The 56667-nt window shown below is 65.2% G+C and carries 52 protein-coding genes (2 of these 52 cut by a window edge); 24 read left to right on the forward strand and 28 right to left on the reverse strand.

The window, feature by feature from the left end:
- Positions 1-598, forward strand: partial view of a type IV pilin N-terminal domain-containing protein gene (locus tag GRX03_RS11130; RefSeq protein WP_159764283.1) — the 3' portion only. Its footprint begins 89 nt before the window's first position; the window shows 598 of its 687 coding nt (coding positions 90-687); the start codon falls outside the window, past its left edge; the stop codon is at positions 596-598.
- Here the strand turns inward: GRX03_RS11130 and GRX03_RS17065 are convergent.
- The gene (locus GRX03_RS17065; RefSeq protein ID WP_159764284.1) at positions 592-2283 is read right to left on the reverse strand and encodes a PAS domain-containing protein; all 1692 of its coding nucleotides are present in this window, start codon (positions 2281-2283) and stop codon (positions 592-594) included. The genes GRX03_RS11130 and GRX03_RS17065 overlap by 7 nt on opposite strands.
- 152 nt (positions 2284-2435) lie before the next feature.
- Here GRX03_RS17065 and GRX03_RS11140 point away from each other — a divergent pair, with 152 nt between their 5' ends.
- Both GRX03_RS11140 and GRX03_RS11145 read left to right on the forward strand, forming a co-directional pair.
- Positions 2436-3881 (forward strand): ATPase domain-containing protein, encoded by a 1446-nt coding sequence (locus GRX03_RS11140; RefSeq protein WP_159764285.1) that lies wholly within the window; start codon positions 2436-2438, stop codon positions 3879-3881.
- Entirely contained in the window at positions 3878-6034 is a 2157-nt protein-coding gene (locus GRX03_RS11145; RefSeq protein ID WP_159764286.1) for a PAS domain S-box protein, read from the forward strand. Before GRX03_RS11140 ends, GRX03_RS11145 begins: the two co-directional genes overlap by 4 nt.
- An 18-nt stretch (positions 6035-6052) precedes the next feature.
- Here GRX03_RS11145 and GRX03_RS11150 read toward each other — a convergent pair whose 3' ends face one another.
- On the reverse strand, positions 6053-6919 hold the full coding sequence (locus tag GRX03_RS11150) for a methyltransferase domain-containing protein (protein WP_159764287.1): 867 nt from the start codon (positions 6917-6919) through the stop codon (positions 6053-6055).
- Between the two features lie 137 nt (positions 6920-7056).
- On the opposite strand from GRX03_RS11150, the gene GRX03_RS11155 reads away from it, so the two are divergent.
- The 3 genes from GRX03_RS11155 to GRX03_RS11165 are packed head-to-tail and all read left to right on the forward strand — an operon-like array spanning position 7057 to position 9382.
- Positions 7057-7494: a hypothetical protein gene (locus tag GRX03_RS11155; protein ID WP_159764288.1), complete on the forward strand. Its 438-nt coding sequence runs from the start codon at positions 7057-7059 to the stop codon at positions 7492-7494.
- A 39-nt stretch (positions 7495-7533) separates the two neighbouring features.
- The gene (locus GRX03_RS11160; RefSeq protein ID WP_159764289.1) at positions 7534-7911 is read left to right on the forward strand and encodes a hypothetical protein; all 378 of its coding nucleotides are present in this window, start codon (positions 7534-7536) and stop codon (positions 7909-7911) included.
- A gap of 37 nt (positions 7912-7948) precedes the next feature.
- A complete protein-coding gene (locus GRX03_RS11165) occupies positions 7949-9382 on the forward strand; it encodes an NAD(P)H-hydrate dehydratase (RefSeq protein ID WP_159764290.1) in 1434 nt (477 codons plus the stop codon).
- A 37-nt stretch (positions 9383-9419) separates the two neighbouring features.
- Here GRX03_RS11165 and GRX03_RS11170 read toward each other — a convergent pair whose 3' ends face one another.
- Positions 9420-11306 (reverse strand): methyl-accepting chemotaxis protein, encoded by a 1887-nt coding sequence (locus tag GRX03_RS11170; protein WP_159764291.1) that lies wholly within the window; start codon positions 11304-11306, stop codon positions 9420-9422.
- 191 nt (positions 11307-11497) lie between these two features.
- On the opposite strand from GRX03_RS11170, the gene GRX03_RS11175 reads away from it, so the two are divergent.
- Positions 11498-14353, forward strand: a complete 2856-nt coding sequence (locus GRX03_RS11175) for a DEAD/DEAH box helicase (RefSeq protein ID WP_159764292.1) — start codon at positions 11498-11500, stop codon at positions 14351-14353.
- Between the two features lies 1 nt (position 14354).
- On the opposite strand, the gene idi is transcribed toward GRX03_RS11175, so the two are convergent.
- Positions 14355-14915, reverse strand: a complete 561-nt coding sequence (gene idi / locus GRX03_RS11180) for an isopentenyl-diphosphate Delta-isomerase (RefSeq protein ID WP_159764293.1) — start codon at positions 14913-14915, stop codon at positions 14355-14357.
- 138 nt (positions 14916-15053) lie between these two features.
- Between idi and GRX03_RS11185 the strand changes: the two genes are divergently transcribed.
- The gene (locus GRX03_RS11185; protein ID WP_159764294.1) at positions 15054-15485 is read left to right on the forward strand and encodes a hypothetical protein; all 432 of its coding nucleotides are present in this window, start codon (positions 15054-15056) and stop codon (positions 15483-15485) included.
- Here the strand turns inward: GRX03_RS11185 and GRX03_RS11190 are convergent, their stop codons facing one another.
- Positions 15486-16226 (reverse strand): P-loop NTPase, encoded by a 741-nt coding sequence (locus GRX03_RS11190; RefSeq protein ID WP_159764295.1) that lies wholly within the window; start codon positions 16224-16226, stop codon positions 15486-15488.
- Positions 16227-16325: 99 nt separating this feature from the next.
- The gene (locus GRX03_RS11195) at positions 16326-16775 is read right to left on the reverse strand and encodes a CBS domain-containing protein (protein ID WP_159764296.1); all 450 of its coding nucleotides are present in this window, start codon (positions 16773-16775) and stop codon (positions 16326-16328) included.
- A 324-nt stretch (positions 16776-17099) separates the two neighbouring features.
- Here GRX03_RS11195 and GRX03_RS11200 point away from each other — a divergent pair, with 324 nt between their 5' ends.
- Entirely contained in the window at positions 17100-18791 is a 1692-nt protein-coding gene (locus GRX03_RS11200; RefSeq protein WP_159764297.1) for an NAD(+)/NADH kinase, read from the forward strand.
- Between the two features lie 205 nt (positions 18792-18996).
- Positions 18997-21876 (forward strand): bacterio-opsin activator domain-containing protein, encoded by a 2880-nt coding sequence (locus GRX03_RS11205; protein WP_159764298.1) that lies wholly within the window; start codon positions 18997-18999, stop codon positions 21874-21876.
- On the opposite strand, the gene GRX03_RS11210 is transcribed toward GRX03_RS11205, so the two are convergent.
- Positions 21873-22607 carry a hypothetical protein gene (locus GRX03_RS11210; RefSeq protein ID WP_159764299.1) on the reverse strand — a complete coding sequence of 245 codons (735 nt, stop codon included), beginning with the start codon at positions 22605-22607 and terminating at the stop codon, positions 21873-21875. The two genes, GRX03_RS11205 and GRX03_RS11210, sit on opposite strands and share 4 nt — an antisense overlap.
- 97 nt (positions 22608-22704) lie before the next feature.
- Here GRX03_RS11210 and hisS point away from each other — a divergent pair, with 97 nt between their 5' ends.
- Positions 22705-24009 (forward strand): histidine--tRNA ligase, encoded by a 1305-nt coding sequence (gene hisS / locus GRX03_RS11215; RefSeq protein ID WP_159764300.1) that lies wholly within the window; start codon positions 22705-22707, stop codon positions 24007-24009.
- Positions 24010-24012: 3 nt separating this feature from the next.
- Here the strand turns inward: hisS and GRX03_RS11220 are convergent, their stop codons facing one another.
- From GRX03_RS11220 to GRX03_RS11250, 7 genes are all read right to left on the reverse strand, one after another.
- Positions 24013-24753 carry a bacteriorhodopsin gene (locus tag GRX03_RS11220; RefSeq protein ID WP_159764301.1) on the reverse strand — a complete coding sequence of 247 codons (741 nt, stop codon included), beginning with the start codon at positions 24751-24753 and terminating at the stop codon, positions 24013-24015.
- Complete coding sequence (locus GRX03_RS11225; RefSeq protein ID WP_159764302.1) at positions 24753-26234, reverse strand: methyl-accepting chemotaxis protein; 1482 nt, start codon at positions 26232-26234, stop codon at positions 24753-24755. The genes GRX03_RS11220 and GRX03_RS11225 overlap by 1 nt, the downstream gene beginning before the upstream one ends.
- Positions 26235-26453: 219 nt before the next feature.
- On the reverse strand, positions 26454-27278 hold the full coding sequence (gene nadC, locus GRX03_RS11230; protein ID WP_159764303.1) for a carboxylating nicotinate-nucleotide diphosphorylase: 825 nt from the start codon (positions 27276-27278) through the stop codon (positions 26454-26456).
- On the reverse strand, positions 27275-28774 hold the full coding sequence (locus GRX03_RS11235; RefSeq protein WP_159764304.1) for an L-aspartate oxidase: 1500 nt from the start codon (positions 28772-28774) through the stop codon (positions 27275-27277). Before GRX03_RS11235 ends, nadC begins: the two co-directional genes overlap by 4 nt.
- Complete coding sequence (nadA, locus tag GRX03_RS11240; protein WP_159764523.1) at positions 28771-29892, reverse strand: quinolinate synthase NadA; 1122 nt, start codon at positions 29890-29892, stop codon at positions 28771-28773. Before nadA ends, GRX03_RS11235 begins: the two co-directional genes overlap by 4 nt.
- Positions 29893-30195: 303 nt before the next feature.
- Positions 30196-31497 (reverse strand): amidase, encoded by a 1302-nt coding sequence (locus tag GRX03_RS11245; RefSeq protein WP_159764305.1) that lies wholly within the window; start codon positions 31495-31497, stop codon positions 30196-30198.
- Positions 31498-31565: 68 nt separating this feature from the next.
- Positions 31566-33281, reverse strand: a complete 1716-nt coding sequence (locus GRX03_RS11250; protein ID WP_159764306.1) for a radical SAM protein — start codon at positions 33279-33281, stop codon at positions 31566-31568.
- Between the two features lie 104 nt (positions 33282-33385).
- Here GRX03_RS11250 and GRX03_RS11255 point away from each other — a divergent pair, with 104 nt between their 5' ends.
- A complete protein-coding gene (locus tag GRX03_RS11255; RefSeq protein WP_159764307.1) occupies positions 33386-34597 on the forward strand; it encodes a DUF7350 domain-containing protein in 1212 nt (403 codons plus the stop codon).
- 88 nt (positions 34598-34685) lie between these two features.
- Entirely contained in the window at positions 34686-35210 is a 525-nt protein-coding gene (locus tag GRX03_RS11260; RefSeq protein ID WP_159764308.1) for a hypothetical protein, read from the forward strand.
- Positions 35211-35229: 19 nt separating this feature from the next.
- Here the strand turns inward: GRX03_RS11260 and GRX03_RS11265 are convergent, their stop codons facing one another.
- On the reverse strand, positions 35230-35655 hold the full coding sequence (locus GRX03_RS11265) for an adenylyltransferase/cytidyltransferase family protein (RefSeq protein ID WP_159764309.1): 426 nt from the start codon (positions 35653-35655) through the stop codon (positions 35230-35232).
- 202 nt (positions 35656-35857) lie between these two features.
- On the opposite strand from GRX03_RS11265, the gene GRX03_RS11270 reads away from it, so the two are divergent.
- Positions 35858-37765 carry a DHH family phosphoesterase gene (locus GRX03_RS11270; RefSeq protein WP_159764310.1) on the forward strand — a complete coding sequence of 636 codons (1908 nt, stop codon included), beginning with the start codon at positions 35858-35860 and terminating at the stop codon, positions 37763-37765.
- 41 nt (positions 37766-37806) lie between these two features.
- Here GRX03_RS11270 and GRX03_RS11275 read toward each other — a convergent pair whose 3' ends face one another.
- The 4 genes from GRX03_RS11275 to GRX03_RS11290 form a co-directional block, all read right to left on the reverse strand.
- Entirely contained in the window at positions 37807-38484 is a 678-nt protein-coding gene (locus GRX03_RS11275) for a DUF4382 domain-containing protein (RefSeq protein WP_159764311.1), read from the reverse strand.
- A 38-nt stretch (positions 38485-38522) separates the two neighbouring features.
- Positions 38523-39014 carry a hypothetical protein gene (locus GRX03_RS11280; protein ID WP_159764312.1) on the reverse strand — a complete coding sequence of 164 codons (492 nt, stop codon included), beginning with the start codon at positions 39012-39014 and terminating at the stop codon, positions 38523-38525.
- A gap of 196 nt (positions 39015-39210) precedes the next feature.
- On the reverse strand, positions 39211-40857 hold the full coding sequence (locus tag GRX03_RS16905) for a phospholipase D-like domain-containing protein (protein WP_159764313.1): 1647 nt from the start codon (positions 40855-40857) through the stop codon (positions 39211-39213).
- Positions 40858-40914: 57 nt separating this feature from the next.
- Entirely contained in the window at positions 40915-41736 is an 822-nt protein-coding gene (locus tag GRX03_RS11290; protein WP_201289226.1) for an endonuclease III domain-containing protein, read from the reverse strand.
- A 152-nt stretch (positions 41737-41888) separates the two neighbouring features.
- Between GRX03_RS11290 and GRX03_RS11295 the strand changes: the two genes are divergently transcribed.
- On the forward strand, positions 41889-42815 hold the full coding sequence (locus GRX03_RS11295) for a polymer-forming cytoskeletal protein (protein WP_368278351.1): 927 nt from the start codon (positions 41889-41891) through the stop codon (positions 42813-42815).
- On the opposite strand, the gene GRX03_RS11300 is transcribed toward GRX03_RS11295, so the two are convergent.
- Entirely contained in the window at positions 42812-43141 is a 330-nt protein-coding gene (locus GRX03_RS11300; protein ID WP_159764314.1) for a winged helix-turn-helix transcriptional regulator, read from the reverse strand. The genes GRX03_RS11295 and GRX03_RS11300 overlap by 4 nt on opposite strands.
- A 77-nt stretch (positions 43142-43218) precedes the next feature.
- Here GRX03_RS11300 and GRX03_RS11305 point away from each other — a divergent pair, with 77 nt between their 5' ends.
- Positions 43219-43560, forward strand: coding sequence for a Zn-dependent oxidoreductase (locus GRX03_RS11305; protein ID WP_159764315.1), 342 nt, complete (start codon positions 43219-43221; stop codon positions 43558-43560).
- Between the two features lie 42 nt (positions 43561-43602).
- Positions 43603-44784, forward strand: coding sequence for a redox-regulated ATPase YchF (locus GRX03_RS11310; protein ID WP_159764316.1), 1182 nt, complete (start codon positions 43603-43605; stop codon positions 44782-44784).
- A 150-nt stretch (positions 44785-44934) separates the two neighbouring features.
- Here GRX03_RS11310 and GRX03_RS11315 read toward each other — a convergent pair whose 3' ends face one another.
- Both GRX03_RS11315 and GRX03_RS11320 read right to left on the reverse strand, forming a co-directional pair.
- The gene (locus tag GRX03_RS11315) at positions 44935-45636 is read right to left on the reverse strand and encodes a bacteriorhodopsin (protein WP_159764317.1); all 702 of its coding nucleotides are present in this window, start codon (positions 45634-45636) and stop codon (positions 44935-44937) included.
- A complete protein-coding gene (locus GRX03_RS11320; protein WP_159764318.1) occupies positions 45633-47258 on the reverse strand; it encodes a methyl-accepting chemotaxis protein in 1626 nt (541 codons plus the stop codon). The genes GRX03_RS11315 and GRX03_RS11320 overlap by 4 nt, the downstream gene beginning before the upstream one ends.
- 165 nt (positions 47259-47423) lie before the next feature.
- Between GRX03_RS11320 and GRX03_RS11325 the strand changes: the two genes are divergently transcribed.
- From GRX03_RS11325 to GRX03_RS11335, 3 genes are read left to right on the forward strand one after another with little or no spacing between them, the layout of a single operon-like run.
- Entirely contained in the window at positions 47424-47708 is a 285-nt protein-coding gene (locus tag GRX03_RS11325) for a DUF7130 family rubredoxin-like protein (RefSeq protein WP_159764319.1), read from the forward strand.
- 55 nt (positions 47709-47763) lie between these two features.
- Positions 47764-48261 (forward strand): LabA-like NYN domain-containing protein, encoded by a 498-nt coding sequence (locus tag GRX03_RS11330; RefSeq protein ID WP_159764320.1) that lies wholly within the window; start codon positions 47764-47766, stop codon positions 48259-48261.
- 45 nt (positions 48262-48306) lie between these two features.
- Positions 48307-48774 carry a PUA domain-containing protein gene (locus tag GRX03_RS11335; protein ID WP_159764321.1) on the forward strand — a complete coding sequence of 156 codons (468 nt, stop codon included), beginning with the start codon at positions 48307-48309 and terminating at the stop codon, positions 48772-48774.
- Here GRX03_RS11335 and GRX03_RS11340 read toward each other — a convergent pair whose 3' ends face one another.
- Positions 48775-49383, reverse strand: coding sequence for a DUF6149 family protein (locus GRX03_RS11340; RefSeq protein ID WP_159764322.1), 609 nt, complete (start codon positions 49381-49383; stop codon positions 48775-48777). It abuts the gene before it with no gap.
- A 309-nt stretch (positions 49384-49692) separates the two neighbouring features.
- Between GRX03_RS11340 and GRX03_RS11345 the strand changes: the two genes are divergently transcribed.
- From GRX03_RS11345 to GRX03_RS11360, 4 genes are all read left to right on the forward strand, one after another.
- On the forward strand, positions 49693-50937 hold the full coding sequence (locus GRX03_RS11345) for an NAD(P)/FAD-dependent oxidoreductase (protein WP_159764323.1): 1245 nt from the start codon (positions 49693-49695) through the stop codon (positions 50935-50937).
- 90 nt (positions 50938-51027) lie between these two features.
- Positions 51028-51438 (forward strand): DUF7124 domain-containing protein, encoded by a 411-nt coding sequence (locus GRX03_RS11350; protein ID WP_159764324.1) that lies wholly within the window; start codon positions 51028-51030, stop codon positions 51436-51438.
- Positions 51439-51440: 2 nt separating this feature from the next.
- Positions 51441-51971 carry a DUF5815 family protein gene (locus GRX03_RS11355; protein WP_159764325.1) on the forward strand — a complete coding sequence of 177 codons (531 nt, stop codon included), beginning with the start codon at positions 51441-51443 and terminating at the stop codon, positions 51969-51971.
- A 51-nt stretch (positions 51972-52022) separates the two neighbouring features.
- A complete protein-coding gene (locus tag GRX03_RS11360; protein WP_159764326.1) occupies positions 52023-52361 on the forward strand; it encodes a winged helix-turn-helix domain-containing protein in 339 nt (112 codons plus the stop codon).
- Here the strand turns inward: GRX03_RS11360 and GRX03_RS11365 are convergent, their stop codons facing one another.
- The 5 genes in view from GRX03_RS11365 to GRX03_RS11385 are tightly spaced (at most 39 nt apart) and all read right to left on the reverse strand, a layout consistent with a single transcriptional unit that may run on beyond the window.
- The gene (locus tag GRX03_RS11365; protein WP_159764327.1) at positions 52362-52889 is read right to left on the reverse strand and encodes a hypothetical protein; all 528 of its coding nucleotides are present in this window, start codon (positions 52887-52889) and stop codon (positions 52362-52364) included. It lies immediately after the preceding gene.
- 39 nt (positions 52890-52928) lie between these two features.
- Positions 52929-54260, reverse strand: a complete 1332-nt coding sequence (locus GRX03_RS11370; RefSeq protein ID WP_159764328.1) for an ABC transporter ATP-binding protein — start codon at positions 54258-54260, stop codon at positions 52929-52931.
- Positions 54253-55344: an ABC transporter ATP-binding protein gene (locus GRX03_RS11375; protein ID WP_159764329.1), complete on the reverse strand. Its 1092-nt coding sequence runs from the start codon at positions 55342-55344 to the stop codon at positions 54253-54255. The genes GRX03_RS11370 and GRX03_RS11375 overlap by 8 nt, the downstream gene beginning before the upstream one ends.
- 1 nt (position 55345) lies before the next feature.
- Positions 55346-56386 carry an ABC transporter permease gene (locus tag GRX03_RS11380; RefSeq protein ID WP_159764330.1) on the reverse strand — a complete coding sequence of 347 codons (1041 nt, stop codon included), beginning with the start codon at positions 56384-56386 and terminating at the stop codon, positions 55346-55348.
- A gap of 2 nt (positions 56387-56388) precedes the next feature.
- On the reverse strand, positions 56389-56667 hold the 3' end of the coding sequence (locus GRX03_RS11385) for an ABC transporter permease (RefSeq protein WP_159764331.1). Its footprint extends 672 nt past the window's final position; only the last 279 of its 951 coding nucleotides appear in the window; the start codon falls outside the window, past its right edge; its stop codon occupies positions 56389-56391.

A 56667-nucleotide genomic window follows, 5' to 3' on the forward strand; every position in this document is an offset into this window, starting at 1 on the left:
GGTCCTTCTCGCCTCCGTCGTCGCCGGGTTCGTCCTCACCTACGACGATCAACTCCGCGAACCGGAGTTCGACAACGCGACCGACGGCAGTATCAACCCCTGGTCGAACACCGACGCGTTGCTCGCTCCGAGAGATCCGACCGCCGGCGCCGAGAACGTTCGGTACCGCGTCCGGATCGAGATCAAGGACGCGAACATGGAGGGGGACTCGCTCAACGAACTCGACGTGTCGGTGACGACCTCAGACGACATGTTCAGCGGCACGAGCGCGAGTGACATCGAGTCCTTCGAGGTCGAGAAGACCGACGGGACGACACTCGACATCGAGAGCGACGTGGACGGCTGGGTCGTCAGCGACGGCGGCAGCAGCCTCCAGATCCAACTCTCCGGCAGCGAGTACACGAACCCCTCGACGGGAGACGTCATCACGGTCGTCTTCGACGGCGTCGCGAACCCGAACGATCCGGACACCTACGACGTCACCGTCGTCCTCAACGAGGGCGAAGACGAACAGAGCGGGGAACTGGAGATTCTCGCCCGGACCGAGTCGATCCGTGCCCGTCCCGCGGAACGCGCCGGACTGGTCGCGGCTCACTGACTGACATCCGCCGCGACTGTCGCGTTGGGAAAGGAGAGTACGATCTCTCCGTCCTCGAAAGAAATATCACCGCCGAAGCCGGTCGCCAGCCACCGGGCCGTCCACAGATCGACGCCCGATGTGTGTTCTAACGGTGTCTCCGTCCCGGTCTCGATCACTTCCCGGTCGATCTGTGGCACGCCGGGGCCGTTGTCACGGATCGAGATCCGGAGCGGATACGTCCGCTCGGCGTCGTAGTCGGCGCGCAGTTCGACGGCTGGCTGTTCGGAGTCGTTGTTGTCGAGCGTCCGCTCGATCAGCGACCGAAAGACGAGGTCGAGTTGGTCCGGGGCAACTGGGACGCCGACAGCGACGTCGGCCCTGTACTCGAACTCGGCGTCGTACTCCGCCCGGAGATCACCGAACAGCCCGGTTATCAGCGGTTCGATCCGCGTCGTCTCGCCCGGGTCGGTGTTCGTTCCGAGCAACTGCGTCGATTTGCGCGCTCTGTCGGAGAGTTCTGCCAACTCCTCGGCGGTGTCGGTGATCCGTGCCACTCCATCGAGCGCCGCGGGATCGTCGACACGGTCCTCGATCACGTCGGCGTAGCCCATGATGACGGAGAGATCGTTCCGCAGGTTGTGTCGCAGCAGTCTGTCGAGCACGTCCAGCCGCTGTCGTCTCGTCCGGCGGTCGGTCACGTCCTGGAAGACGGCGGCGTGGCCGAGCGGGTGGCCGTGTCGGTCGCTGAGGTCGGACACCGTCGGCTCGAACAGCACGCGACCGGTCTCCGATTCGATCTCGACGATTCGTCTCTCTCGGAGGTCGGCCAGCCCAGCACCGAGCGACCGCTTGAGCGTCTCCCCGACGACGCGGTCCGACCAGTCGAACTCCCGGCGGGCCGCGGGGTTCAGTTCGACGATCACTCCGTCGGGATCGGTGACGACGACGGGATCGTCGAGTTCCTCCATGATCGTCGCCGGGCCGACGTTTCCGGCCGCCGGCACCCGACTGAACAGCCCCGGCGGGCCGACCAGTGCGACCGCCGCAACCGTTTTGAACCCGTAGCCGGCGGCGAGGAGGACACCGAACCCGACGAACGAGGTGGGTTCGAGTTGCAGGGCAAAGAGAATCGCGAGCCACGGGATCGCTCCGAACGCACAGAGAGCGATCCCGGTCGTCGAATCCAGGTGGCCGTACCGCTGGAACATCCAGAGGACGAGTCCGGCACCGACGAGGACGAGCCCGCCGGCGTACAGCAGTGCGCCCCACTGGACGAGTTGCAGCACCGTGACGATAACCGCAAGCAGGCCGGTCAGTTCCGCCCGGGCTCCGAGACTGAGTTCGGGAATCGCCGCTCCGACGTACAGCGTCAGCGTTGCCGACAGTCCCGCGAGCACCGGCACCGACAACAGCCCCGCGATCCACGTCGAAACCAGTGACTCCTGACCGACGTAATCGAGGGCGAACAGCACCCACGGGACCGGAAGGAGCAACGCGATGCTGATCGTCGTCCCGAGGATCAGAAAAAACCGTTGTGCGGCGAATCCAAACGCGAGATAGATGCCGCCCAGCCCGGCGAGTCCCGCGACGACGGCGAACAGGTTCGCCGCGGGGGCGTCGACCGACCGCCAGCCGGCGACTGCCGCCGCGAGCAAGAGCACGCCGACACAGAGAAAAATCACTGCGAAGCCGCCGAAGATCACGTTCGAATCTCGGAAGCACCCGTAGTAAATATTGCGTCCGTGACGGTCCCCGCGACTCACTCTCGTGACTGCCGGGTACGCCCGCGACTCACTCCCGCGACCGCTCGGGAAGATACACAACGCATTTGCCTTTTCCTCACCCGTATATGACAATGACAGCGCAGGCGCTCCCCCGGATCTCGAGCGGTATCCCGGGCCTCGATACGATCCTTCGCGGCGGGATCGTCGAGGGGCGGATGTACCTCATCTCGGGAGAACCGGGGACGGGAAAGACACTGCTTGGGATGTCGTTTCTCGAAGCGGGGCTGGAGGAGGGCGAGACCGCCCTGTTCATCCACGGCGAGGAGTCCCGCCAGGACATCCTGGACAACGGCCGACAGGTCGGAATCGATCTGTCGGACGCGGCCTATCTCGATCTCGGTCCGGATTCGGAGTTCTTTCGCGGCGAGCAGTCCTACGAACTGGTCGACCCCCGCGACATCGAGAGTGAGCGTACGATCGAGCGGATCAGAACCGCCATCGAGGAACGTGATCCGGACCGAATCCTGTTCGATCCGATCACGCAGTTACAGGCCATCGAACCCGACGAGTACCAGTACCGCAAGCGACTCGTCTCGTTCATGCGGTTTCTCCAGGGTCAGGGCGTGACCGTCCTCTCGACACAGACGCCGGGGACGAGCACGGACGCGACAGTTCGCTCGCTCAGCGACGGTGTCATCCGGTTGGAACGGGAGGCGACCGGTCGACGGATCGCCGTCGAGAAACACCGCGGTGTCGGCCAGCGAGACGGTACACACGGCCTCGAAATCCGCGAGGCGGGGCTGGAGGTCTATCCGGCGCTGGACCCTGCCGGCACGCAGTCGGTCGATCCAGAACAGCTCTCGACCGGTCTCGAGGAGTTCGACGCGCTGCTCGGCGGCGGTATCGAGCGCGGCACCGTCACCGTCCTCGCCGGGCCGACCGGCGTCGGCAAGACGACGCTGGCGACGAAACTCCTCGAAGCGGCCGCGGCCGACGGCCGGCCGGCCAGCATGTACCAGTTCGAGGAGGCGGTCGAAACCCTCCGGCACCGCTCGGCCGCGCTTGGAATCGATCTCCCGACCGACGACGAGCTACGACTCGCCGAAATCGAACCGCTCGCCCTCTCGCCCGAGGAGTTCGCACGTCGGGTCAAGCAGGACGTCGACGACCGCGGGACGGAGTTGATCGTCATCGACGGCACCGAGGGGTATCAGCTCTCCCTGCACGGCGAGGGGAGAGATGTCGTCCGCTCGCTGCACTCGCTGTGCCGGTATCTCACCGGGCGAACCGTCTCGGTCGTCCTGATCGATCAGAGCGCACACTCGAGCGCCGCAACCGGACCGACGAGCGAGAACTTCAGCTATCTCGCGGACAACCTGGTCGTTCTGAACTACATCGAACGGGAGGGGCGAAAGGAGCGGGTCGCGGGCGTCATGAAGAAGCGACTTGGCGACCACGAGGAGACCGTTCGACCGTACACGCTCGACTCCGACGGCATCGTCATGCGGGGACCGGAGACCGACGTCGAGGGGTTCCTGACCGGGACGCCGACCTACAGGCGGAGCGGCGAGGAATGAGTCGGACACAGGTACTGATCGACAGCGAGGGTGAGCGGGCGGCTGTCGTGTCCCTTCTCGAAGACCGCTACGAGGTCGTCACCGGCGACGGGGTCCGACAGGCCGACCTGTACCTGGTCGACGATCACTCCCTCCCCACCTACCGGGAGCAACTCCGCGAACGCAAACGTGCGGACGGGCAGGTCTTCTGTCCGGTCGTGCTCGTTCGCCGCCGGCGCACGCAGATCGACAGGCAAGCCTTCCACGATCCGACTGCCGGAACGGGCGTGATCGACGAGGTGTTGACCGCCCCGCTGGACCGGGAGACGGTGATCTGGCGGCTGGACAATCTCCTCACGCGGCGGGATACGACCCGAAACCTCGTGGACAGAAACGCCCAACTCGAACGCCGAGAACAGGAACTCGAACGGTACAAGACCTTCGTCGAACAGTCGAGCGACGTGGTCTCGGTGCTGGACGAGGCGGGACACATCGAGTATCAGAGCCCCGCTGTCGGGCGGGCGCTCGGATACGAGCAGTCGGAACTGATCGGCCAGAACGCCTTCGATTTCGTCCACCCCGACGACCGCGAAGCCCTCTGGGAGACGTACGAACAACTGCTCGAGGATCCGGATCGGACGGTGGCGGACGAGGCGCGGTTCCGGACCGCCGACGGCGACTGGCGATGGCTCTCGATCAGGGCCACGAACCAGCTCGACGGCGAGGTCATCGACGGCATCATCGTCAACAGCCGCGACGTGACCGAGCGCAAGCGCGAGGAGCAGAAACGCCAGCGGACCGTCCGACGGATGACCGACGCCATCTTGGGGCTCGATTCGGACTGGCAGTTCATCGAGATCAACGAACAGGCGGAGTCGATCCTGGACATCGACGCCGAGACGGTCCTCGGGGAGAGGATCTGGGACGTTTTCCCCGAGGCGACCGGGACGACATTCTACGACGTGTATCACACCGTCATGGACGAGCGAGAGCCGCGTTCGTTCGAGGAACGGCTTCGGGAGATGGACATGTGGTTCGAGGTGAACGTCTACCCCGAGCCACACGGCGGCATCTCGATCTACTTCCGGGATATCACCGACCGCAAGGCCCGCGAAAACCGGATCGAACGGCTGAACCGCGAGTTCGAGACCGTCTTCGAGAACGTTCGTGACGGCCTGTTCCTGCTGGCTGTCGAACCGGACGGTGCGATCATGCTCCGGCGCTCGAACGACGCCGCCGGTCCCGTACTAGCGGGCGAGCGGCCGGTCGCTCCCGGTGAACCGCTCGACGGCCGCGCCGACCCGGAGCTACTGGATAGCTGTCGCACCTGTTTACAGCGCAGAGGGAGCGGCGTGCTCGAACTGGAGACGACGGTCGAGGGGGAGGACTCGACGTTCGACGTGCGACTCTCGCCGGTCGTCGTCGACGGGACCGTCGAGATGATCGTCGGCTCCGCCCGGGACATCACGGAGCGAAAACGCTACGAGCGGCGGATCGAAGCCCAGCGCGACGATCTGAAACTGCTCAACCAGATGGTCCGCCACGACATCCGCAACGATCTGCAGGTGATCAAGACCCACGGTGAGCTACTCGCCCAGGAGATCGACCCCGAACTCGGCTCCTCGGCGGACAGTATCGTCTCGGCGGCGGAGAACGCGATCGTGCTCACCGAGGAGGCTCGGAACCTCTCGGAGGTGATGCTCCGCTCGGGTGAGACCCAGCAGCCGACGCCGCTGGCGACGACGCTCAGGACCCAGATCGAACAGGTCCGCTCCGCACACGAGGCTGCGACAATCGAAATCGACGGGACGCTCCCGGAGGTGGACGTACAGGCCGACGAGATGCTCGACTCTGTCTTCGACAACCTCCTGAAAAACAGCGTCGTCCACAACGACAGCCCCGACCCCCGAACGGTCGTCTCGGCGGGTGTCGACGGCGAGTACGCGACGGTGCGGATCGCGGACAACGGCCCGGGTATCCCCGACGAACGGAAGGCACGGATCTTCGAGAAGGGGAGCAAAGGCGGCCACAGCGACGGATCGGGAATCGGGCTCTATCTCGTCGACACGCTCGTCGACCAGTACGGCGGCACCGTCGACATCGAGGACCGGGGCCCGTCGGCGGAGTCGGACGGCGGTGCGGTCTTCGTCGTTCGGTTGCCGCTGGCCTCGTGAGTACAGGCCGTCCCGTGCTTACTCCGATACGTCGGCGGTGACGAGGTAGTAGCCGAGCACGCCGGCGTCGATCAGTCGGTCGATCTCCGCTGATGCGCGGAAACTGTCCAGTTGCGTCTCGGAGACGACGCCTACCACGCTGAGCAGGCGGCCGACGGGGTGGGCGATCCGCGCGAAACTGCGGCGACGCTCCGTACAGGGCTTGATCCCGTCAGTGAGGTCGTCAATCCGGATTCCCTCGAACCCGGCCGCCGAAAGCGTCCGCTCGAACTCGTCGATAGCGCCGATCCGGAGTCCGAGCGCGTCGTTGATCGTCTCGACTCGCTCGCGCTCCGCCGCCGAGAGGCCCTCGCCCGCGCCGGTCAAAAACAGATCGGTAAACGCGACACGGCCGTCGGACCGAAGCACCCGGTTCGCGGCGGCGAGCGCCCGTGCGCGGTCCGAAGAGTGCGAGAGCGCCTCCAGTCCCCAGACGACATCCACGGAGTCGTCCTCGATGGTGTCGAGGTCGTGGAAGTCGTCGTAGTTGAACCTCGTTCGCTCCGTGACCCCGTGTTCGGCGGCGTTCTCCCGGGCGAGTCCGAGTTGCGTCTCGCTGATGTTGACGCCGGTCACCTCCGCGCCGTACGCCCGGGCGTTCCAGACGGAGTCCTCGCCCGCGCCACAGCCGATGTTGAGGATGTGCTCGGAGCCGTCGATTCCGGCCGCCTCGGAGAGCACTCGCATCGTGTTCATCGCCGCCTCCGCCGGTTCGTCGTGCTCGTCGTCGTAGTACGAGAGGTGTAGACTCCGGTGGCCGCGGTACTCCCACTCCGTCCGGTAGGTCTTCAGGAGTTCGTCGTAGATGGCCGCGACCTCGTCGGTGTCGAGGTCCGAGTTACTCATTATCAGTCGATAGGGGAGACACAGCCCTAAGGGTTGGTGTCTCCCCGGGACTCCTGATCGCCCGTCTCGTGGTGTCCGCTCCCCGTCGAGGGATATCCCGGAACGTACAAGTTCGCGTATCACTGACCGACAACAGAATGAGTCCCTCCCGGCGTGACGTACTCGCGCTCTCGGCGAGCGGCGTTGCCGTCTCTCTGTCCGGATGTCTCGACGCCGTCGCGGATTACCTCGGTGCCGATGCGGAAGGGGAGTTCGTCGTTGCGCTCGCGAACATCCGCCGGCCGTCCGGGGTCGACGACGGACCCGGGACCCCCGAGGACATCGTGGTCCGGATCGATCTCGAAAACCGCCGTCCGGAGCGTCTCGCCGGACGGATCGAGATGGAGTTGCGGTACGCCCCCGACGGCGAGAGCGCACAGACCTGGACGAAGACCGACTCTATCGAAGCCCGCGGCGGCACGTCACCCCGAGCACAGTACGTCTTCGAGTCGGCCTACCAGCCCGGCAGCGCCGTCCCCGGCGATTACGAGTTCGACGCCGAGATTGTCGACGTGCGGCCGGTCGACGCTCGGTGACGGCCCCGTTTTTATATACTCGCCCCGCGAGCGTTTGGTATGACAACGCACGGAATCGGAACGTCGCTGCTGGTCCTCGCAGTGAGCCTCCTCATCGGCGGGCTCGCAATCCACGTCGGCGCGAAACTGGCGTTCGCAGCGAAAGACTACGCAGACGCCGTTCTCACGGCGTTGCTCGGTGCCGTCGCGTGGACGGTCGTCGACATCGCCTTCGCAGCGGTCGGGATCGGCGGGCTGTTCGCGTCGATTGCCGGCCTGCTGGTGTGGATCTCGGTCGTCAGATGGCAGTACAGCGTCGGCTGGATTCGCGCGGCAATCGTCGGGGTCGGTGCCTGGCTGTCCGCGCTCGTCGTCCTCGGGATCCTCGGCATCGTCGGTGTCGGCGGACTGGACGCCTTCGGCGTCCCGGGGGCCTGACCACACAGTTTTTGTCACGCCAGCCATAGGCCGGCGTATGATTGCCGGCTCGGAGATGGCGGTCGTCGACGCGAACGCGGCCGCACTGGGTGTACCACGCAAACAGCTCATGGAGTCGAGCGGCAACGCGACCGCTCGCGTCGCCCGCACCCTCGTCGACGAGGGCGACTCGATCACTATCGTCGCCGGCCGTGGCAACAACGGCGGTGACGCCTTCGTCGCCGCCCGGTTTCTGGAGGGGTTCGACGTCGACGTCCTGCTGCTCGGTCGTGCGGAGACCATCGGGACCGAAATCGCACGGGAGAACTGGGCGGCGCTCGAACCCGCTGACTGTCGCCGCGAGGAGATCAGAGACTCCTCGGGGGTCGACCTCGGAGACCCGGATCTGATCGTCGACGCGATGCTCGGGACCGGCGTCACCGGATCGCTCCGGGAACCGGAGGCGACCGCTGCCGCGGCGATCAACGACAGCGACGCGACCGTGCTGTCCGTCGACGTGCCGTCGGGGTTCAACGCGGAATCCGGGACGTACCCCGACGACGCCGTTCAGGCCGATCACGTCGTCACGTTCCACGAGACCAAACCCGGCCTGCCGGATCTCGACGTGCCGGTGACTGTCGCGGATATCGGGATTCCCGAGGCGGCGAGCGAGTTCGTCGAACGAGGCGACTTGCTCCGACTCTCTCGGGATCCCGACAGCCACAAGGGCGACCACGGCGAGGTGCTGGTGATCGGCGGCGGCCCCTACGTCGGTGCGCCGGCGCTCGCCGGGCAGGCCGCGTTGCGTGCCGGAGCCGACCTAGTCCGGGTCGCCTGCCCGACGGCGGTCGCCCACGAGGTCCAGGGGTACAGCGAGGATCTGATCGTCCGCCCGGTCGAAGGCCGGGAGTTCGAGCCGGGTCACGTGGGACAGGTCATGGAGTTCGCCGCCGAACACGACACGCTCGTCATCGGTCCCGGCCTCGGTGACTCCGAGTCGACGCTCGAAGCCGCCGAGGCGATTCTCACCGCCTTCACCGGCACCGCCGTCGTCGATGCCGACGCGCTGGAACTGGTCCCCGACATCGAGACCGAAGCGACGCTGATCTGTACGCCACACCAGGGCGAACTGGCGAAGATGGGCGGCCCGAGCGCCGAAGACTGGCGCGAGCGTCGCGACGCCGTCGAGGAGTTCGCCGCCGAACTCGGTCACACGCTGCTCGTGAAGGGCAACCGGGATATCGTCTCCGACGGCGACCGAACGCGGGTCAACCGCACGGGCAACCCCGGCATGACCGTCGGCGGGACCGGCGACATCCTCGCCGGCACGACCGGCGCGCTCGCTGCCAGACAGGAGCCGATTCACGCCGCGGGCCTGGCCGCGTACGTCGCCGGACGGGCTGGCGATATCGTCGCCGAACAGCACGGCGACGGGCTGATTGCGAGCGATCTGCTGGAGGCGACTCCAGCGGCGATGCAGTACGACGAGTGAAAAGGCCGTCAGCGGCCGCGTTCGAACCCGCCGGCGCTCACACTTCCGTCTGGGGGCCCGCCCGCTGTGTGTCGGTCCGGAACTTGGCGGTTTCCGACGCCAGTTCCGAGGCGTAGGCCGAGACGTCTTCTGCCGCCGACGCCGCCTCTCCGATAGCGGCGGTCTGCTGTTCGGTCGCCGCCGACATCGCCTGGGTCTCCTCGGCCGTCTCATCGCTGTACGTGGAGACTTCGTCCGCCATCGCGACCATCTGCTCGATCGATTTGGACTGGTCGTCGGTGGCGTCGCTGATCTCCGCGACGCCCTGTTCGACCTCCTCGATCGCCGTGCTGATCTCACCGAAGACCGTGATGGCCTCCTGTATCGTCTCCGCTCCCCGTTCGACTCGGCTCTTGACCTCCTCGGCCTCCTCGGTCGCCGCGCTAGTGCGCTCCTGGACCGTCGTCACGCGCTGTTCGATGTCGTCGGTCGCCTCGGACACGTCCTCGGCCAGCCCTTTGATCTCGTCGGCGACGACCGCGAACCCGCTTCCCGCCTCGCCAGCGCGTGCGGCCTCGATAGAGGCGTTCAGCGCGAGCATGTTCGTCTGCTCTGCGATGTCGTCGATGAGGTCGACGATCTCGATGATCTCGGACATCTCCGAGTCGAGTGACTCGACCTGCGTCGTCAGTTCCTCGGTCTGCTTCTCGATCATCTCGATCTCTTCGGTCGCCTCCGTCGCCGCCCGCTCGCCCTCCGCGCCCTGTTCGGCCGCGCGGTTCGCCGTCTCCGCGGTCTCCTCGGCGCTCGCGGCGACCTCCTCGACGCTCGCGGACACCTCGGTCATCTCCGTCGCCAGTTCGTCGAGCGTCTCGCTCTGTGACTCCGCGCTCGCGGCCACCTGCTGGGCCGACTCCGCGAGTTCGCCGCTGGCGCGCTCGACTTCGTCCGTGTTGGCCTTGGTGTCCTCGCTCAGTGTGTCGACCTCCTCGGCGACAGACTGGACCCGCGTGATCGTCGCCTCCCACTCGTCGAGCATCCGGTTGAACTCGCGTGCAATCTCGCTCATGGCCTCGCTGTCCACGTCCTCGTCGAGCCGCTGGGTCAGGTCGCCGTCGGCACACTGGCGGATGGTCTCGCCGTACTTCTCGGAGAGGGTCTCGTTCAGTTCCGCCATCTGCTGTTGCTGGCGTTCCAGTTCCTCCTGCCGGCGCTCGGCTTCCTCTCTCGCGCGTTCGGCCTCGGCACGTTGCTCCTCTGCCGCTTCGCGCTGTTCCTCGATGTCTGCTTTCGCCGCCTCGACCTCCGCCATTCGGGCCTCGACCTCGTCACGGGCCTGGCTGAGCGACTGCCAACTCGTCAGGATTGCGCCGACCAACATCAGCACGAACATGGCGTGAATCAGCCCCCAGATCTCGGGGTTCGCCATCGCGGCCGGGTGGTTGTAGACCTGGATCCGGCCGATCAGGCCGAACACGCTGTGCTGGAAGGCGACGTAGCCGACGGCGACCACGAAGGGGAGCCAGTCCTCGTAGACCGCGACGACGCCGACGCCGACGAAATACAGGAAGTGCGCTTCGATGAACCCCCCGGAGAAATGCGCCAGAAGCGCCGCCGTCGTCATGAACGCGAACGAACCGAGCGCCGACCGTACCCGCCGCGGCAAGACGGGCACGGCTGCCACGCCAACGATTGCGAGCAACAGCCCGATGCCGACGACACTCTCGACGAGTGGGATCGTCGGGAGCGTCGCCCCTGTGATCTGTTCCGTTCCGGTGAACCGGCTGATCGCAAACAGAATCGGTGCCTGAATCGCGATGACCAGAAGGATACCCCGGTGCCGTCTTCGGTACGTTCCCCCGTCGATCCGCGTCCCGTTGGGGAGATTCTCGACGAATCTCCGTACCATATCGCTTGCGTCCGCAACCCCTTCGGCTCGTGCCATAACTTACCAAAAATAGCCAACCCGTATGAATACTCCGGCCGTATTTTGGTTATTGAAAACGGCACTGGGCCGTCTGCGGCCGTCTACCTCACATGTTCGGCCCGCTCCGGGTTTCGGCGGTGGTGCCCTCCCGACGGCTGGCCGGCACCGACTCCGACGGTCTTAATCCCGTCAGGCCCAATTCGAATACGATGACAAACGGCGCGCAGAGCGGCCGGATCGACGACGCGGCCGCGGCGTTCAGCCTGCTCGGCACCGAACTCCGGTCGGCGCTGTCCGAACGGGGCTTCGAGACGCCGACGGAGCCACAGCGCCGCGCCCTTCCGCCCCTGGTCGACGGCGAGAACGTCGTCGTCGTCGCGCCCACCGGCAGCGGCAAGACCGAGACGGCGATGTTACCGGTCTTCGACGCCATCGTCGGGGAGGATACCTTCGGTATCAGCGCGCTGTATATCACCCCGCTGCGGGCGCTCAACCGCGACATGGAGCAGCGCCTGGAGTGGTGGGGCCGGACGCTTGACATCGATATCGACATCCGTCACGGCGACACCTCAGACTACCAGCGCCAGCAACAGGCCGAGAACCCGCCGGACGTGCTCGTGACGACCCCAGAGACACTGCAGGCGATGTTCACCGGCGAGAAGCTCCGCCGGGCGCTCGAAGACGTCGAGCACGTCGTGATCGACGAGATTCACGAACTCGCGGTCTCGAAGCGGGGGGCACAGCTCTCGGTCGGTCTGGAGCACCTGCGCGAACTCGCCGGTCCGTCGCAGCGGATCGGCCTCTCCGCGACGGTCGACGACCCCGACGAGATCGGGAAACTGCTCACCGGCGACCGCGAGTACACCGTCGCGGGCGTCGATATCGGCAGCGAACTCGACATCGACGTGCGCTGTCCGACGCCGACCGAGGAAGACGAACGGATCGCCAGCGAACTCGTCACCGACCCCGAAATCGCGAGCCACGTCCGCGCTATCGACGAGATCATCTCGGAGAACGAGGCGACGCTGGTCTTCGTCAACACGCGACAGACCGCCGAGGCGATCGGCTCGCGGCTCAAGGAGTACGGCACCGACATCGGCATCCACCACGGCTCGCTCGCCAAGGAGACCCGCATCGAGATCGAATCCCGGTTCAAAGACGGCGACATCGCCGGACTGATGTGTACCTCCTCGATGGAGCTAGGGATCGACGTGGGCCACGTCGACCACGTCGTCCAGTACAACAGCCCCCGGCAGGTGACTCGGTTGCTCCAGCGGATCGGTCGCGCCGGCCACCGCGAAGACGCGATATCGAGCGGTACGATCATCGCAAGCCACCCCGACGACGTGCTCGAATCGCTCGTCATCGGCCACAGCGCACAGGACGGCCACGTCGAACCCGCCGCGATCCACCACGGTAGCCTCGACACCGTCGCCAACCAGATCGCCGGCCTCGTGATGGGCTTCGGCGAGATTCAGGCGATGCGGGCCTACGAGATCATCACCCGCGCCTACCCGTTTCAGGATCTCTCCGAGGAGCAGTTCAAACAGATCGTCCGCGAGATTGCCGACAACCGGATCGTCTGGCTGGAAGCGGACGACGACCGTCTGGAGAAGCGCCGGGGAACCTGGCAGTACTTCTATCAGAATCTCTCGATGATCCCCGACGAGGCGACCTACGACGTCGAGGACGTCGTCAGCGGCCGACAGGTCGGCACCCTCGACGAGCGGTTCGTCGTCAACTTCGCCGAACCCGGCGAGATCTTCATCCAGGGCGGGGAGATGTGGCGGATCACCGAGGTCGACGAAGAGGAGGAGGTGGTGACCGTCTCTCCAATCGAGGACCCTGCGGGCGAGGTCCCCTCCTGGACCGGCCAGGAGATCCCCGTCACCAGGCAGGTCGCCGAAGGCGTCGGGGAGTTGCGGGCCGTGGCGAGCGACCAACTCGCCGCCGGGGGATCGGATACGTCGGTCGCACGGGATCTCACCCGTCGATACGAGTTCGGCCCGGAGACGATCACCGCCGGACTGGAGCAGTTGAGCGACCAGGCGGAGGCCGGTTACCCCGTCGCAACTGACGATCGAATCGTCGTCGAAGGCGGGGCCGGGTCGCTCGTCGTCAACGCCTGTTTCGGCCACAAGATCAACGAGACGCTCGGCAGACTACTCTCGGCACTGTTAGGCCAGCGAACCGGGTCGAGCGTCGGCATGGAGATCGACCCCTACCGTATCGAACTCGACGTGCCCCACGGCATCTCGCTGGCCGACGCCGAGGAAGTCCTCCGCGATACCGACCCCGAGCACGTCCGGGGGCTCATCGAACTGAGCCTGAAAAACGCCGACGCGCTGAAGTTCAAACTCGCACAGGTCGCGGCGACGTTCGGCGCGCTCAAGCGCTGGCGGGGCACTGGCTCGACTAGCTTCGGGAAAACCCGCCTGCTCGACGCGCTCGAAGACACGCCGGTCTACGACGAGGCGCTCCGTGAACTCATCCACGAGGAACTCTCCATCGAGGGCGCACAGGACGTGCTTCGCGGCGTGCAGTCCGGCGAGATTGCCGTCGAGACGGTCGGGGAACACACGCCGGTCGGAACCGGCGGTCGCGGCTCCGGAACGGAGCTTCTGACTCCGGAAAACGCCGACGCCAGCGTCATCGAGACGGTCAAAGAGCGCCTGCAGAACGACCGCGTGATCCTGTTCTGTCTGCACTGCCAGGAGTACGAGCGGACCAAGCCGGTCAAGCGCGTCCGCGACCAGCCCAGTTGTCCCAACTGCGAGTCGACACAGATCGCCGCGCTCAACCCCTGGGACGACGAGACGGTCGCGGCGGTGCGGGCCGACGAGAAAGGCGACGACCAGGAGAAACAGACCGAACGAGCCTACAAGGCCGCGAGTCTGGTCCAGAGCCACGGCAAACGGGCGGTCATCGCGCTCGCGGCGCGTGGCGTCGGGCCACGCAACGCCGCGCGGATCATCAACAAACTCCGCGAGGACGAGGACGATTTCTACCGGGATATTCTCTCGCGAGAACGGGAGTACGCCCGGACGCGCTCCTTCTGGGAGTAGCTCACTCCCGCACGTCCCGGCGCATCGCAATCTCGAACCACGGACAGAGCCGGAGTTGGCGGTACCACTGCGGGTTCTCGTGGAGTCGCTCGTACGGCACCCACATGACGCCGCCGACCTCCTCCGGGTCGGGATCGATTTCCGTGTCCGCGAGCGTCGCCTGCAGGACCGCACAGACCTCGTGTTCGACGCCGGCGTTCTCGTAGTAGCGTTTGTACTCGAAGCGGTCGGTCACTCGCAGGTCGTCGTACTGGTCGGGTTCGATCCCGAGTTCCTCCTCGAGACGGACCGTTGCGGCCTCGACCTGTGACTGTCCCTCGACGGGGTGGGAGGCGACGGTCCCGTCCCAGAACGTGTCCCAGAGGCGTTTGTCGGGGCTGCGCTGTGCGAGGAGAATGCGGCCCTGCTCGTCGAACAGAAGCGTCGTAAACGCCCGGTGTCGGATCCCGTCGCCAGTGTGTGCGTCCAGTCGGTTGACCATTCCCTGTTTGTTGTCGTCCGCGTCGACAGCGATCACGTCCTGCATCGCGTTCTCGTGATCGGCGTCTCCCTGGCCAGTCATTATACGTCCAATACAGGAGGGGCTTCATACCGTCTTCGCTTTTGACGCTCTCGGAGGCCGTCCACGAAGGTGGCCGGCGGACGGACGACAGCCACCCGTCTGACGCATCTCTATTAGTCCGCGGTCACGAGTGCCCGTATGAGCAGCGAGTCACGACCGAACGTCGATCACGACCCCCACGCCGACTGTACCGCCTGCGGGGCGGCGCTGGCCGAGCAACGGCTTGCACTCCAGACATACCCCGAGGCCGGGGAGAACTCGATTGCGGGGCTGTCCGCCGGTGGACTGCTGTACTGTCCCGACTGCGCGAGCGAACCGGTCGAACTGCTCGCCGCCTGGGACGATCACGCGCACCCACCGATCGACGCCGACCGTTCCATCGGCGGCGGCTATCGGGAGATCCGGGACCGCTGCAGTTTCTGTGCTGAGGAGCTCGGCTCCGCTCCCGTCGTCGGCGTCGAACTCTACCGCCGACCCAGCGATACGCTGCCGGCGTACGCCAACTACACGCTCTGTTCGGACTGTAAGGAGGTCTTCGAGGAGTTTCTGGCGAACGTCCGCGGCCGGTAGCTACCCCGTCCACTCCGACGGGACCAGCGTCGTTTCTCCCACGGTTTTCGCTCCGAAGAAGACGGGCTCTAGCTCCCCGGCGAGTTCCCGGTAGGCCGTTGCCGCCGGGCTCTCCCCGGATTCGGTCACGAGCGGTTCGGTGCCGGCGGCGCCCACGTCGTCCGGAATCCCGCCCAGCACCGGAAAGTCGAACTCCTCGTCGATGCCGGAGAGCGGCGTCTCCGGCGTTGCTCGGACCACCAGCGCTCCGAGAATCGGGCTGTCGACCATCTCCGCGAGCGTGCCAGTTTTGCCGGTATCTGTCAGTGAGACGTGATCTGGTGTCGTCACGAGGGCAACCCCGTCGGCGTGTTCGAGCGGGACGGTCGTCTCCGCACCCAACCCGGCCGCAGTGTCGATCACGACCACGTCGTGGGTCCGGCTGAGCGTGTTGACGACCGTCGGGAGTTTGTTCGGGTCCGCCTCGGCGTAGGCGTCTAAGCTCGACTCGCCGGGGATGATCGCCAGGCCGCCGGCGTCGGTGAGCGCCTCGCTGATCGTCGTCGAGCCAGAGAGCACGTCGTGTAGAGAGGCGTCGGAGTCGACGCCGAGCAGTTCGGCGACGTTCGGCATCGCCAGGTCGGCGTCGATAATTACCGTCTCGCGGCCGCGCTCCGCGAAGGCGGCTCCGAGATTGATCGCTGTCGTCGTCTTTCCGACGCCGCCGTTGCCCCCGGCGACCGTACACACGTAACCACCCATTGGAGGGAGGGATGCGGTGCGCGAATAAATATCTGACCGCCCGCCGAACCGCTAGCGGGCGAACTCTCGGACCGACGCGAAATCAAAAGCCGGCCGTTCTCAGCCGTCGTAGTAGTCGAAGCCGTCCCGTTCGTACGCCGGCGAGGAACTCCGAATCGCCGTCGCGACGTGCTGTAGCTCCATGCCCAGCAGCACCACCACGTCGCTGATCGAGATGATCCCGGCGAGCTCGCCGTCCTTGACGACCGGGAGCCGACGAATCCCACGCTCGGACATCACTTCGACGGTATCGTACATCCCCTCGTCGGCCTCGACGGTCGGGATGTCCCCGTCGATGAACTCCTCGACAGGCGTGTTCTCGGCGTCGAACTCGTCGTCGAGCACGGCCCGCAGCAGGTCTCTGGCCGTCACCAGGTCCAGCGGCTTCCCGTCGTCGACGATAACGAGTCCCGCGACCTCTTCCTCGTGAATCTTCCGTACGACGTCCGCGACGGAGGTGTCTGGGCTTGCGGTAGCAACGTTGGTGCGTGCGATGTCGATTACAGCCATATCTCCGTGTTCTCGGGGCGAACCTACAATAGTTTCGTTTCTCGGTTGATATGTCATAATACGCATCTCCTATCCCGGGGATTCGGATCTGGTGCCCGTCTACAGCGAGACAACCAGTGGTTCGGAGCGGTCCGAAGGACGGACAACTTACTGACTGATTATTTCTTCGCGCCTGATCGGTTCCTTGTGGTTACGGTGAATATTGTGTCGTACCTCCGGGCAAAACCGCACCAGTACGCGGCGATGGGTCGACTGCTCGGAGACTGATACATAAAATACCCGGCAAAGTAACTATTAAACAAGCCTCACACGTTCGTTATACCCATGCACGGACGCAGACTCGCGACCACAGACAAAATCATCGTTCTCACGAGCCCCGACAGCGGGGAGCCGTTGGAGCGGTTGCAGGACTGGGCGGCGGAGAAGGGGATCGACGTCGCAGTCGTCGAACTCGGCGAGGAGATCGGCGACGCCTACGAGCCCGGCCGAGCGACCCTCGGCGTGACCCTGGGCGGGGACGGAACCTTCCTCGAAGGGATCAAACTGTTCACGCCGCTCGGGATTCCGCAGTTAGGAGTCAACGCGGGTTCGCTCGCGTTTCTCGCCCGCGTCGAACTGGAGGAACTGGAAGCGGCGCTCGACGAGGTCGTTCGGGGGCGGGCGACCGTCGACAGCCGTCAGAAACTCCACGTCGACGCCCCCGGTGTCGACGCGACCGGAATCAACGACGTGATGCTCCAGCACGTCCCGCCGGAGAACCCCTTCGACCGGAAGATCACCCGACTCGACGTCTTCGTCGACGGAGAGTACGTCGGTCAGTACGAGGGGACCGGGCTGGCAATCTCGACGCCGACGGGTTCGACTGGTGTCGCGCTGTCGGCGGGGGGACCCGTACACATGCCGGGAGACAACCACACGCTCCAGATCACCCCGTTGCAGACCCACAGCATGGGGGTCCGGCCGATGGTCGTCTCCGCGGATGCGGACATCAAGGTCGTGAGCCGCGAACAGGCCAGCCTGCTCGTCGACGGTGGCCGCGCACACAAGATCCTCAGCGGCGGCGACGTGATCGATATCACAGGCTCGGAGGAGCGCGCGCACGTGGTCCGGACGAGCTACGACGACCAGTTCATGACCGCCATTACCGAGAAGTTGAGTTGGGGTATCCGCGACGACCCGGACGGTCCCCGCGACCTGCTGGACGACGAGTTCCCCGAGGAGGAGCTGAGTACGGTCGAACGCGCCCGTGACGTGGCGACGGAGGCCGCACAGAGCGCGGGCGAACCGCTCCGTGAACTCCACGGCCGCGTCGAAGACGTGACTGTCAAGACCGACAAATCCGATATCGTCACCGAGGCCGACCACCAGGCCAACAAGATCATCACGACCATCATCGAAAACGAGTTCCCGGATCACACCATCTTCTCGGAGGAAGCCGAAACCGTCGAGGGCGACAGCGAGTACAAGTGGGTTATCGATCCGGTCGACGGGACGGGCAACTTCGCGCACGGCAACCCCCAGTACTCGATTTCAATCGGCCTGCTCGAAGGCGGCGAACCCGTGATGGGCGTCGTCTACGTCCCCGAGACCGACGAGATGTTCCACGCGGTCAAGGGCGGAGACGCGTACAAAGGCGAGAAGAAGATCCAGACCAGCGACCGATCCGCGCTCGACGAGAGCATGCTCCTCTCGGGGTGGGACCCCGACGGCGAGTTCCTCACCCACTTCTATCAGGAAACTCGCGGCGTCCGCGCGCTCGGTTCGGCGGCGCTCAGCCTCTGTTATCTCGCAAACGGCAGTGCCGAGGGTATCTGGGAGTACGGAACCTACCCGTGGGATGTCGCCGCGGGCGTCGTCATCGCCCGTGCCGCCGGAGCGACGATCACGGACAGACACGGCGAGGAGTACTCCGTCGAGTTCGATTCCGACGAACGGAAGGAACTGCTCGGCTCGAACGGCGAGGCCCACGCGAACATCCTCGAACATCTCCAGAAAAACGAGGAACTGATGCGGTAACCTCCCGCCAGCGTCCGTGCCCCACTCTGTCTGCGAACGCCGCCGACAGCGCAACGAGGCTCGTGCGGACATAGCGGGAACGACCTTCCGGGGGAACTGATCGACCGCATCCGACCCGACGACTGGGCTACCGGGTAGCCCCGCAGTCCGTGGACAGCCAAGTGTTTATAGCGGCCTATACCTAATGTGTTAGTATTACCGAGTCATGAGTGAGGAGATCAAGGTGTGTGTCGTCGGCGAGCGGTCGGCGTCTCGGGAGGCAGTCGCGGAGACACTTTCGGCGGCGGTCACCACGGTGACGAGCGCAGCGTCTCTCGGTGAGGACCGACCGGACTGCGTCGTCGGCGTTCCGGCAGCCCGTCCGGAGGCTCTCGCGGCCGATCTCGGCGCGCTCGCGGCACCGACGGTCATGTACGTTCCGACGGATGTCGACGCGAGTGGTCTGTACGAGGCCGGCGTCACCCGGATCGTTCGGTCCGACGGCACAGGCAGCGACCGGGCGCTCCGGCGCGCGGTTCGGCAGTGTGCCGCCCAACAGCAGACAGTCGCGGCCGACGGCGGTCAGCAGACGGATTCGGTCGTGAGCGAGTTTCCGCTGAAACGACTCCACGAGATCGCCACGGATCGAGAACTCTCGCGGATGGCGAAAATCGACGCGCTGTTGACCGCCGGGGCCGACCAACTCGGCACATCGAGCGCGTTTCTCTCGCGGATCGACGGCGAGACCCAGGAGATCGTCACGAGCGTCGGGGACCATCCGGAGCTGACTCCCGGCGGCCGAACGCCGCTCTCGGAGACGTACTGCCAGTACACCATCTCGGAATCAGAGCCGCTGACGGTGACCGACGCCGCCCGTGACGAGACCATCCCCGACGAGCGGTACGAACAGTGGGATCTGCAGTGTTATCTCGGAGCGACGATCACCGTCAACGGCGAGCAGTTCGGCACGGTCTGTTTCGTCGACAGCGAGCCGCGGAAATCGCCGTTCGACGAGCAGGACCGACACTTCGCCGAGGTACTGACCGACTGGATCGGCTACCTGCTCGAACAGCGCGCCTACGAGCGGGAACTCGACGAGCAGCGGGCCTTCACCGAGAGCCTGATGAACAGTCTGCCGGACCCGCTGTTCGCGACCGACGACCTCGGACAGCTCATCCGGTGGAACGACCGCTTCGAGGAACTCGTCTCCGAGGCGGACATCGAAGGGAAGGAACCGGCACAGTTCGTCGTCAACGAGGACCGCGACCGGCTCACTGAGGCCATCGGAACGGCCCTCGGTGGCGAGGCGAGCGCCGTCGAAGCGACGGTGCAAGTCGACGGCGACCGGGAGCATCCCTACGAGTTCTCGAACGCACCGCTCCGGGACGAAACCGGCTCGATCAGCGGTGTCGCCACCGTCGGTCGGGACGTCACGGAGCGGCAGGCCACCCAGGAGCAACTCGCGGGCATTCTCGACACGACTCGGTCGCTGATGCAGGCCCGGGACCGCGATCACGTCGCCGAGATTGCGGTCAACGCCGCGAAGGATCTGCTCGGATTCGACCTGAGCGTCTTCCGGCTGTACGACAGCGACGCGGGCACGCTCGTCCCGGCGGCGATGACCGACGAGACGACCGAGCTACTCGGTGAACGGCCGATCTACGACGTCGGTGAAGGCTATCCGGGGGAAGTGTTCGCGTCCGGCGAACCACAGATCATCAACGACCTCGACGAGGCCGACGCTCTCGGGCCGACGCGGTCGGTCATGTACTATCCCGTCGGCGTCCACGGCACCATCAGCGTCTCCGCCACCGAGGCCGACGCCTTCGACGAACGGGATCAGCAGATGCTCGCGCTGCTCGCGACGAGCGCCGCCGCGGCCTGTATGCGCGCCAAACGCGAACAGGACGTCCGCGAAGCCCAGGCGCACACCGAGCGCGTCCTCGACCGGGTGAACGGCCTCGTCCAGAACACCGTCGAGGTGCTCGTCCAGGCACAGACCCGCGAGGAACTCGAAGCCGGCGTCGTCGAGGAACTCGCACACGCCGAGCCGTACTCCTTCGCGTGGATCGGTCAGCCGGACGTGGCCTCGGAGACTCTAAGCCCCTCGGAGTGGGCCGGCGACGCCTCGCTTCCGATCCAGGGGCGGTCGTTCCCGCTGGCCGCGACCGACGAGCCGGTGAGCCGAGCCTACCGCGACGAGCAGCCACAGATCCTGACGAACCTCTCCGACGCGAGTTCGGGGCCGTGGGCATCCATCGTCGGAGACAGCGGCGTGAACTCCTTGCTCGCGATCCCGCTCGTCTACAAGGACGCAAACTACGGCGTCTTGACCGTCCTCGCCGAGGACGAGGACGCGCTGGACGAGCGCGAGCGAATCGTCCTCGAATCGCTCGGCCGGGTGATCGCCAACGCGATCAACGCGATCGAACGCGGCCGGATTCTCGACGCGACCGAGATCATCGAACTCGAATTCTCGATCTCGGACCAGGAGCTCCTATTCAGTCGGCTCTCCGCGGCGACGGACTGCGTGCTCGAATCGGCCGGGACGGACTACAGCCCCGACGGCTCGATCCGGCTGTATCTCACCGCTCGCGGCGTCGACGCCGACGAACTCGTCTCCATCGCGGAGGACGATGTCGCCGTCCAGACGGTGACCTGCATCGTCGACAACGAGGAGGAGTGTCTGCTCGAACTGACCGTCGAGGACTCCCTGCTCGCGACGCTGACCGAGTACGGAGCGGCCCCCCGGGAGGTGACCGCAGAGCACGGCACGGCCCGATTTATCGTCGAACTCCCCTACGAGGCGGAGGCGCGGGACCTGTTCGAACTCGTCGAAGACCAGTACCCGAGCACGGAACTGCTCGGCTACCACGAGCGCGAACGCCCCGTCGAGACCCGCCAGGAGTTCCGCGCCTCCCTCTCAGAGCGGTTCACCGACCGCCAGGAGACCGCTCTCCGGACCGCCTACCTCGGCGGCTTCTTCGACTGGCCCCGAGAGGTCGACGGCAACGAACTCGCAGAGGCGATGGACATCTCCCGCCCGACCTACCACCAGCATCTGCGCTCCGCCCAGAAGAAGGTCTTCGAGGAACTGTTCGATTAGGTGCCGGTCAGTTCGATCTCGATCTCGAACCAGTTCGTTCCGGGTTCCTCTGCGGGAATCCCGAGAAAGTCGTCGACGAAGATGTTGCCCGTATCCTCCTCGATGACGAACTCGTTGTCGACGAGCACCGCCGTCGGCGGCTCTTCTCCGAAGTTCGCCGCCCCGCTCAGACTGCCGCTCTCTCCGGTCGTCGCCTCGATCTCGAAGCCGAACTGATCGCCGGTCTCTTCGATGACGACGCGAACCCGCCCCGCCACGGTCATCTGCTGGTCGGAGAGCGTCCCGCTCAGCCCGTTCGGGAGTTCGAGGGACACGTCGGTGGTGATGGGCTCGTCGACCCGAACCGTCGGAAACTCCGCCTGCGTCGACTCCCAAGTCCCGTTCTCGGTCACCTCCGCTTCCAGGGTGAGTTCCTCCTCGCCATCGGGGAGCACGAAGCCCGCTTCCCGCGCTTCAGAACGCGTCTCGACGGCCTCGTTGACCGCGAGAAAGCCGCCCTGGCTTGTCGCTGAAAAGGAGTCCTCGAACAGCGGTTCGCCCTCGACCGTCGTCTGGCCGTCCCCGCCCTCGGTGCCGTCGCCCTCGCGGCTCTGGCCGTCCGTCTCGTTTGCCGGCGGTTCCGTCTCGTTGGCGGACGGGCCGCCATCGCTGGGGCTGTCGTCCCCGAGACAGCCCGCGATCAGCGGGGTCGTCGCCGCACCGGCGGCCGCGAGGAGGGTTCGGCGCTTCATTGCTCCAGATGACAGCCCCGGTCGGTATGAACCTGACGGTCGGCTTACTCGTCTGCAGAGAGAAGCTTTCAAGCGCGTGGTTGCCGAACGGAGGGACATGTACGACCGCATCAAGGGGTTCCGTGACTTCTATCCCGAGGAAATGCAGTCCCGCCGGCAGGTGATGGACACCGTCGAGTCCGCCGCCCGCCGACACGGCTTTCGTGAGATCGGGACGCCCGCGCTCGAATCGGCCGAGATGTACGCCGACAAGAGCGGCGAGGAGATTCTCGAAGAACTCTACGCCTTCGAGGACAAGGGCGGCCGGCAGGTCGCGCTGACGCCGGAACTGACCCCGACCGTCGCGCGGATGGTCGTCGCCCGCCAGCAGGAACTCTCCAAGCCGATCAAGTGGATGTCGACCCGCCCGTTCTGGCGGTACGAACAGGTCCAGCAGGGCCGGTTCCGGGAGTTCTACCAGACCAACATCGACATCTTCGGCTCCTCGGAGCCGACCGCCGACGCCGAGATTCTCGCCGTCGCCGCGACTGCGCTCACCGATCTCGGCCTCACCGGCGAGGATTTCGATTTTCGGGTGTCCCACCGCGACATTCTGGGCGGCTTGCTCGCCTCCTTCGAGGGCGACATCGACACCGAGGCGGCGATCCGGGCCGTCGACAAGCGAGCCAAAATCGACGCCGACGAGTACGCCGACCTGCTCACCGACGCCGGACTCACGACGGCACAGATCGACGACTTCGACGCGCTGCTGGAGACCGGCGAGGACGGTCTGGACGAACTGATCGAGTTCGCGGGCACCGACCGCGTCGAATCCGCCGTCGAGAACCTCCAGGCGGTGCTGGACGCGACGGTCGATCTCGGCGTCCGCGAGTACTGCACGCTCTCGCTGACCACCGCGCGAGGGTTGGACTACTACACGGGCGTCGTCTTCGAGTGCTTCGACTCGACGGGGGAGATCTCCCGGTCGGTGTTCGGCGGCGGCCGGTACGACGACCTGATCGAGGGGTTCGGCGGCCAGCCGACGCCCGCAGTCGGGTTCGCGCCCGGCTACGCGACGCTGTCGCTGCTCTGTCAGCGCGCCGGCGTCTGGCCGGAGGAATCGCTGTCGACGGATTACTACGTCCTTCAGGTCGGGGACACCCGGGACGTGGCCGCTCGGATCGCCGGACAGCTCAGAGACCGGGGTCACGTCGTCGAGTCGGACGTTTCCGGTCGCTCGTTCGGCGCGCAACTGGACTACGCAGACAGTATCAACGCCGAGACGGTCGTTATCGTCGGAGAACAGGACCTCGCGGACGGGAACGTCACGCTGAAAGACATGGAGAGCGGCGACCAGATCGCCGTCCCGGTCGACTCGTTCCCCGGCGGGGACGACCGCCCGACCTACGACGATTTCGCCTGACGCTCAGTCGGCGGCCGCCGCGACATCGTCCGCGTCGATCGTCTCCTCGGTTCCGGCGTCGTCAGCGTCGACCGGATCGACCGCGAAGGACGCACGTTCTGTCCAGACGAAGTAGACGTACGGGGTCTTCGCGACCAGATCCAGGTACGCGATAATCATCGCCGTCCCGACAGCCGAGACGTAGCCCAGGCCGGCGGGGCTCGTGATCCAGATAACCGGGTACGCGATCCAGAGCAGGCCGACGTGGTTCTGGAGGATCTTGAACAGCCGATACCGCTCGCGGTGTTCCCTCGCGAACATCGGGAAGACGAGATAGAGAATCGCGAGGAGGACGAGATGGACCCCGGCGGAGACGCCGAATCCGACCCAGGTCGCGATTCCCGTCGACAGGGTCGCGCCGAGGCCGATGATGATCATCATCGCGTCCGCGGCGGCGACCCCGAGCACCCACTTCCGCGGCGCGCCCGCCACGTAGCCGGCGTACCCGACCAGAAGCGGTGTCGTGACGACCCAGTCGATGTATCGGAACAGATAGACCTCGTTGCCGTTGACGGTGATGACACCGATCTCGGCCGCCATCAGGATGTACGACAGCGCGGCGAACCCGGGGATGATGAACAGCCACGCGAACTTCCCTCGCTCCGCGTCGACCCGGTCGCTTCGCATCAGCGCGAAGACGATTCCGACACCGACGAGCAGTCCCACCGCGCTGATCGAGTACGAGACGGTGATCGCGGTCGACATTATCGCTCACCTCCGTCGGAGAGGGCCGTCGAATTGGCCGTCCGCCCGTGGTTCTCGATCCGGAACCGGGACAGCTCTGCCACGAGATCCTCGGCGTTGCGCTCGAACTCGTCGAGCGTGCTGGCGATCGCCTCGAACCGGTCGCGCTGGCTCTCGATCGAGTCGGCGACGGTCCCGGCGGTCGCCTCGGCCTCGCGGCTGATCTCCGAAACCTCGTCGATCGCTGCCGCGGTCGTCTGGACGGTGTCGGCCTGATCGGCGGTCGCTCCGCTGATCTCCGCGATTCCCTCGTCGATCTCCTCGGTCGCGTCCGCGATTGCGTCGATCTCACGCAGTGCGGACTCGACCGTGTCGGTCCCGCGTTCGACCCGGGTTCGGGTCGAGCGGACCGACTCGGCGGCGTCGGCGGTCTCCTCGCGCACCTCGGCGACCATCCGCGAGATCTCCTCGGCCCGTTCGCGGGTCTCCTCGGCCAGTGACTTCACCTCGTCGGCGACGACCGCGAAGCCGTCACCGGCGTCGGAGCCGCCGCCTCCGCCCGCTCTGGCGGCCTCGATGGACGCGTTCAGCGCGAGCATGTTCGTCTGATCCGCGATCTCGTTGATCACCTCGACAATCTCGGTGATCTCCTCGGTGCTGTCGGTCAGTGACTCGATCTGTTCGACGGCCTCTGCCGTCTCTCGTTCGATGGCCTCCATCTCGTCGATCGCCTCGTTCGCGGCGTCTCGGGCCTCCCGGCTGGCGGCCGTTGCGCTGTCACTCGTCGAGGAGAGATCGTCCGTCGTCGCCGCGATCTGCTGGGCAGCGGCGGACATGTCGTCGATATCCTGTGCGACCGCCTCGAGTCGCTCGCGCTGTTCCTTCGAGTCCGCCGCGATGTCGCCGGTCGTCTCGACGGCCTGGTCGACCGTCGACTCCGCTTCGTCCGTCAACCGAACCAACTCGTCGGCGTCGCGCTGGATATCTCCCGCGAACGCGTTCACCGCCGACAGCGCCTCTTCGAGGTCGTCCATCGTGTTGTTGAACTCCCGACCGATCGTCTCCATCGCGTCGTGTTCGGTATCGACGTCGATCCGCGTCGAGAGATCGCCGTCGGCGGCCTGCTGCATCGCCTGTGCGTACCGCTGTGCTGTCTGCCGGTAAGCCTCTGCCAGTTCCGTCGCCTCCTGTTCGGCCCGCTCGGCCTCGCGCCGGGCCTGTTCGGCCCGTTCCTGTTCCTCCTGTGCTTCGGCTCTGGCCTGCTCGACGGACTCGATCTGCTCCGACAGCGAGTTTCGCATCACGTCGATCGTCTCGTAGAGTCGGCCGAACTCGTCCTTTCGCCCCGATCTGAGGTCCGTATCTAGGTCGCCGTCGGCGATAGATTTCGCCCGCCGCTCCAACTCGACGATCGACGCGATCGTGTTCGTTCCCGTAACCGATCCGAGCGCCAACAACCCGGCCCACGTCATCACGATCGTCGCCGCCGCATCGCCTGTCACAATCCCAACAGCTGTTACTGCGCTCCCGGTGATCGCATAGCCCAAAATGAGCTTGATACCGTATGATCGGCGTATCGGGTTTGACATGATAGTACGTATGACGACACGGCCATAAACGTTATCAAGCGGTTATTATATCTGATAATCGACTGCAACGAGTGGCTTTGCCATGTGTCCGCGTTCTGGTAAGATGTCGAGAAATTGGGCCAGCGGGACTCGCTACCGTCCGGTTCTAAACGAGTAATCGAGCGTGTTCGCGGAGTGTGTCAGCGACCCCATCGAGATGATGTCGACTCCGGTCTGTGCGTAGGCCGGGAGATCATCACGAGTGATACCGCCGCTCGCTTCCGCGAGGGTTCCCTCCGGAAGCAACTCGACGCCGCGGGCAGTCTCCTCCGGAGAGAGGTTGTCGAGCAACACGATATCGGCCCCGGCCTCGGCCGCACGCGGGCCGTCCTCGGGGTCTTCGACCTCCACTTCGATCTTCGTGGCGAAGGAGACACGCTCGTCGAAGCGCGCAACCGCCGCTTCCATCCCCATCTCGGCGATGTGGTTGTCCTTGACCATCACCATGTGCGAGAGGTCGAGTCTGTGGGTGTCACCGCCGCCGGCGGCGACGGCCCGCTTTTCGATACCCCGGAGGCCGGGCGTCGTCTTCCGGGTTCCGGCGATTCGGGGCGGTTCGAGACCGGCGACATCTGCGGCTTCCTCGGCGGCGTCGACGGCCGCCCGGGTCTCCGTCGCGACGCCGGAGGCGTGGCCGACGATGTTGACCGCGACGCGCTCACCCCTGAGCACGGCTCGTGCGGGTCCGGACACGCGAAGCACAGCCTCGCCGGCTTCGATCCGGTCGCCGGCCTCGACGACGGCCTCCGCGTCGACATCCAGATACGAGAAGACGGCTTCCGCGGCGTCGAGTCCGGCGGCAATCCCGGACTCTTTGGCGACGAGCCGTCCCTCCGTCTCGCCGGGAACGTCGTTGGTCACGTCGTGGTGGCCGAGGTCCTCTTCGAGCCAGCGCTCGATCTGACTCTGCGGAATCATTGCTCGGCCGGCGACTCGACTGTCTCCTCGTCGACGAGGTAGTGACAGCCGACGGACTGCTCGTTCTCGGCGGCCGCCCGCGAGATCAGCAGCGAGACGACCGACGCAGAGCGCAGTTCGTACAGCGACCGGGACGTTCGCGTGCGGACGTACGCGTCGACCTCGCCTTTGAGTCGCCGGAGCACGGACTGTGAACGTTTGAGTCCGCTCGGAGTGCGCTCGATGCCGACCATCTCGTCCATCACGCGGCGCAGTCGGCGGAACTTGTCCCGCGCGAAGTTACCGGGCAGGTCGGGGTCCCGTTCGAGCAACTCCGGCGGTTCGATCCGCTCGATCTCGTTGCCGACGGCGTCCTCGCCGGCACGCTGGCCCCAGACCAGCCCTTCGAGCAGCGAGGTCGAGGCCAGTCTGTTCGCACCGTGGACGCCGGTCCGGGAACACTCTCCGACGGCGTACAGGTTGTCCAGCGTGGTCCGGCCGCGGTCGTCGACGCTGATCCCGCCACAGAGGAAATGCTGTGCCGGTGCGATGGGGATGCCTGTCTCCCAGTCGACGCCGTGTTCGGCACACTTCTCGGCGAGGTCCGGAAACTCCGCCTCGAAATCGATGTCGGAGACGTCGAGGGTCACCTCGCCCGTCTGCTCGCGTTCGGTCTTGACCGCCCGAGCGACGACATCCCGCGGGGCGAGCTCCGCGTCCTCGTGGTACTCGGGCATGAACCGCTCGCCGTCGCCGTTGCGAAGCAGTCCGCCCTCGCCGCGGACGGCCTCGCTGACGAGGAACGTCCCCGAGTCGGTGTGGCAGGCGGTCGGGTGGAACTGGACGTACTCCATGTCGTCCACCTCCGCGCCGGCCAGCGCGGCCATCGCGATTCCGTCGCCGGTCGCCGTGTCGGGGTTCGTCGAGCGGGGGTACAGCGCGCCGATTCCGCCGGTCGCGAGGATCGTCGACCCGGCGAAGGTCGGTGCCCACTCGCCGTCGCGTTCGAGAATCGCACCGTACACCCGACCTTCGTGTCGGATCAGTTCCAACGCCGCAGTCCCTTCGAGGACGGTCACGTCCGTCTCGTCGGCGACGTAGTTGAGAAACGGCACGTGGATGTGCTTGCCCGTCTCGGCGTTGATGTGGAGGATCCGTGGCTCGTCGTGGGCGGCCTCCCGGCCGAAGTCGTACCCCTCGCCGTTGGTGTCGAACTCGATGCCGACCGTCTCGACCAGCACGTCGCTGACGGTGTCGGTCGCGTTCTCGACCAGCACCTCGACGGCCTCGGGGTCGGCGGTCCCGGCCGAGGCGTCGAGAATGTCCTGTTTGAACTGCTCGGGGTCGTCCCGCGTGACGGCGATACCGCCCTGTGCCCACCACGTCGAGGCCTGCTCCGGCCGTTCGGCCTTGGTGGCGAGTGTCACGTCCGCACCCGCCTGATCCGCGGCGAGCGCGGCCGAGAGGCCGGCGATACCTGTCCCGACGACCAGTACGTCTGTCTCGCGTTCGTTCATATTTCGAGCATTCGGTCGAGTGCGACCTGTGCGAGTTCCTTCTCCTCGGGGGCCACCTCGATGACGTTGCGCTCGCGGCCCTCGGTGAGTTCCTCGAGCACCCAGACCAGATAGTTCGGGTCGATCTGGCGCATCGCGTTGCAGTCCATACAGGCCTCACCGCAGAGCGGCACGACGTTCACCTCGGGGTGCCAGCGGTCGAGGTGGTTCGTCAGGTGGATTTCGGTGCCGATTGCCCACGTCTCGCCGGGGTCGGCCTCCTCGACGGTCTGGCAGATCGTCGACGTAGATCCGACGACATCGGCCGCCTCGACGACCTCGCGGCGGCACTCGGGGTGGACGACGACGTTCGCGTCGGGGTAGTCCTCGCGGACCTGCTCGATGTGGTCCGGTCGGAACCGCTCGTGGACCTGACAGTAGCCCTCCCAGAGGATGATGTCGTTGTCGACGACCTTGCTCGTGTCCTTGCTCTCGGGATCCCACGGGTCCCACTCGACGGTCTCCTCGGCCATCCCGAGGCGGTGGGCAGTGTTCTCCCCGAGGTGTTTGTCGGGCAGGAACAGCACCTTGTCGCCCTTCTCGAAGGCGTACTCGAAGGCCTTGTGAGCGTTCGAGGAGGTGCAGACCAGCCCACCCTGCTCGGCGCAAAAGGCCTTCAGGTCGGCGTAGGAGTTCATGTACGTGATCGGAATGATGTTCTCGTCGGTCTCGGCGGTGATCTCCGCCCAGGCGTCGTCGACCTGCAGGGCCTCGGCCATGCCCGCCATCGGACACGAGGCCTCCATGCTCGGCAGGATCACCGTCTGGTCGTCGTCGGTGATGATGTCGGCCGATTCGGCCATGAACGTCACTCCGCCGAAGATCACGTACTCCGCGTCTGCGTTTGCGGCTTCTTTGCTCAGTTGGTAGGAGTCACCGACGAAATCCGCGTGTTCGACGATCTCTCGGCGCTGGTAGTTGTGGCCGAGAATCACCACGTCGTCACCCAACTCCTCGAGTGCGGCTTCGATGCGTTCCGAGCGCTCTTCCTCTTCGAGTTCCCGGTACTGGGGCGGCAACTGCTCCAGGTTGTCGTACTTGAAGAGGCTCAGGTCAGTCTCGAAGGCCGCGGTTTCCATCTCTGGCACACTGTGTCACCTTGTATCTAAACTATACGATCCAGGCCTTTGAAAAGATTTTGTATTCAATACTGCGGACTGTCTGAATATCGTCTGCAAAGTCGGGGCATAGCACGAAAAGATATTCGACAGCCGCCTACATCGACGCAGTATTCTCTTATTTCTCTAATTGTGTTACCGTTTCCTGTTAAAAGTTTTTAATCGACTGTCGTTCGATTCGCCGTCGCCGTCCAGTCCGTAGATCCTCTTCGACCGGCCGAACGTCCACCCGTGTTTCGTTCGGTTTCTCCCTTCGAGGTCCGACTACTGGTCCAGTGTCGCCCGGATCTGCTGGCTCCACCGGAGTAGTCGCTCGTCGTCTCCGAACCGCGTTGCACACTGCAATCCGAGCGGAAGGCCGTCGTCGGTCGTCGAGGCGGGGACAGTGACCGTCGGCACGCCGGCGTGGGTCCACGGGAGATTCATGATCGGATCTCCGGTCGAATCGAGTGTCTCTGGCGCTGGCCCCGGCGCCGCGGGACTGACGACCACATCCAGCCCGTGTTCGTCCATTCGGTCGTGGATCGCCCGGCGGAGTTCGCCCCGACCCGCTCGGTCCTCGGACAGACGCCCGACCGAGACGGACTGTCCTTCCTCGATCAACGCCGCCGTCTGCTCGGCGTACTGGTCGCCGTACTCTGGGTACAGTTCCCCGTGTGACAGCGCCATCTCGGCGGCGACGAGTCGCTCGTGTCGCTCGTTTACCGTCTCGATGTCCGGAAACAGTTCGATTCGGTACACGTCGAACCCGGCGGCGTCGAGTTCTCCGACGTGTGAGCGGAACTGCGCGCGCCCCTCGTCGCTCGCGCTGTCGAGGTATGGGCCGTCGACGACGCCGATCGTCTCTAGCGCCTCCGGATCGGTCCCGTCGCGCCAGTGCTCACAGAGCACGCTTCCTGCGAGGCGAGCGCCGTCGAGGTCCTGCGTGAAGTAGCCGACGGTGTCGACCGACGGAGCGGCCGGGAACACGCCGTCAGTCGGAATCCGTCCGTAGCTGGGCTTGACCCCGACGATCCCGCAGAACGCGGCGGGGCGGGTGACGGAGCCAATCGTCTGTGTCCCGAGCGCCAGCGGACACAGCCCCGCCGCCACCGCCGCCGCCGACCCGCTGCTGGAGCCACCTGGTGTGTGCTCCGGCGCGTGTGGGTTCCGCGTCGGTCCGGGCTCGAAGTGCGCGAACTCCGCGGTGACCGTCTTTCCGAGGACGATTGCACCCGCCGCTTCGAGGGCGTCGACTGCCGATCCCTGCGGCCCTGCAATCGTCTCCTCCGGCACGCTCGCACCGGCCCGTGTCGGGTGGCCGTCGACGTGAAAGATGTCTTTGATACCGACCGGGACGCCGTACAGCGGGGGGCGACCCCCGGGACTGCCGTGCCGCGTCCCCAGATCGTCGAGTTCGGCAGCGAGACGGCCCCAGTTCGGTTCGTCGACGAACGCTTGTACCGTCGGCTCGACCGCCTCGAACCGTTCCCGTACCGAGTCGAGTGCGGCCGTCGGCTCGCGCTGGCCCGTCCGGAGAGCGCGTGCGAACTCGCCCAGTGCCGCCGCCGCGAGTAGCTCAGTCATCGTCGGCGGTGTTCGTCACGACGGGATAAGAATGGTCGGCTCCGGCCCCGAACGTAGCTGAGGGTTCCTCAGTCGGCACCTTCCGCCGACTCCGCGGTCGCGAACCGTTCCAGGCCGTCGATGTCGGGCACGCGCTCGTACGGTCGGTCGACGACCAGATCGCCCGCCGTCTGGCTCCCGACGCCCGGGATGGCCCGTAGCTCGTCCATCGAGGCGCTGTTCACGTCGAGCGGGTACGGGACGCCGCTGATCGAGCGGTAGCCGTGATCGGTCACCGCAACGTCGATGATGTCACCGAGCGGGTGCTCGCCCGGAATCGCCACCAGCAGCGGGTACGTCCCTAACTGTCGGCCGAAGGTCTTTCCGTCCTGGTGGTACTCCAGGTGGACGTCTTCGAGTACCGTCCCCGGCGGCGCGACGCGCTGGAGCATCGGGTTGTCGATCTCCTCCCGGATCTCCTGTTTGTACTGTTTGAACAGTTTCTTGTGGTCGTGCGCGATTTCCGCGCCGGTATCGGACATCTCGGTCCCGTCGAAGGCCATCACCTGCCGGATGTTGATGCGCCGGAGCATCAGCCCCTCGTCGTAGACGCGCTGGAGGAACTCGCGGTTGTGCTCGAAGCTCTCCTTTCGCTCGCCCATCAGACCGTGGACGAGGTTGATCCCCGGGAGGAGTTTCGGGAGCCGCTGGGCGGCGTCCGAACCGAAGTTCGGGGCCGTCTCGGGGTCGCCGCCGGGTCGCCACCCTCCCTCTTCGTTGACAATCTTCACCGCCCGGAAACACTCCTCGGCGGAGACGTTCAGATTGTTCTTCTCCTGCACTACGGGGTCGGCCGACTCCAGCCCGAACGCCGCGGTGTCGCCGGGCGTGTTGTGTTCGGCGATGATTCGGATCCCCTCCCGGGACTTCTCCGGCCACCGGACGATAGTGATTGGGTTCATGTTGTCCAGATGGAACGTCCGGAGGTCCGGGACCGCGTCCCGGATCCCCCCGTACAGCTCCCGGAGCGCCTCCGGATTGGGCGCTTCGCCGTCGCCGCCGTAGGCGAGAATGTCGGCCTGTCGGCCGAGGCGGAAATCGCGGACACCGTGTTCGGCGAGCGCCGCGACCTCACCGACGACCGATTCCGGGGTCCGAAAGCTCGGATCCGCCCCGTACAGCGGCTCGGTACAGAACGAACACCGGTACGGACAGCCCCGGGAGGTCTCCATCTCACAGATCAGATACTCGGGGTGGTTCGGGTGTTGTTCGACGACGAACGCGCCCCGTCTGGCCCACCGGGTGATCTCCTCGTTGTCCCGCATTCGGTTGCCGAACCCTTCCATCCCGCCGTGGACCAGATCGTACGCCGCCGCCTCGATGTCGCCTTTCGCGACGAAGTCGTAGTTCAGGTCGTCCCGCTCCATGTCCTGTGCACCGGCGTTCTCCTCGCCGACGCCGAACCGAACCGGGCCGCCCATCAGGGTCGTCCCCTCGGCGGTCCAGGCCAGGCGTTTGACCTCCTCCGGTTCCGCTGGCGTCCCGCCGACGTACTTTCCGGGGACGGTCATCCCCCCGACGTAGATCATGAGATCCGCCTCCTCGACCTGCTGCCAGCGCGACCGCTCCTCGCGCAAGGCGTCGATTGTGAGATACGTGATCGCGTCCTGTTCGACCCCGGCGTCGACCAGCGCCCCGGCGGTGTACCGCGGATACGTCGAGATGTACGGTGGCACGCCGAAGTGTGCCGGCTCGTCGACGTAGCCGTCGACGATGGTCACGTCGAGATCTGCCGGGTCTTGCATGCGCAGTCGTACCCGTTCGATCCCCAAAACCTCCTCGGTCACCGGTCCCCGCACGACGAGTGCCACCACAACACAGAAGCCGAACACGGACCAACGTGTCGGCAATGTCCCTCCCCGACCTGGACGAGTATCCCCGCCGGGACTACCTCCGTGGCTTGGTCGCCGCGACCGCGGCGCTGGCCGGCTGTTCTGGGTCTGACGACGAGACCGAACCCGAACCTGACGGCGAGGAGCCCGCCGGCAACGAATCGGACGACCGACCCGTCGGCGTCGACGAGCGCGACGGCCCGGCATCCGGGGTGATCGCGGACCCGCCCGACCGGGTCTATCTCCCGTCACATCGCGACGGAACGTTGACTCTCTCACCCCAGCGGGCCGGCGATTACGGAGTCATGCCCCACTGGACGTACCCACACACCTTCTGGCTGACCCGGGGCGAGCAGGCAGTCCGCGAGGATCCCGACGCCCTCTCGCTGCATTTCATGTTCTCCGTCTGGGATCGCCAGACGCGACGGTCGCTCCCGGTCAACGTTGCTGGGCCGATGCGGGTGTTCAAAGACGGTGAGACCGTCGGCCGACCGGGTGCGCCCCGGCCGATGATCTCCCAGTCGATGGGGTTTCACCTCGGGGATAACCGGGAGTTCGCCACGCCGGGATACGAGGGCGCGCTCCCCGAAGAAGGGGTCTACGAGGTCGAACTCCAGCTCCGGCCGATCGGCGCCCGCAAGACCGGGGAGTTCGCGGGCCGGTTCGAGGAGCCGAGGACCGTCCGCTTCGAGTTCGAGTTCAGCGAGGAGCTGTTCAGCGAACTCGACAGGCGGTCGATCACCTTCGACGAACAACGCTGGGGAGAGCCGGACGCGGCCGAGTTGATGACCCGACAGACCGGCATAGAGACGCCAGCCCAGCCCCCCGCGACGACGCTTCCGCCCGCCGACGAGTATCCGGGCGAACTGCTCGGGCGGTCGGGCGAGGGGGGGCTACCGAGCAGCCACGACGCGCAGTTCGTCCTCAGCTATCTCGATCAGTCGCGGCTGTCGGCCGACGACGGCGGCTACCTGCTCGTCTCGCCGCGAACGCCGTACAACCGGATCCCGCTCCCGGAGATGAGCCTCTCCGTCGAGGGAGCCATCGAGGGGGAGCTAATCGAGACAGTCGACGATACGGTCGGCCATCACTACGGGCTCTCGGCCGCGCTCGAACCGGGCGAGTCGTTCGATCTGGTCATCGACTCGCCGCCGCAGGTCGCGCGCCACCGCGGCTATCAGACCGCGTTTCTGGATATGCCGCCGATCTCACTGCAGCGACGAGGGTGAACGGTGGGCGGCGCCGCCACGGCGGTTGTGTGCGGAGCGTATCCAGCCACCAAACACCATTGGCCGTCGAGTTCGTAGCTGTTCAACGATGGAGTCCCGCCGAACGGTAGTCCACAGTTGTCTCGCCGCCGTCACGCTCGGCATCGCCGGGTGTACCGGCGGCCCCAGCGAGACGGACGACGAGCCCGAGCAGTCGGCGGAGGAGTTGGAGCGGCTTCGAGCCGGGGACCGCGTTCTCAACTCCTCGTTCCCGATGGAGATCTACGAGCCGGACACCGACACCCGACTCGTCCAGATCCACTGGCACGGGAAGCTCTCGAACAGCCACTGGCACCAGCAGCCCCTCGACGTGCCGCTGGACCGCTGGAAGACCTACGAGATGCGCGCTCTGGACCGCGACGGGCAGGTGATCCAGCTCGGAGCGTCTCAGCCCCTCCAGCTCAGCATGCGCAAATCCCCGGAGACGGCGGCGGACCTGCTCGATTCGAGTATCGACGGGAACCTGATCGATCTCCGCGGGCGAGATCGGGGCCGCGGCGCGTACGCCTTCCAGCTAGTCAGCGGCGAGCAGGTCGAATGGGAGTCGCCGCTGTTACAGCTCAGCGTCGAGTGAGAACGCCGGCGACGGGCTCTCACCCGCGTTCCTGTAGAATTCGGTCGATGATCCGGCCGCTGGAGAGGAGTTCGTCCTCGTCCGGCTCTCGCCCGGAGACCCGCTCGACGGTGCAGTCGATGCCGCGCTCGGCCAGTCGTGCTTCGAGTTTCTCGATGTCGTGGTGCTGGTCGTGGCCCAGCGCGATCACCGCGGGGTCGATCTCCTCGATAGGGACGAAGATGTCGTCGGGGTCACCCAGTCGGGCGTGATCGACGGGATCGAGCGCCTCGACCATCTCGACGCGCTGGGGCTCGGAGACGATGGGATCGGGCTTGTGGGTCACGTTCGCCGCTCTGGCGACGATCACGTGTAACTGATCGCCCATTGCCTTCGCCTCGCGGAGGTAGTGGACGTGCCCGGGGTGGAGAATGTCGAACGTCCCCTGTGCGACGACTCTGCTCATCGCCGGCCACCGGGTGTTTCCCGAGTCTCGACGCGTCTGCGGCCGTTTGCACAGCTCCCAGCAACTCCGTGTGTACCGTCGGGACAGTGTCCCCGAAGGTATCGCATGGACAGCAGTCGGGACTGCCGCCTTCTAAGCGTTCCGGATAGCCCCCGGAGACAGATCGAAGCTTAAAAACCTGACAGTGACGTACGGGTGGTATATGTCTACACCCAATGGTACCGGGGATGACGGTACCGACCTCGAGCGGTCGACTGTCGTCTACGATCTCGATCCGGAGTGCGGAGTAGAGGACGTCGAGGAGGGGAAAAAGTATCACGCCACGGTCAACGGCGTCGTCGAGTACGGCGTTTTCGTCGACATTTCCGAACACGTTTCGGGGCTCGTTCACAGCTCGAATCTGATCGGATCCTACGACGTGGGCGAGGACCTGATCGTCGAACTGGACGCGATCCGCGAGGACGGCGACATCAGTTTCGTCGAGGTGCAGGTCGCGGAGTACGAGACCGAACCTGTCGGGCCGGGAACGCGTGCGACGACGACCGATCTCGAAACCGTCGCCGGCGAGGACGTTCACCTCGACGGCCAGGTCGTCCAGATCAAGCAGACGGGGGGGCCGACCATCTTCCAGGTTCGCACGCCGAACCGCGTCGTTCCGTGCGCCGCCTTCGAGGAGGCCGGTGTCCGCGCCTACCCCGAGATCGAACTCGACGACTTCGTTCGCGTCACGGGGACCGTCGAGCGTCGAAACGGCGCCTGCCAGGTGGAAGCCGACGAACTGACTGTCCTCACCGGCGACGAACGCCTGCGGGTCGAGTCGGAGATCACCGACAGCGACGTGATCGACGCGGCCGATGTCGATCCCTTCGTCGACTGGCCGGCCTTCGAGAAACTCCGCGGCGACCTGCAGGCGGTCGCGACGCGACTGCGCGAGACGGTGCTGTCGGGGCGGCCGATCCGGATCCGTCACCACGCTGACGGCGATGGCCTCTGCGCGAGCGTCCCGCTGCAGTACGCGCTCGAACAGTTCATCGAACAGACCTGGGAGGACCCCGACGCCCCGCAACACCTGCTCAAGCGGCTTCCGAGCAAGGCCCCGTTCTACGAACTCGAGGACGTGACCCGGGATCTCAACTTCGCGCTGGAGAACAAGACCCGACACGGGCAGAAACTCCCGCTGTTCCTTATGCTCGACAACGGGAGCACAGAAGAGGACACGCCGGCCTATCGGAACCTCGCACACTACGAGGTGCCGATTCTCGTCGTCGACCACCACCACCCCGACCCGGACGCAGTCAGCGAGTTCACCGACCACCACGTCAACCCCTACCTCTACGACGAGGATTACCGGATCACGACCGGGATGATGTGTGTCGAACTCGCCCGGATGATCGCCCCGGAGATCACCGACGAACTCCGCCACGTGCCCGCGGTGGCCGGCATCGCCGACCGCTCGGAGGGCGAGGCCATGGACGACTACCTCGACCTGGCCGCCGACGTCGGATACGACACCGCCGACCTCCGGGACATCGGCGAGGCCCTGGATTACGCGACCTACTGGCTGCGGTACAACGACGGCCGGGAGTTCGTCAACGACCTGCTGAACGTGAACTGTGACGACCGTGACCGCCACGAGCGCGTCGTCGACCTGCTCAGCGAGCGCGCCGCCCGAGACGTCGACCAGCAACTCGACGCGGCCATGGAACACGTCACGGAGGAACAGCTCGACAACGGCGCGCGCCTGTACCGGATCGACGTCGAACAGCACGCCCGACGGTTTACTTACCCCGCGCCCGGAAAGACGACGGGAAAGATCCACGACAGAAAAGTCGCCGAGACCGGCGACCCCGTCATCACCATCGGCTTCGGGCCGGACTTCGCCGTGCTCCGATCTGACGGCGTCCGACTGGACATCCCCGAGATGGTCGCCGAACTGAAATCCGAGGTGCCCGGCGGCGGCGTCAGCGGCGGCGGTCACCTCGTCGTCGGCTCGATCAAGTTCGTCAGCGGGATGCGCGAACAGGTCATCGAGGCGCTCGTCGAGAAGATGTCCGACGCCGAAATCGACGAGGAACTCGGCAGTTCGGCCGTCATGCCGGAAGAAGTCTGATCGCTACCCGCTACGCTTCGTGAAAAATACGCGGCGTTCGACTACTCGCCGCCGCTGCCTGTCCCGCTGCTTTCGGTCTCGTTGCCGTCGCTTTCGGCTTCGATTTCCTCGTACTCGACCGTCACGCCGCTTGCGACCGGCTGGAGATTGTAACTGCCGGACTGACCGCGCTTGACCGGCGTGAAATCGGCCGTGAACACGGTCCGGGTGTTCGCTCTGATCTCGAAGGGCTCGTTGAACTTCAGCGGCGCGTTACCGGGTACCTCGACGGTCGCGGATTCCCCGCTGTCCAGGGTCGCCTCGACGCCGTCGGTGTCCAGCTGGAGGTAGCTGTGTTCGCCGGTCGGAAGCTCTCGCTCGTCGACGAGTTGGGTGTTCTCACCCTGTAGGTCGACGAGGTCGGCCTCCTGCGGCTCGTCGAATTCGAGATACTCGCGTTCGCCGTCCTCTCCTCCGTCCCCGTCGTCTGTACCGCCGCTGTCGGTCTCGTTTGCCGTGCCGTCGCTGTTCGTCTCGCTCGGCGGCCCGAGCCAGACGCCGACGATAGTGACGACACAGGACTCGAAGTCTGCGATGTCGCCCGGCTGATCGGTTACTCTCGTCGCAAGTGTCCCCGTCTGCGCGGCGACCCCGCCACGGCTACAGCCGGCGAGTCCGGCTATCCCGGCCGCGCCGAGTCCCGCGAGATAGGTCCGTCTGTCTATGTGTTCGTCTGTCATTGGTACGTTGAATAATTGCGTGGCGCGTAAACAGTTGTCTACGCCGGAACGCCGTCCGGAGCGTTGCCGGCCGCCGTCCCGTCGTCGCTCGCTTCACTGTCGTCACCACTCCCTGCGGCGTCGTCGGTCTCCTCGCCGTCCGTCGAGGAGTCACCCTCGCCCGCGTCGTCCGGGCCGAGGATGCCCTGGAGGACATCACCGAGGTCGGAGACCGTGTCGTTGAGGAACGACTCGATGGCGTTGTGGATCTCCGTCACGTGGTCCGGCGCCTGCTCCGGCAGTCCGCCGGCCGGTCCGACGGAACTGTTCCCCGCGCGGTCCGCGCGTTCGTCAGGGGCCTCGGAGTCGTTCACGTCGTCGTCCGATTCGTTCGCGGCGCTCGGATCCTCTGCCGGAGCCTGTTCTGCGCTGTCGTTCACCTGTGCGTTGTCCGCGGCCATCTCGCCCGGGCCGGTCGCGCTGACGGCGGCCGCTCCGCCGATCAGCAGTGCCGATCCGACCACGATTGCGAGCAGTTTTCCTGCGCTCATTGCATCCGATACTGTGTGATCGACCGGGATAAGGGGGACAGACGGTTCTCGAAACTGAACCGTTCAGGGCCTGATAACACGATATAAACGGATTTGAACGGATTTTTGGAACGTCGGTAAACGGTCGCGAACCGCCCGCGGCTGATGACCCCCTGTTCGTCGGTACGCGTTCGCCCCCGAGCGGCTGGCGCGACGTTCAATCACGCTCGAACTCGATCCGTCTGACGGCCAGTGCCGCGAGCACGACTGCCCCGACCACTGCCGCGGCGAGGCCGACCGGAACAGACCGTTCCCGTTCGACCGGCGCGGCCGCCTCCCAGTCGGCGTCGAACACCCGGCCGAAGTAGCCCGCGACCCCGTCGCTTTCGATCAGTAGTGCGACCTCGCGGTTGCGCCGGAGCGAGTTGTTGTTCCAGTTGATGCTCCCGACGACGGCCGTCTCGTTGTCGACGATCAACCCCTTCGCGTGGATCTTCTCGTACCGGTCGCCGGGGTCAGCGACTCGTACCCGTAGCGGGAGGTCCTCCGCCGCCGCCCGCTCCGTGAGTCGTCGCCGGAGCCGTTCGTTTTCCTTCTCGACGTACCAGGCCCCGCTCAGTAGAATCTCGACCTCGACGCCGCGGCGGGCGGCATCGATGACCCCCCGCAGCAGCGGGAACCGCTCGGAACCGATGCTGACCTGCTTGAGTCGAATTCGTCGGTCAGCGCTATCGATAAGCTTCCGGATTCGCCCGCCGGCGTTGTCCGGGGTGACCAACAGTTCCGTGCGCTCGACCTCGAACGAACGTGCCTCGAACGACGAGGGATACGGGCTCTCGTGAGACGTAGCTTCGCCGTCGTCGGCTCCCGTGCCCGACCAGCGGACGGCGTCGACCCAGCCACGGTCGGCCCGGAAGGTCTCCGTGAGTCCGTCGACAATCGCTCGCTGGTCGGTAATCACTGCCCACCCGCGGCTGGAACGACCGCCCAGTCCGCTCGGTTTCCAGTTCTCGGTCGTGACGAGCGCGCGCTCGTCGACGACGGCGTATTTCGCGTGGTGGAACCGGTACCTGGCGCGCGCGCCGTCGACGACCCGTACGTCGACGCCGGATCGGCGTAACTCCGTGAGTGCGGCCGCGGCGGCGTCGCTCGTGCCGCCGGCCGGCGATCCGTCGAGTAACACCGCGACCGAGACGCCGCGGCTCTCGGCGGCGACGAGGGCGTCGACGACCGCCTGTGACGAGAGGGTGTAGCCGCCCAACAGGATCCGTTCGCTGGCCGACCGGAGAAACTCGACCGCGCGCGTCGGCTCGTCCGGCAGCACGAACGTCTCGACCGAACCGCCGGTCGCCGTCGCTATCGGCAGGTCGGTGCCGCCGAGAGGCTGCCAGTCTGACTCCCTGACCCCGTAGACCTCGGCCTCGGTGGCGTTGTCGTAGCTGAGCCGCTGGATCGGCGTTCCGTTCCGCAGGAGGCGAATTTCGTCTCCGCCGTTCGCAAGTTGCACCCGGTCCGGGAGTCGGCGGACAGTTCGGTTCGTGAGTCGCCGGGTCGGTTCCGGGTCGGTCGAGAGGGTCACCCGCGTCCGGTCGTGAAACCGACTCCCGTTCAGCCATCTCCCGAGCGGAACTGGTCTGTCTTCGTCCACCAGCGCGATTCTGTCAGGCTCCGTCCCCGCCGGGAACGTGATGGTGAGGAACTCCCCGGCGTCTTGATCCGTCGCGGGATCCGGGTAGAGTTCGACAATCTCCGGGGCTGACGCGTTTCCCTGCGGAGTCTGCTGTGTCGCTGCCGCTGGCGTCGCGGCCACCACGAGCGAGGCCGTCACGGCGACAAGACAGCAGACGAGACCGAGCCAGCGCACGGCCGGCGTTGCTCCCGTCTCGGGATATAAACCTCCGGACAATCGCCGCTCGCGCTGTCAGACGACATCAGCGGGGTCGGTGACGGTCCCTTCGACCGGATCGACGCCGACCTGGTCGCAGAGGTCGGCCAGCGGGCAGGCCTCGGGGTCGTCGAGACAGGCAGGCCCACGGGCAGCGCAGTACTCCCGCCCGAACTGGATCATCGCCGTGTGCCCGAAGCCGCACTTCTCCGCTGGAACAGCGTCTTCCAACGCCTCGCGGACGGCCCCGTGGTCGGCATCCGGTTCGGCCAGTCCGATCCGCCGGGCGATCCGGTGGACGTGTGTATCGACCGGGAAGACGCCCCCGCGACCGCCCGCGAACAGCAGCACACAGTCTGCGGTTTTCGGCCCGACACCGTCGAGAGTCAGCAGGGTCTCCCGGACTGTCTCGGCGCCGTTGTCGAGGACGAACTCGTCGAACGCCGCGGCCGAGCCGTAGGTGTCGAGGATCCACTCGGCGGCCGCGATGATCCGTTCGGCTTTCTGGTTGTACAGCCCGGCGGACGCAATCGTCTCGGCCAGCGTCCCGTGGTCCGCCGCCGCCAGCGACTCCGCGAGATCGCCGCCATCGTCGTACCGCTCCAGCAGGTCCTCGTGTGCTGGCTGGCTCGCACTGTCGCTCGTGTTCTGGCTGAGAATCGTCCGCACCAGGCACTCGAAGGCCGGGCGACCGCCGAAAGTCTCGCTCCAGTCGCTCACCTCGCCGTCGGCCTCGATTGTCGTCCCGCCGTCTTCGGGAAAGAGCATGAACTCGTCGGGGTCGAGACCGTCGTGGTAGACGAGTCCCAGGGCGTCGACGACGGCCTCCGCTCGGGTTTCTGCGGTGCCATCTCCCATCGTTACCGTGTTGTAGTCTCAGCCTCTTCAACCGCGCGTCGATCCCCAATCCGCGGGAATCCAATCCGCACGCCTGTGGCCGTCTTGCGTCCGTCAGACGCCCGTCGTACGGGGCCTCAGTCTTTAATACGGTCGAAAACGCTTGTATAGCTGTGTCGACGTTTCGCTCAGACCCGCTCGACGAACTGGTGATCCCCGACGGGATTCACGTCGAGGAACACGACCTCGTGACCGACGGGGACGTGATCATCGGGAGTCAAACCTCCGTCGGATTCGGAGTCCGGGCGGCCAACGTCATCGCCGGCGAGCGTGTCGCCTTCGGCGGTCACATCGAGGCCGAAGGCGACTGCCGACTGGACATGTGGTGTGAGGTGGCCGACAACGTGCTCGTCGGGGAGGACGCGTATCTCGGCGAGCGGGTCCAGATCGGCGGCGGTCTCCGGGTGGCCGGCGACCTCGATATCGGCGACGACGTCGAAATCGAGGAGGGGTTCGACGCCAACGGCCGGATCATCATCCGGGACCCGATGCCGACTATCGTCTTCCTCTTTATGTATCTCTCCCAGTTGCTCCGCATCGGTGAGGAAGAGGCGGCCGAACAACTCGTCGCCTCGCTGGTCGACGACGAACACGGTCAGAAGCCGGTTTTGATCCCGAAAGGCAGTCGCGTCAGCGACGACGCCTGGCAGGTCTCGACGCCCGGACGGATCGGTGACGGCTGTCGCCTCCACGGCAATATCCGCGCCGAGTCGCTCGTGGTCGGCCGTGACAACGAGATTTTCGGAAGCCTCCGCGCCCGCGAAGGGATCACGGTCGGTGCCCGCACGGAGATCACCGGAAACGTGACGACTCGCGAGGGAACCGTTCGGATCGGCCCCGAAGCGGTAATCCGCGGTGATGTCTCCGGCGAGTACGTCGAAGTCCACCACGACGCGACCGTCGACGGCGGGATCCGAGCGACCGAGGAGACCTCGATGGTCTCGGAGAACGTGATCGAGGATTCAGTCGTTCCCGACCCCGACACGGCGACCGAAGAAAACGAGCCGCTCGGCCCCGAACCGGCCGAATCGAGCGACTAACTCTCCCGCTCGCGGACCCACGCCAACACCGGTTCGAGGCGCTCGCACAGCTCCTCGCCGTCGTCCGAGAGTCGGTACTCGACTCGGGGCGGAATCTCGTCGTACTGCTCGCGTTCGAGCAGGCCCGCACCGGTCAGATCTTCGAGTCGCGCAGAGAGTGTCGAACTGCTCACGTCCCCGAACGCCGTTTCGAGTTCGCCGTATCGGACGGGTTCCAGCGCACCGACGGCACACAGCGTCTGCATCGCGTACTTCCGGCTGAGCAGGTCGATGATCCCGCTGGTCGGACAGTAACACTGTGGGTCCAGGTCGGTCGATTCTGACATGGCTTTGATTTCTCGAAGCTACTCCGATACTTTGGAGTTGACAGTATAAACACTTCGGGATCAAAAGTCGAGTACGGATGTCCGAAAACGACCACGAGCAGACGGTAACGTGTACGATCACCCCCGAGCAGGCCGCCGAGCGGCCGGCCGCGGTGCTGGCGACGCTCGCGGACCGATACGTGTCCTCGACCGAACACGAGGACGGCTACACCCACGTTTTCCAGGGTACCCAGGAGACAGTCGAGGCCCTGGCGACGTTCGTCGCGAACGAACAGCGCTGCTGTGGGTTTGCGAGCTACGAACTCGCGATCGAACCGCCCTACGAGCAGACCGCGTTTCGCGTCTCCGGTCCCGAGGGCACCAAGGAGCTACTCGGGACCGGTTTTCTGACGGCGTTAGGTGTCGAGCCCGAGGAGTGAGCGAACCGAAAAGGCATTTCCCCGGGGAGAGAAAGAGAAGGTATGCTCTCGCTCGCGCTCGCCGGCAAACCGAACGCCGGCAAATCTACGTTCTATACCGCCGCAACGATGGCCGATGTCGAGGTCGGCAACTACCCCTTCACGACAATCGACGCGAACCGCGGAGTCAGCTACGCCCGCACGGAGTGTCCCTGTCTGGACCGCGACCGGCGCTGTGACAGCGACAACTGCCGGGACGGCAAACGGTACGTCCCCGTCGAACTGTTCGACGTGGCGGGGCTCGTCCCCGGTGCCCACGAGGGACGGGGGCTCGGGAACCAGTTTCTGGATCAGTTGACCGACGCGGACGCCATCCTCCACGTCGTCGACGCCGCCGGCGCGACCGACGAGGAGGGCGAACCGGTGGAGGTCGGCGAGCACGACCCTGTCGAGGATCTGGACTTCGTCGAACGGGAGATGGATCGGTGGCTGGCCTCGATCATCGACCGCAACTGGGAGACGATCGAACGGGAATCCCGCTCGCCGGATTTCGACATCGACGACTCGCTGTCGGAGATGTTGACCGGTGTCGGGGCGACCGTCGCGGATATCGCGCTCGTCCTTCGGAACCTGGAGTATCCCGAGGACCCTCGGGAGTGGACCGACGAACACCGCCGGGAACTCGCCCGCGAGTTGCGCGCGCAGACGAAACCGATGATCGTCGTCGCGAACAAGGCCGACATCGCGCCGGAGGGCAACATCGAACGGCTCCGGGAGGCCGCAGACTATCTCGTTCCGGCGACCGCGGACGGCGAACTCGCGCTCCGGCGCGGCGCGGAGGCCGGCGTCGTCGAGTACGACCCCGGCGACGAGACGTTCTCGATCAGCGGGAACGTGAGCGACCAGCAACGCGAAGGACTCGAACAGATCCGGACCGTGACCGAACAGTACGGCGGTACAGGCGTCCAGCAGGCCCTCGACGCCGTCGTCTACGACGTTCTCGATCAGATCACGGCCTACCCGGTCGAAAACGAGACCAAGTGGATCGACGGGAAGGGTCGGATGCTCCCCGACGCACACCTGCTCCCCAGCGGTTCGACGCCGCTGGATCTGGCCTACGCGGTCCACTCCGACATCGGGGAGGGGTACCTCCACGCCGTCGACGCCCGAGAGAACCGCCGGATCGGCGAGGATCACGAACTCGAAGAGGGCGACGTGATCAAGATTGTCAGCACCGCGAACTGAATCCGCGTCTCCGCGTCAGTCGATGAGCCCTGCGTACTCGACCTGTTTCGGCTCGAAACCCGCCGCCCGGTAGAACTGTCTCGTGCCCTCGTTTTCCCACTCGCAGGAGACGTCTTTTCAAGAGGGGCGTATATATACCCCAATGGCCGATCAGCTACCGGCCGCCGCGGTGCTCCGTGACCGCTGGAGCTGTTTTCGTAGCTCCGCTCCGGCGTTGAGTGCGATCAGTCCGAACCCGACCTTCGTGATGAGGTCGAGATAGGTGACCAACAGCACGTTCGTCAGCATCGTCAGTTCACCGAGTCCCGTCGGACCGAGAATCCAGATGATCGGGTAGACCGACCAGAGGATGACGGTCAGGTTTCGCAGGCCGCGAAACAGCGACTCCGTCGCCCTCCCGCTGGCCTGTTCTGTGAGCGGTCCAACGAGCAGGTACGCGAGGCCGACGTACGCGAGTCCGCCGACCGCGAAGAGTCCGAACCGGGCAGTGCCGGACAGCAGCGACGCGCCGAATCCGGCCACGATCACGACGACGTTGACCGCGACAATCCGTGCGAGCAGTCCTCGCTCACTGCTGACTAGCATCCACAGGTACGTCAACAGAAGCGGTGTCGTCAGCAGCCAGTCGATGTACCGTGGGACGAAGACGGTCCGGCCGTCCACCGAGACCGCGCCGACGTTCAGTGCCATCAGCACGTAGGCGACGGTCGCGATCCCGCTGATCGCCGCCAGCACCGCGTAGTACTTCTGCACCTCGGAGTCGGCCCGCGCGAGGCCGTTGAGGAACACGGCAGTGCCGAGCCCCATCCCGAGCGCACCGACGGCGAACCACAGTGTCGCCTCGCCGATCATGCTGATCCCCCGAGCGTTGCGGGTTCTGCCCGTTCCTCGCGGACGGTCGTCTCCGCGAGTACCTCCTGTAGCGAACTCGCCCGCGCGGAGAGTTCGTCCGTGCGGGAGAACACCGACTCGACGGTGTCCTGTTGGCGTTCGGCCGTCTGTACGACATCGCTCGACTGCGTCGCCGTCTCCTCCGAGATATTCGCCACTTCGTCGATCATCGAGACGACCTGTTCGGCGGAGTCGGCCTGCGTATCCGTCGACCGGTCGATCTCCCCGATCCCGGTGTTGACCTCCTCGACGTTCCGGACGATCCGTTCGACCGCGTCGACGGTCTCCTCGACGGTCAGCAACCCGGAAGAGATCCGCTCACTCGTCTCCCGGATATCGTCGGCCGTCTCGTCGGTCTGGCTCTGGACCTTGGTGATCAGCCCTTCGATCTCGTCGGTCGCCTCCTTCGTCTCCTCGGCCAGGGACTTGATCTCGTCGGCGACGACACCGAAGCCTTCGCCCGCCTCACCGGCACGGGCGGCCTCGATGGAGGCGTTCAACGCGAGCATGTTCGTCTGTTCCGCGATCTCGGCGATCAGGTCTGTCACCTCGCCGATGGCGTCCATCTCCGATTCGAGCGCCTCGATCGACTCGACGGCGTCGGCGGTCTGCTGTTCGACGGCGTTCATCTCGGAGATCGCCTGCTCTGCGGTCTCGCGGCTCTGCTGGCCGGTCTCGACCGCCGCCTGCGAGGTCGAGGCGATCTGTGCCGCACTGGCTGCGATCTGTTCCGTCGCGGCGGAGATGTCCTCGATCTCTCCGGCAATCGCCTGGATCCGCTCGGTCTGTTCGTCCGCTCCCTCGGAGATCTCCTGAATGGCCGCACTGACCTCGACGCTTCCCTCTCGCACCGCTGTCGTGCGCTCGTTGACCTCCTCGGAGGCGACGGCGACCTCCTCGGCGAAGGTGTCGATCTGGCTGACTAACCTCTCGATCTGTCCCATCATCTCGTTGAACGACTCCTCGATCGCGACCATCGCCTCGTTGTCGCTTCGAGCGTCGAGACGAGCGGTGAAATCCCCCGCCGCGCAGGCGTCCATCGTCTCGCTGAATCTGGCGGCGTCTTCCCGTAGCCGCTCGTTGATCGTTTCGAGGCGTTCGCGCTCCTCCTCGACCTCTCTGCGGGCCTGCTCCGCCCGCTCTTTCTCCTCGGTCGCCTCGGCACGCGCCTGTTCGGCCTCTTCGATGGATTCTTTGAGTGACTGCCGTGTCTCGTCGAAGGAGCCGTACAGCCGTCCGATCTCGTCCGACCGGCTGGTCGTGAGATCGACATCGAGGTCTCCCTCGCCGATCTTCTCGGCTTTCCGTTCGAGAAACCGGAGCGACGTTGCCGTGTTCCCCCCGACCGTCGCCGCGAACAACCCGAGATTGATGACCGTCAGCAGAATCAACCCCAGAAAGCCGGAGAACGCAACGTCACGGACGGCCCCCACGTCCCCGGTTTCGGCCGCAGTTGCGAGTTCCGCGGAGATCGCAGCCCCAAATATGGCTGTTACTACGAGTATCTGTACGAACCCGACACCCATCTTGAGCGTGAAACTCTGCCGGGCCTTCTGCGGGAAAAGGATCCGTGTGACCTGCATCAGTTACAGTTACTTCGATACCTCTTCTTATATCCTAACTCCCCTTTCTCGTCTATGATAATTACTTATCCAAAAACTGTGTAACTTTGATCATGTTAGTTACACCGGCGAATTCCTGCTGACAACACACGTAGATTTATGATGATACTCGACCTACAATATCGTATGAGCGAAACGACCGAACAGCACGAACTCAAGCCGGGGACGCCGGTGTACGACGAGGAGGGGGCACAGATCGGCACGATCCGCGGGGTCGACGAACACGGCTTCTACATCAGGGCCGAAGACGACGTGACCGTTCTGCCGGGGCCGGGCGAGGCGGAGTACGGCGACGCGATCATGTGGCGGTGCTGGGAGTGCGGCGAGATGGGGCAGATCGAAGACATTCCGGCGGAGTGCCCCTCCTGTGGGGCGCCGAAAGAGGAGATTTACTACTGGCAGGAGGACTGAGCGTCGTCGCCGTCGCCGCAATAACGCATAAACGGCTGGCCCGCACAGTCGGTGTATGAGCGAGATTCATCCGAACCAGCGCGTGGCCGTGTTGGCCGACTCACAGAATCTCTATCACACGGCCCAGAGCATGTACACCCGTAACATCGACTACGCCGCGTTGCTGGAGGAGTCTGTCTCCGACCGCGAATTGACCCGGGCCATCGCCTACGTCATCAGGGCGGACGCGCCCGAGGAGGAGTCGTTTTTCGACGCGCTCGTCGACATCGGCTTCGAGACGCAGATCAAGGACATCAAGACGTTTCCAGACGGCTCGAAAAAGGCCGACTGGGACGTGGGGATTTGTCTCGATGCGATCACCCTCGCCAACCACGTCGACACCATCGTTCTCTGTACCGGTGACGGGGATTTCACGCGCCTGTGCCACCACCTCAAACACGAAGGCGTCCGAATCGAGGTGATCTGTTTCGCCGAGTCGACCGCGGACGAACTCGTCGAGGCGGCGGATAGCTTCGTCGACATGAGCGAAGACACCGACCGGTTCCTGCTCTGAGCGCAAACGGAGTCGTTTTTGAGGCTGACCCGAGTACGGTGGACAATGGCTGATGATCTCGACGCGTTGCGGACGGTCGCGGACTACCAGTTCGGCCCCGGCGGTGGGACGGCGCTGTTCCCGCCGGAGGAAGAGCTTTCGGTGACCCGGACGAGCTCCGGCCGTCTCCGGCAGATCCACGTCGACGGCGACCGCCTGGGCACGTACGAACAGGACGGCCGACTCCGACTGGGCATCGAGGGGGGCCGTCGACTGCAACAGCGACTCCCGAGCGAGGGCTACCGCGTCGTCGTCGGCGACGAGAGCGAACCGTTCGTCCGCGACGGAAAGAACGCCTTCGCCAAGTTCGTCACGCGCGCCGACGGCGCTATCAGGCCCCGTGACGAGGTGATCGTCGAACACGAGGACGGCAGACTACTCGCCGTCGGTCGGGCGGAACTCTCCGGACGGGGAATGCTGGCGTTCGAGACTGGGATGGCCGTCCAGGTTCGGGATACGGTCGGGCCGGCCTGATCAGTCTGCCGTGGACTCGTCGCCGTCCTCGTCGGCGTCGATGCCGAGCACCTCCGTCGGATCGAGGTCTGTCGGCTCCTCGCTTCCACCGACCCGGACCTCGCCGTCCGGTCCCTCTACGTAGACATCGTCGGCAAATCCTCCCTCTGCGTAGGGGTGTTCCGGTTCGTCCAGTTTCTCGGGCGTCGACGGCGCGTCGGCGATTCCGTCCGCCGGCCGGAAGTTCCCCAGCGGATCCTCGATGGAGATGCCGTGTGTCTCGAAGAAGTCCTCGTATCTGTCGTAGTGCTCGCCGAGTTCCTCGACCGGGAACTCCATCATCTCGGTCCAGCCGTGGTTGTAGAAATCGAAATTGGCCTGGATGTGTGTGATCTCCCGGGCGTCGGCCTCGGGATAGCCCGCGTCCAGCGCCGCGACGTAGGTGTCCATCGTCGCGTCGAAGAAGTCGTTGAGATGCTCTCGACGCGCTTCCCGTTCGCTCTCGTCCGTGCGGTCGAGGAAGATATCGGTGTGCATCCCGACGAGTCGGTCGTTGACGATACCCCCGACGACCGGCATCGTCAGCGCCTGCTTGGCTGCCCAGTGACGGACGTTCTGGCGGATTTTCATCGACCGCTGATACGTGAGCGAGACTCTTCATCCCGTCGGTCCCGCCGGTATATCTCCGCGCGACGGAACGGCGACCAGTCGCCGTCCCATCCCACGATTGGGACCGATCTCTCGCGGCTGACAACGAGCGAACAAACAGAGGTTCAGCACCCGGCAAACCCAGGGCAATCTCGTCCAGATCCTTCCGGAAAAACTCCCCAAATATGGCGTTTGAAAACTAATACGCCGAATTACAGCACGAATGGGGGGGCTGACAGTTGGAATTACACGAATAGCAACCCACATTAACCCCGGCGTTCAACTACCGATATGAGCACGTCGCATGTCATCGTCGGCGACGGAATCGCGGGGAGTTCGGCGGCTGAAACCATCCGGGAAGAGGACCCGGACGCGGACGTGACAGTCATCACGGACGAAGGTGAAGCGCTGTACAACCGGATTCTGATCAAGGAGTTCGCCAAGGGGAAACTGCCGGAGGCACCGATCTCGATCCACGAACCGGAGTGGTACGACGAGCGGGATATCGACCTCCAGTTGAACACTCACGTCGACCGCGTCGACACGGACTCACAGACGGTGCACACGCACACGGGAGCGAGCTACGACTACGACAAGCTACTGGTCGCGACGGGGGGGACACCGGCGCAGTTGCCCGTCGAGAACTCCGACGCCGAAGGCATCCATCACTTCTGGACGTTTCAGGACGCCCGCGAAATCAAAGAACACGCAGACACCGCCGAGACGGGTGTCATCGTCGGGGCCGGACTGCTCGGGATCGATCTCGCGGCGGTCTGTGCCGCACAGGGGATGGACGCGAAATACCTGATGCGGGGCAACCGCTGGTGGCGGTACGCCCTCTCGCTCGACGGTGCGGAGATCATCCACGACGCGCTGGCGGAGAAAGGGGTCGAACCGGTCTTCGACTCCGGCGTCGATCACTTCGAGGTCGACGACGACGGCCACGTCGAGGCCGCCGTCGATCCCAACGGCGAGCGGTTCGACGCGGAGTGGGTCGGCGTCGCCATCGGCCTGGATTTCAACACCGAGTGGCTCCACGGCAGCGGCATCGAGTGCGACGACGGCGTCGTGGTCGACGAACACATGCGGACCAACGTCGACAACGTCTACGCCGCGGGTGACATCACGCAGTTCTACGACACGATTCTCGGTGAGCGGGCACAGAACGGTGCCTGGGGGTCGGCCAAGGAACAGGGGGCCGTCGCGGCGAAAAACATGGTCGCTGACGAACCCGTCGAGTCGTTCCGGTGGGTGTCCTCGTACTCGATCACGCACTTCGATTTCCCCTTCCTCTCCTTCGGCCACCCGACCATCGGCGACGAGACGGCCGAGCGAAAGTACTCCGACACCGAGTGGCGCCGTCTCGCCTTCAAGAACGGCCAACTCGTCGGCGGCGTGTTGATCGGTGACCTCTCACAGCAGTCCGCGCTGAAGCGGATCATCCGCGAGGAACGACAGGTCGCGGACCAGAAGGAGCAACTGCTCGAACCGGAGATCGACGTCGACAACCTCGAAGCGCCGCCCCAGGCGAAGTAAGCGGAGCGCGGCCGAACCGGCCGCGTAGCAGGTTCCCGGTCTCTGAGAGGGACCGACGGCCTTTTTTCACCAGGCGACAGAGGTAGAGGTATGGATGGCGGCAATGGCGATATGACCCTCGCGTTCGAGTTGGCCGCGCTCAAAGAGCTTCGCTCACCGGACTCGGTATTTACCGACGCCCGGCAGTGGACCAACTACGTGGGTGTCATCTCGGAGAAACCGACTTACGTCGTGACGAACTTCACGCGCAAACACCGGATCAGACAGGACTTCTTCTCCGGCCCCCGGAGCCGCGAGGAGAGCCTCGAAAACATCAAAGACCAGTTCGACAGCGAGCGGTACGTCTTCGTCGGGACGGAGCCCGAAGACGAACAACTGGCCGAACAGACCGGCTGGGAGTACGTCGACGTTGAGGCGGCCGCAGAAGCCGCCGAGTGGGAACTCGCCCCCGACACGAAGCCCCAGCAGGTCGAACAGGAGCAGCGCGAGGACTGGCCCTGAGTATGGCCCAGCCACGGGTCCCGGGCGGCACCGACGAACAACTCGATCTGCCCTGTGGCGAGACGGTAGCCACGCACGATCTCGATCTCGGGATGCGGGAACTCTCGTGTGAGTGCGGCCGCACGCACGCGGTCGTGATGGACGTTCACCCGCTCGGCCGGTTCGTCCCCGAATTTCTCGTCGACACGTTGCGTTCGACGATCACCACCGAGGACGAGTACGACGAGTTCACGACCGCACACGCCTTAGCGATGGTCCGCGAGGAGTATCCCGACCGCATCGCCGTCGCGGACTGTTCGGGCGACGGCGAGGTGGGTTACGGTCTCGTCTGGGTCGCCGATATGGACTCCCGCGAACTCCACCGAACCGTCGTCGAACTGCTGGTCGAACTGATGGAACACGCGATCAGCCACGCCGACGACGGCCCGACGGTCGCGGAGTTCGAGGAGCAACTGGCCGAGTTCGATCTGGACGCCTTCGTCGACGCCTACCGCGACGAACGGGACTTCGAGGACGAACACGACAGCCCGTGAGTCCGTCCCCTCGACGCTATCTTCATATGCCCCGCCCCCGAACCGGCGGGTATGTCCGACGACCTCGAAGATGTCTCGTCGAACGAGTTCCGGGAGTTAGTCGACCAGAACGGACTGTGCAAACTGTTCGCGAACCGGACCCGGGCGCGGATCCTGGTTACGCTCTTTTACGCGGACCGGTTCCTGTCGGTCAAAGAGATCGCGAACGCGGCGGAGGTCAACCAGACAGCCGTCCAGCAGGCCACGGATCAACTGGAGACGTTCGACTTCCTGGAGAAACAGGACTACGAGACCGAACAGGCCGAGTACAGGATCGACCGTTCGGACTCGCTGGTTCAGGAGATCGAAACCGTCGCAGAGATGGCGACAGAACGCTTCTACGCGGAGTAATCACTCGATTCTGATCGTCGTCTCCGCCGACAGCGCACGGGAGTCCGGGTTGTCGACGTTGAGCGCGGCGGAGATGGTGTACTTTCCGGGAGCGGCCGGTTCCCACTCCGAGTCGTTCACCTGGAACATCTGTGTCCAGCGCCTGCTGAACCGTTTCCGCTCGCCGCGGTCGAACTCGAACAGCGCGGTCTCCGCACCCGACGGCGGTTTCGGTGTCTGTCGCTGTCCGTCGATCGCCCAGGTCCACCGGACCGGCGAGACGGTTCTGACAGCGACCGGAAACGGCATTCGGTTGTGCATCTGAATCGAGATCGGGACTGGCTCGCCTTCCTCGTACGTCGAGTCCGGGGTCTCGATAGAAATAGAGACCGCCCGCCTGTGCACGCGCTGTGGGACCAACCACCTGCTGAGCAGTCGCTGTGGGAGCGTCCGCGCCGCCTGTGGTTTCTCGCCGTTCTCACGGCTGTTCGGGCGGAACGGATCACCGTCGCTCCGGTCGACCGCCTCGGACTCGTAAATCCGTCGCATACCCGCTGTAGGTGCTAAATCGCTAAAAACGCACCGCCGTTAGTCGTCGCTCTCGGAGACGGCCGCGGTCGGCTGACCCGACGCGGCGGACTCGTCGACACTGCCGTCCTGATACCGGCTATCGTACAGGTGACAGGCGATCTCGGTGCCCTCGACCTGCTGTAGTTCCGGCTCGTGGACCGTACACGGCGTCTCGAAGGCGTCTCCGATCGCGTCGTTCGCCCGCTCGAACGAACCCTGTTCCAGCGCCTGGATGGTCTCGGAGAGAATCTCTTCGGCCTCCGGATCGCTCAGCCGTGCCGGGATATCGTGCTCCTCGCGGATCGCCTCGTCGAACTCGCTGGCATCCGACACGTCGTACTCCTCGCGAAGCGAACCCAGGGGGAGGTCGCCCGACTCGACTCGCGTCGCGAACGACCGCACCGCGCGCCACTCTTCCTGCTCGAACTCCAGGTCGGCGGGCGGGATCACCTTCGGACAGCGCGTGTGGAACTTACAGCCTGACGGCGGATCGAGCGGCGAGGGGACCGTCCCTTCGAGGATGATCCGCTCGGGATTCCAGCCGGGATCGGGCTCCGGTACCGCCGACAGAAGCGCCTCCGTGTACGGGTGTTGCGGCGGCGCGAACAGTTCTTCGGGCGTCCCGACTTCGACGATCTCGCCGAGATACATCACCGCGATCCGGTCGGCGATGTGTTCGACGACCGAGAGGTCGTGTGCGATAAACAGGTAGGTGATCCCGAACTCTTCCTGCAGATCCTTGAGGAGATTCAGAATCTGCGCCTGGACGGACACGTCCAGCGCAGAGACCGGCTCGTCACAGACGATGAAGTCTGGTTCGACCGCGAGTGCGCGTGCGATCCCGATTCGCTGGAGTTGTCCGCCGGAGAACTCGTGGGGGTACCGGTTGGCGTGGCTGGCGCTGAGCCCGACCAGTTCGAGTAGTTCCTTGATCCGCTCGTCGCGGCTCTGGCCCTCTTCGAGTCCGTGGATATCCAGCGCCTCGCCGATGATGTCGTTGACAGTCAGCCGCGGGTTGAGACTGGACTGCGGGTTCTGGAAGATGAGTTGCATCTCCTGGCGGAGTTCTCGCAGTTCGTTCGAGGAGTACTCCGTGATATCTTCGCCTTTGAAGTACACCGTCCCGTCGGTCGGTTCGTGCAACTGCAGCAGCGTGCGCCCGACGGTACTCTTTCCGCAGCCGGATTCACCGACCAGACCGAGCGTCTCGCCCTCCTCGATTTCGAGGGAGATACCGTCGACGGCCTTGACCCACTGCTGGCGGCCCAGCAGTCGGTCGATGAAGTCGCTCTCGTTTTGGTAGTGTTTCTTGAGATTCTCGGCGCGAATGAGTGGTTCGTTGCTACTCATCGATCTCACCCTCCGTGGTTCCGCTTCCGTCGGTGGCTGTCGCTTCGAGTTCGTCCCGGACCGTCACCTCGTAATCCAGCGACCCGGCGAGTTCGCCCGTGTGTGCGAGACAGGCCGCGGCGTGTTGATTCCGGTCGTCCGGAGCGGCCTCCTGGCCCGTCTCGACATCCACGAGTTCCGGGGAGAGCTGTGTACAGATCTCCTCGGCGTACGGACACCTCGGATGGAAGTTACAGCCCGGCGGCATCTCGATCAGGTCCGGCATCCTGCCGGGAATCGTCTGGAGCCGTTCGCTGTCGTCGCCGATCCGCGGGATCGAACTCATCAGTCCGACCGTGTAGGGGTGTTGTGGATCGTAGTAGATCTCCTCGACCGTTCCGATCTCGACCGGATGACCGGCGTACATGACCATCACGCGGTCACAGAACTCGGCGACGACACCGAGGTCGTGCGTGATGAACTGGATGGCGGTATCGAACTTCTCTGCGATCTCTTCGAGCAGCGTGAGGATCTGTGCCTCGATAGTCACGTCGAGGGCGGTCGTCGGTTCGTCGGCGAGGATCAGATCCGGGTCGCAGGACAGCGCCATCGCGATGACCGCGCGCTGTTGCATTCCGCCGGAGAACTGGTGAGGATAATCCGAGTACCGCTCGGCGGCGTCCGGAATCCCGACATCTTCGAGCAGTTCTATCGAGCGTTCTCTGGCCTCCTCTTCGTCCATATCGAGGTGATAGCGGACGGCCTCGGCGATCTGTTCTCCGACCGTGTAGGCCGGGTTCAGCGCCGTCTCGGCGTCCTGGAAGATCATCGAGATCTCGTTTCCGCGGATCTGGCGCATCTCCTCGTCGGAGAGTTCGAGGAGGTTCTGTCCCTTGAACCGGATCTCGCCGCTTTCGATTACGCCGGGGCTGTCGATGAGTCGAAGAAGCGAGAGACTCGTGACGCTTTTGCCGGCACCGCTTTCGCCGACGATACCGAATCGCTCGCCGGCCTCGATCTGATACGAGAGGTCGTTCGTCGCCTTTACTACGCCGTCTTCGGTGTAGAAGCGGACGTTCAGATCCTCGACTTCGAGCATCGCCATGTCAGAGTCCTCCTCCTTCTCTGTTCTGACTGGTACTTCCCTGTGGGTCGAAGGCGTCTCTGACCCCGTCGCCGAGGAGGTTGATCGAGAGCACGAACATGAAGATTGCCAGGCCGGGGAAGATCGCGGCCCACCAGTAGCCCAGCCGGATCGCGCCGTTCGCGTTCGCGACGTTGAGCATGACGCCCCACTCGGCGCTGGCCGGCGAGAGACCGAGGCCGATGAATCCGAGCGCGGCGGCCGCCAGCACGACTGTCCCGACACTGAGTGTCGCCTGGACGATGACCGGCGCCATCGCGTTCGGCAGGATGTGTCGGGAGATAATCTTCCGGTCTGTCGCGCCCAGCGCCTTCGCGGCCGTGACGTACTCGTTTTCCTTGACGCTGAGAATCTCCCCGCGAATGATGCGGGCGTACGCCAGCCAGCCGGTCAGCACCAGCGCCATGACCATCTCCCAGTAGCCGCGTCCGAGCACGGCGATGATCGCGATCGCCAGCACGATGAACGGGAACGCGTAGAGCAGATCGACCACTCGCATGATGAGTTCGTCGACCCAGCCGCCGAAGTAGCCCGCAATCGCACCGAGCGGGACGCCGATCAGCATCGCGACGCCGACCGCAATGAATCCGATCGAGAGGCTCCAGCGGGCGCCGTACATGATCCGTGAGAGAATGTCACGGCCTGCCCAGTCGGTACCGAACAGGTGTTCGGCCGACGGCGAGGAGTACCCCGTCAGCACGTCCTGTGCCGCGGGATCGTACGGTGCGAGCGAAATCGGTTGCACCGGGACGCCTGCGACCGTGATCGGTCGGGAGAAAATCGTCATCAGCGTCATAATCACGATGACCGCCGCACCGAACAGCGCCAGGCGGTTCGACTTGAACCGTTTCCAGGCGTAATACAGCCGACCTTTCCCTTCTTCGGATTCGAGGCTCGGTTGCCAGTCCGAGAGCGGTTCGCGCTTCTCAATTGACTCGGCATCGAACCCGTCGATGCTGATCCGACCCCGCTTCGCGTGTTGGTGTGTTTGTTCCGTCGTCATGGTTAGTACCTGATCCGTGGATCGAGATACGCGTAGAGAATGTCTGCGAGCAGGTTCGCGAGAATCACCGCGACCCCGATCAGCAACACGAGCGCCTGAATGACCGGGAAGTCACGTGCGCCCACGCTGTTGACCAGCAGTCGTCCGATTCCGGGGTAGCTGAACACGATTTCAACAACCACGGACCCGCTGATGATGAACGCGACCTGGATCGCAGCGACCGTCACGACGGAGATGAGCGAGTTCCGAAGGACGTGTTTGTTCACGACTGTCCGCTCCGG

Origin of the sequence: Halovenus carboxidivorans (assembly GCF_009831575.1) — an archaeon.
In the GTDB taxonomy this organism is placed as follows: Archaea; Halobacteriota; Halobacteria; order Halobacteriales; family Haloarculaceae; genus Halovenus; species Halovenus carboxidivorans.

Excerpts from the sequence above, each read along its gene's own strand:
- GRX03_RS11165 (WP_159764290.1), top strand. The coding sequence starts at position 7,949 with ATGATTGCCGGCTCGGAGATGGCGGTCGTCGACGCGAACGCGGCCGCA.
- GRX03_RS11380 (WP_159764330.1), bottom strand. The coding sequence starts at position 56,386 with ATGACGACGGAACAAACACACCAACACGCGAAGCGGGGTCGGATCAGC.
- GRX03_RS11315 (WP_159764317.1), bottom strand. The coding sequence starts at position 45,636 with ATGATCGGCGAGGCGACACTGTGGTTCGCCGTCGGTGCGCTCGGGATG.
- GRX03_RS11170 (WP_159764291.1), bottom strand. The coding sequence starts at position 11,306 with ATGGCACGAGCCGAAGGGGTTGCGGACGCAAGCGATATGGTACGGAGA.
- GRX03_RS11360 (WP_159764326.1), top strand. The coding sequence starts at position 52,023 with ATGTCCGACGACCTCGAAGATGTCTCGTCGAACGAGTTCCGGGAGTTA.
- GRX03_RS11320 (WP_159764318.1), bottom strand. The coding sequence starts at position 47,258 with ATGCAGGTCACACGGATCCTTTTCCCGCAGAAGGCCCGGCAGAGTTTC.
- GRX03_RS11175 (WP_159764292.1), top strand. The coding sequence starts at position 11,498 with ATGACAAACGGCGCGCAGAGCGGCCGGATCGACGACGCGGCCGCGGCG.
- hisS (WP_159764300.1), top strand. The coding sequence starts at position 22,705 with ATGTACGACCGCATCAAGGGGTTCCGTGACTTCTATCCCGAGGAAATG.
- GRX03_RS11365 (WP_159764327.1), bottom strand. The coding sequence starts at position 52,889 with ATGCGACGGATTTACGAGTCCGAGGCGGTCGACCGGAGCGACGGTGAT.
- GRX03_RS11270 (WP_159764310.1), top strand. The coding sequence starts at position 35,858 with ATGTCTACACCCAATGGTACCGGGGATGACGGTACCGACCTCGAGCGG.
- GRX03_RS11305 (WP_159764315.1), top strand. The coding sequence starts at position 43,219 with ATGTCCGAAAACGACCACGAGCAGACGGTAACGTGTACGATCACCCCC.
- GRX03_RS11210 (WP_159764299.1), bottom strand. The coding sequence starts at position 22,607 with ATGAAGCGCCGAACCCTCCTCGCGGCCGCCGGTGCGGCGACGACCCCG.
- GRX03_RS11205 (WP_159764298.1), top strand. The coding sequence starts at position 18,997 with ATGAGTGAGGAGATCAAGGTGTGTGTCGTCGGCGAGCGGTCGGCGTCT.
- GRX03_RS11275 (WP_159764311.1), bottom strand. The coding sequence starts at position 38,484 with ATGACAGACGAACACATAGACAGACGGACCTATCTCGCGGGACTCGGC.
- nadC (WP_159764303.1), bottom strand. The coding sequence starts at position 27,278 with ATGATTCCGCAGAGTCAGATCGAGCGCTGGCTCGAAGAGGACCTCGGC.
- GRX03_RS11190 (WP_159764295.1), bottom strand. The coding sequence starts at position 16,226 with ATGGGTGGTTACGTGTGTACGGTCGCCGGGGGCAACGGCGGCGTCGGA.
- GRX03_RS11140 (WP_159764285.1), top strand. The coding sequence starts at position 2,436 with ATGACAGCGCAGGCGCTCCCCCGGATCTCGAGCGGTATCCCGGGCCTC.
- idi (WP_159764293.1), bottom strand. The coding sequence starts at position 14,915 with ATGACTGGCCAGGGAGACGCCGATCACGAGAACGCGATGCAGGACGTG.
- GRX03_RS11260 (WP_159764308.1), top strand. The coding sequence starts at position 34,686 with ATGGAGTCCCGCCGAACGGTAGTCCACAGTTGTCTCGCCGCCGTCACG.
- GRX03_RS11325 (WP_159764319.1), top strand. The coding sequence starts at position 47,424 with ATGAGCGAAACGACCGAACAGCACGAACTCAAGCCGGGGACGCCGGTG.
- GRX03_RS11355 (WP_159764325.1), top strand. The coding sequence starts at position 51,441 with ATGGCCCAGCCACGGGTCCCGGGCGGCACCGACGAACAACTCGATCTG.
- GRX03_RS11330 (WP_159764320.1), top strand. The coding sequence starts at position 47,764 with ATGAGCGAGATTCATCCGAACCAGCGCGTGGCCGTGTTGGCCGACTCA.
- GRX03_RS11340 (WP_159764322.1), bottom strand. The coding sequence starts at position 49,383 with ATGAAAATCCGCCAGAACGTCCGTCACTGGGCAGCCAAGCAGGCGCTG.
- GRX03_RS11235 (WP_159764304.1), bottom strand. The coding sequence starts at position 28,774 with ATGAACGAACGCGAGACAGACGTACTGGTCGTCGGGACAGGTATCGCC.
- GRX03_RS11280 (WP_159764312.1), bottom strand. The coding sequence starts at position 39,014 with ATGAGCGCAGGAAAACTGCTCGCAATCGTGGTCGGATCGGCACTGCTG.
- GRX03_RS11350 (WP_159764324.1), top strand. The coding sequence starts at position 51,028 with ATGGATGGCGGCAATGGCGATATGACCCTCGCGTTCGAGTTGGCCGCG.
- GRX03_RS11245 (WP_159764305.1), bottom strand. The coding sequence starts at position 31,497 with ATGACTGAGCTACTCGCGGCGGCGGCACTGGGCGAGTTCGCACGCGCT.
- GRX03_RS11185 (WP_159764294.1), top strand. The coding sequence starts at position 15,054 with ATGAGCAGCGAGTCACGACCGAACGTCGATCACGACCCCCACGCCGAC.
- GRX03_RS11290 (WP_201289226.1), bottom strand. The coding sequence starts at position 41,736 with ATGGGAGATGGCACCGCAGAAACCCGAGCGGAGGCCGTCGTCGACGCC.
- nadA (WP_159764523.1), bottom strand. The coding sequence starts at position 29,892 with ATGGAAACCGCGGCCTTCGAGACTGACCTGAGCCTCTTCAAGTACGAC.
- GRX03_RS11195 (WP_159764296.1), bottom strand. The coding sequence starts at position 16,775 with ATGGCTGTAATCGACATCGCACGCACCAACGTTGCTACCGCAAGCCCA.
- GRX03_RS11335 (WP_159764321.1), top strand. The coding sequence starts at position 48,307 with ATGGCTGATGATCTCGACGCGTTGCGGACGGTCGCGGACTACCAGTTC.
- GRX03_RS11345 (WP_159764323.1), top strand. The coding sequence starts at position 49,693 with ATGAGCACGTCGCATGTCATCGTCGGCGACGGAATCGCGGGGAGTTCG.
- GRX03_RS11265 (WP_159764309.1), bottom strand. The coding sequence starts at position 35,655 with ATGAGCAGAGTCGTCGCACAGGGGACGTTCGACATTCTCCACCCCGGG.
- GRX03_RS11255 (WP_159764307.1), top strand. The coding sequence starts at position 33,386 with ATGTCCCTCCCCGACCTGGACGAGTATCCCCGCCGGGACTACCTCCGT.
- GRX03_RS11370 (WP_159764328.1), bottom strand. The coding sequence starts at position 54,260 with ATGAGTAGCAACGAACCACTCATTCGCGCCGAGAATCTCAAGAAACAC.
- GRX03_RS11300 (WP_159764314.1), bottom strand. The coding sequence starts at position 43,141 with ATGTCAGAATCGACCGACCTGGACCCACAGTGTTACTGTCCGACCAGC.
- GRX03_RS11155 (WP_159764288.1), top strand. The coding sequence starts at position 7,057 with ATGAGTCCCTCCCGGCGTGACGTACTCGCGCTCTCGGCGAGCGGCGTT.
- GRX03_RS11200 (WP_159764297.1), top strand. The coding sequence starts at position 17,100 with ATGCACGGACGCAGACTCGCGACCACAGACAAAATCATCGTTCTCACG.
- GRX03_RS11310 (WP_159764316.1), top strand. The coding sequence starts at position 43,603 with ATGCTCTCGCTCGCGCTCGCCGGCAAACCGAACGCCGGCAAATCTACG.
- GRX03_RS11145 (WP_159764286.1), top strand. The coding sequence starts at position 3,878 with ATGAGTCGGACACAGGTACTGATCGACAGCGAGGGTGAGCGGGCGGCT.
- GRX03_RS11160 (WP_159764289.1), top strand. The coding sequence starts at position 7,534 with ATGACAACGCACGGAATCGGAACGTCGCTGCTGGTCCTCGCAGTGAGC.
- GRX03_RS11250 (WP_159764306.1), bottom strand. The coding sequence starts at position 33,281 with ATGCAAGACCCGGCAGATCTCGACGTGACCATCGTCGACGGCTACGTC.
- GRX03_RS11220 (WP_159764301.1), bottom strand. The coding sequence starts at position 24,753 with ATGTCGACCGCGATCACCGTCTCGTACTCGATCAGCGCGGTGGGACTG.
- GRX03_RS11150 (WP_159764287.1), bottom strand. The coding sequence starts at position 6,919 with ATGAGTAACTCGGACCTCGACACCGACGAGGTCGCGGCCATCTACGAC.
- GRX03_RS11375 (WP_159764329.1), bottom strand. The coding sequence starts at position 55,344 with ATGGCGATGCTCGAAGTCGAGGATCTGAACGTCCGCTTCTACACCGAA.